This window comes from Peribacillus sp. P4_B1 (assembly GCF_056402395.1).
Genome location: NZ_JBFUHM010000001.1, coordinates 57,672 through 115,342 on the forward strand (window position 1 = coordinate 57,672; position 57,671 = coordinate 115,342).

Sequence of the window (57,671 nt, forward strand, 5' to 3'; positions counted from 1 at the left end):
TGAATGCTTTCGCCAAATATTCCATTAGTGTATGATCTCCGAATGGCACAAATAATTGGTCAATCGGGATGAACTGATAGCTATAAAAGATTCCATCCAAAAGCAAATGATGGCCGTTAGTACTCAATAGGAATAATAAGGCGATTGTATAAAGGTATTGTCCCATCAACGGGCTTTGAGCCCCAGTTTGGGGATCGATGACATTGGCAATTGAAAAGCCCATTTGAAAATCAATCAATCCACCAGCGATTTGAACGGCCGATAAAATCATATAGGCTGCAAACCCAATGAAAAGCCCAACAAGCGCTTCCTTTATGATGAATAAATAAAATGTGACATCCAAGTCCAGAACCGGGGCTTCAATGGTATAGTACATGATCCAGGCAAGGAAGATTCCTAGCCCCACTCGATGTTGTACCGGTATAGAACGGTAAGAAAAAATCGGCATGGCCACGAAAAACGTAGTGACCCTTACTACAATTAATAAAAAGGCGGGAAAGTGCGGAAATATTTCCTCCATGCCCTACCCTACAAATCGATTCAGATTACCGAATATTTCATTTGCGTATGATAATAGATGGCTCAGCATCCACGGAGCCAATAATATGAGTCCCAATAAGACTGCCACGATTTTTGGAACGAATGCCAAGGTTTGTTCCTGAATCTGTGTAGTCGCCTGAAAGATGCTTACTAATAGCCCTACAATAAGAGCAATTACCATCAATGGACCAGCGATAATCAAAACTGTATAAATTCCTTTTTCTGCTACATCAATAACAAACTCTGCACTCACTTTTTCTCACCTGCTTAAAAACTCTGTAATAATGACTTCACTACTAAATACCATCCGTCAACAAGAATGAAAAGGAGGATTTTAAATGGAAGGGAAATCATGACTGGCGGCAGCATCATCATCCCCATCGACATCAGGACACTTGCAACGACCATATCAATAACCAAAAATGGAATGAAAATCATAAAACCTATTTGAAAAGCCGTTTTGATTTCACTGATTGCAAAAGCTGGTACAAAGGCAGTCAAGGGAATGTCCTGTATCGTTTCCGGTTTATCCATCTTGGCATACTCCAAGAATAACGCCAGATCCTTTTGCCTTGTATGGGCACTCATGAATTCCTTAAAAGGCATCGAGGCCTGTACATATGCCTCTTCTAAATCTATTTCCTCATTAAATAACGGAGTTAATGCCTTTTCATTCACTTCCTGAAAAGTCGGTGCCATTATGAAGAATGTCATGAAAAGAGCCAGGCCGACCAGCACCTGATTCGGCGGCATCTGCTGTGTGGCTAGCGATGTTCTCACAAAGCTCAGGACAATGATGATTCTTGTAAAACAGGTCATCAAAATCAATATGCTAGGTGCCAGTGATAAAACGGTCATTAGTAGAACAAGTTTGACGGAAGTAGAGACATTGGCGGGGTCACTGTTATTAAAAAACTCCATGAACTCATTCATTCATTGCCTCTTCCTTTCCTATCAAGCTCGTTCAACAGCTTCTTCCTGCTATCAGACATTTGATCGAGTTGATTTTTGAACTCTGCAGGGAAACTGGCGGTTTCGGATTCTCTTTTATTCAACCACTTATTTTTCAACTTCATTGCAAATTCCCCAGGCTGGATCATTTGATCGATCTTATCGTTGTGATCTCTCAAAAGCTGTTCATATTCCTCAGGATTATCTATTTCTTTCAAGAGTTGAATATTTTCGCCAACCCCAATCACCAATATTCGCCCGCCGACTTTAACAAGCTGGACAGAACGATTTGCACCAAGGCTCGTGCCGCCTAAATTCTCAACTGAATTTGCTTTTTGATACGATTTACTTTTTTTATTGATGAACTTTAATAGGATATATAGAAGAGACACTACAAAAATAGTAGCAAATATCATCCTAAGAAACTCCCAAACGGTTATCCCAACTTTATCCGGATTCGAAGCCTGTTTGGTAGATTGCAAGTCTTTTGATTCACCCTTATCCACTTTTAAATCATCAGGCTTTTTATAAACATCCTTCACTGTTTTTTCAAGATCTTCCGCATAGGCCTGTATGGCCCCAGAGAAGAATACTGCAATCATCAGTGAGACCTGAAGCCATTTTTTAATAAAAAACAATATGAAGACACCCTCTTAACTTAATGCTTTATTTATGGCTTCCAATACCCGGTCTGCCTGGAATGGCTTCACGATAAAGTCTTTTGCGCCCGCCTGGATTGCATCAATGACCATGGCTTGTTGCCCCATCGCTGAACACATAATGACCTTAGCTTGAGGATTTACCTTTTTAATTTCCTTTAATGCAGTAATTCCATCCATTTCAGGCATGGTAATATCCATCGTTACAAGATCAGGAAGCGTTTCTTTATATTTGTCCACTGCTTGGGCTCCATCTGCTGCTTCCCCTACAATATCAAAGCCATTTTTAGAAAGGATATCCTTTATCATCATTCTCATAAATGCTGCATCGTCCACAATTAAAATTCTATTAGCCATTATTTTCGTCCCCCAAATTATCTGATTTTATTTAATCGGTCACTTTGACTCATGATATCCGTAACACGTACGCCAAAGTTTTCATCAATCACCACAACCTCACCTTTTGCTATCAAGCGACTGTTTACCAGGATATCCACTGGCTCGCCGGCTAATTTATCCAATTCGATGATAGATCCGGAGGACAGCTCCAGTATATCCTTGACAGAGCGCTTCGTTCTCCCAAGCTCCACAGTTACCTGTAGAGGGATATCCATCAGCATGCTGAGATTTTTCGTTTCAGCCTCTTGAAGCTGAAACGGCTGAAAACTAGAGAAACTAGCAGGCTGAACATTTACCGGCTGCCCTGTTGGTACGGATGAAACTCCAAAATGTTGCGGCATATTCGGTATTTGGTTCGTAGGGTGGGTTTGGTAACCGCCTTGCCCAAAAGATTCATTTGCCGATTGATTAGACCCGGCGTCTTGGAATGGGACCGGCTCCCGAGGTGGAATGTTCGTTACTGGATCACTTAGTACCTTTTCCATTTTCATATCGGTCGGTTCACTATCGCCCGTTCCATTCAATAATTCAGAGACTAACCCTTTAGCAAACTCTAAAGGCAACAATTGCATAATACTGGAGTCAATTAAATTACCGACACGGAGACGGAACGAGATTTTTGCAAATAAATCTTCGTCCGGTATCGCATTTTCCCCTTCACCATTTAAAAAGTTAAGTAAATCTATGCTAGGAGGGGAAATATCCACTTTTTTACTGAAAATGGTCGACATCGATGTAGCAGCAGACCCCATCATTTGGTTCATGGCTTCCTGGACTGCACTCAATTGAATTTCTCCCAGCATGTCAGAAGGATTCTCCCCATCACCGCCAAGCATCAAATCTGCAATGATTGCAGCATCGCTCTGCTTGATGACCAGCATATTAATACCTGAGAAACCCTCGGTATATTGCACTTGAATCGCTACATACGGATGCGGAAACTCTTCCGCAATCTGTCCCCTTTCAATTAAGGTAACCGTCGGGGTGGTGATATCCACTTTCTGATTCAACAAAGTGGATAAGGCAGTGGCCGAACTTCCGAAAAAGATATTACCAATTTCCCCGAGGGCGTCGAGTTCCATAATTGATAAATAATCGTCAATCATATGAGACTTCATCTCATCTTCTATATCACTTGTACCTTTTAAAAGGGCATCTATTTCGTCCTGTGAAAGCATATGATCACTTACCATCTTCGTCTCCCCCTTTCAAAATATCAAGAATCTGGATGGCGTGTTTTTTTCCTACTTTTCCTGGCTGCCCATTGAATTTTGGGACCCCTCCAATTTTAATTGTCAAAGGTTCATCGATTGCCTTATTTAAATCGATGACATCACCAACATCTAGCAGTAAAAAATCCTGGATGGTGATATCCGTAGAACCAAGTTCGGAAATAATGGGAAGGTCTGCATTTCGAATACGCTTTTCCAAAATCATGATTTCCTCTGGAATTTTTTCCTTTTGGGAATTTTCCAACCAATAATGAGCAGATAACTTTGGTATGATTGGTTCTAATACGACGTGAGGAATACAAATATTAATCATTCCACTCGTTTCGCCGATTTGTGTATTCAAGGAAATGACAACAACCGTATCGTTGGGCGAAACCAATTGAAGAAATTGTGGATTCACCTCAAACTCTGTCATCACCGGTTCGATTTCAACAATCGTTCCCCAGGCCTCCTGTAAATTTTCAAAAGCCTTCTCGAATAAATTCGACATGATTTTCGTTTCTATTTCCGTTAAAGTATCTACCTTATTCACGCTTTTGCCCCGCCCGCCCAAAACTCGATCCATCATGGAATAAGCTATATTCGGGTTGACCTCAAGAATGATACGGCCATCCAACGGCGGCACCTCAAACACATTCAGGATGGTAATTTTCGGGATCGATCTAATAAACTCTTCGTATGGTATTTGATCTGCCGAAGCAACGGATATTTGAACATATGTCCTAAGCTGAGCCGAAAAGTATGTGGTCAGCAACCTTGCAAAGTTCTCATGTATCCTGGTCAAACTTCGGATTTGATCCTTTGAAAACCGAAGTGCCCTTTTAAAGTCGTACACTTTCACTCTTTTTTCTATTTCTTCTTTCTTTAAATCATCTGCATCCATTTCACCTGTGGAAATGGCCGATAATAAAGCATCGATTTCATTTTGCGATAATATTTCCCCGGACATTAACACTCACCTCCAAAGCTTCCCCTTCTTATTTAATGAAGCAAGGAAGTTCTTATTGAAGAATCGAGGAGGTTATATAAACCTTTTCAACTTTTCCTTCTTCCATTAATTCATTCATTCTAGTCTTTAGCACTTCTTGAAGCTTTTCCTTGCCTTTTTTTCCGGTTAACACTTCCGCTTTCATTTCGGATAGTTCGGTAATAATGATATTTTTCACTTGAAAACTTCTTTTTTCCAATTCTTCTTTTGCTTTTTTATTTTCTGTTTGGACCATAAATGAGATTTTGATATAATCATTGCCAGCAAGATTCGTTGTAATTTCGGGAATTTCAACTGATGATTTGACAATTTCGTCAATGCTAGGTTTTTCTTCTGCAGATGTAGGGTCAGATAACTTTGTCACAACCACGAATGCTATGACACCAACAAGCGTTATGGCCACGAATATAATCAACATAATTGATAATAGACTTTTTTTCATGATTTTTCCTCCACATCATTACGAAAACCGAGAATATTCACGGTACGATAAAAATGTATAATAGCTTCAACCATTTCCTCTTCTTTCTCAAGCACAACGATTTTCTTACCATTTGTAAAAGTAATGGTCGTATCTGGCAATGACTCGACTGTATCTATGTACAATGCATTGATTTGAAAGCATTTTCCATTGAGCCTTGTGACTTTGATAATGATATTTAGGAGCCAGAGCAATAAGCACCTGGCTCCTCCCCCCTTAACCTATCGTTTTAAGTTAACTAATTCTTGTAAAATTTCATCCGATGTCGTTATAATCCGGGAATTCGACTGGAAACCACGTTGCGCAACGATCATTTCAGTAAACTCTTCCGATAAATCCACATTGGACATTTCCAAGGAACCTGATGCAATCAACCCCCGGCCCTCACCTGCGATATTGATGTTGGCAGTACCTGAGTTGATTGATTCCTGAAAAGTATTACCACCTGTTTTCGTCAAGCCTGATGGATTGGAAAACTTGGCAACGGCCAGTTGGCCTAATGTTGTGATCATACCGTTGGAATAAACGCCATTTATTTCCCCTGATGCACCAATATTAAAGCTTTCCAGTTTCCCTTCTTTATTACCATTTGGATTGACAAGAGCAGTCGTAGCACCTTTAGATTGAGTAAGTTTCGAGAAATCAAAATCCAATTTGATTTTTTGAACGCTTTCATCAGCCTCCGTATCCGGGTCATTCTCTTTGCCACTTGAAATGTTAATGTTTAGGCCTTCCTGAGTTTTATCAGCTTCCACTATCTGACCATTAGCATCGAAATTCAGAGAAGTGAACGGTTTTGGTTTAGTAGCCGAAGTATCCCCCAAAGCAGCAGGTTCCTCATCAAAAATCCCCCATTTGTTATCAGCTGTTTTTTGGAAAAAGATAGTTGCCGTTTGTTCTTTACCCTTTGCATCCACGACTTTTATTTGCTGACTAAATACGGTACCGTCAATTGCATCAGCAGCTAAATTTTCACCTACTGTTATTTTAGTTGTTGTTACAGCAGGTAAAATTGCATTGACGTTAACAGCCACATCACCGATTGTTTTTGATTGTTTTCCGTTTTCATCAATCTTGTAAGCCTGCACTTTCAAACCATTCGAGTTGACAAGTGTACCGTTATTATCAAGATAAAAGTTTCCAGCACGAGTGTATGATAGTGCATCGCCTTGCTTGACGATGAAATAGCCGTCACCAGAAATCCCCAAGTCAAGATCACGGCCGGTCGTTTGCAAGCTTGACTGTGTATGGATGGTATCAATTGTAGCAATCGTGGAACCCAACCCAATTTGTTTAGAATTAGTTCCACCTCTATTGGCTGTTGCTGCACTTGCCCCAGATACCGTTTGATTCATGGCATCGCTGAATGTTACACGGCTTTTTTTGAAACCATAAGTATTGACATTGGCTACGTTATTACCGATAACATCCAATTTTGTTTGTAAGTTTTTTAACCCGCTTATTCCCGAATACATTGAACGAAGCATGTAAAATCTCCCCTTTCATATAGCGACTGCTTCAGTCATTCCACAGTCTAGACTTCCTATTCTAGGTCCAGCCTATTAATCCAAAATTATGGTTCCATTGATGTTCGTAAAAATTTGAGCTGATGCTTCATCCCTGTCCATGACTGTGATGACTTTATTTTTTTTCGTGCTTACTATGAGTGCCGCATTATTTGTAATGATAAGAGATTCGGTCACGCCCATCTTTTTAGCCTCATTAGCTTTATCGGTTATTTGTTTCCAGGTTTGTCGTGGTATTTCTATATTTCTTTCATTTATCCGCATTTGAGCATGTTTACTAATGGTCAATTTTTCATTAGTGGAAACAGCTGATTGAAAATGCTGTTGAAACCTTGTTGGGTCAACTGCCCTTGCCTTAACGGTAATTTTGTTTGAGCCATCATCTGAACGGAATTTGCCTGAAAATCAAGTTTACTCATATTCCCGCCCATTAAGCTTCAGCGATTTTGATCAATTGCTCTGATGATAGCTTGGTGTTGCTTTCATCATCCACTTCAATTTGCAGCTTGCCATTATTCATGGATACAGCGATAACGACAGCCGATGACTCTCCATTTTTTTCATCCATCCAGGAAACACGTTTGCCTATTAATTCACTTGCCGTCGTTAAGCTATTTGCCGTGGAACTTGTTTGTTTCATTTGTGAAATGTTGGCGGGTACAAGCTTTGTGCCATCTTCTAAAATGAAATAAACACCATCACCTTTATATTGGATCGACTTCACGATGCCTGTTCCTTCTTCTACCGCAAGATCACCATCGCCACCATCCAATTTATGCCAAGTGACTTCCTTACCGACAAAGGAGTTAAAGTTCATGATACTATTTTGTTGACTGATCCCGATTATTTCTTCCATTTGGGCTCCCATATTCATCATCTGTTCTAGAGATGAAAAAGTGGCCATTTGGGCGATGAATTCCGTGTTGTCCATCGGATTTGACGGATCTTGGTTTTGAAGCTGTGTAAGCAACAATTTCAAGAAATCATCCTTTCCTAATGCATCCCCGTTTTTTCTGTTTTCAGTTTGAAATTTTGATAATAATAGTGACGTATCAATGGTCGTCATTTTAACACCTACACTTCCAGATTTAACAGCGCTTCGGCAAGGGATCCCATAAACTCACTATCCGTCTCGTCATTGCTTTCTTCCTTACTCTCTTGTTGTTTATTTTGTTCATCCGCATCTTTCTGGCTGAATTTCTCGGGGTTAAAAGCATTGAAGGCCTGTGATATTTCAATTTTTTCAATTTGAATATTTTGACCGCTAAAGGCTTGTTTTAAGCCATGAATCTGTTTCTCCAGCATATCTTTGGCCTGAGAAGTAGTAGCCATAATCTTGGCTGACAGCCTACCATCCTTTTGAATCAACTCGATTCTAAGTGACCCTAGATGTTCGGGATTCAATCTGATCAACAGTTTATTTACACCGTTTTTTCCGCTAAAATTCGCCTTACTCAAAATATTTTCAAATTGTTTAACAAACTCTTCATGACTGACAATTTGCTTACCTATGGAAGCAGTCAAGACGAATTGCTCCAACTTAGTCATGAGCAAAGGCATACCTGAACCTTGATGGTCACCGCTATCCAAATTTTGCAAAGTCACACTGCTGGTTATTGTCCTGCCTTTACTTACCTTGTCACTCCCAGATAATTGCAAGGGTGGGTTTTTCAATGTTTCTATTGTTTTATTTTGCCCTTTTTCCGAAATGTTGGATTGACCATATTCTGATTTTGGTTCTGACTGATTGGACAACATTTTATCCAGTTTCCCCGTTATCCCTTCAAGCAGGTTTTTCATTTGTTTCTGGATGGCCGCTTCATCTTGTGTCATATCCTTACTCTCTGAAAGAAGATCTTGAATCTTAGCCAGTTTCAAAAGATTCACCACACCAGATAGTGGGAGCTCATGCCATTCTTCTTCATTCAATACAGTAACCTTTTTTAGAATTGTATACAGTTCCATGACATTGGCAGATAACAAACTTTGTGGATTCATGCTGAAGTCATCCAATTCTTGTTCTACATCCATTTCCTCTATGCTCGCAAAGAAATCCTTAAGGGCACCCTCATCATTGCCGGCTACATTTTTTAGTACCTGTAATAGAAGGGTGCTGAATTCTTCATGGTTGTTTACAGAAATATCTTCAACAATACTCTCTTTCCCTTTATCACTTAACCTTTCAAGTTTCAGAAAACCAAGCAAATCCTTTATAACAGACAATCGTCCTTCAGTGATGTCGCCTATATCCGCTGGAGCGGGAGGTTCTGCCACTAAGGAGGATTGAAGGACTGAACCAAACCCGGAATTGGTTTGCTGATTTTGTTTAATTGGTGCCTTTTGACTTAATGATGCCAAGGGGAGTAAAGAATTAATGGCTGAATTCATATATTATTCACCTCCTTAATCTCTTCTCTTAAGGACTTTGTTCCGTTAGTTTCTTCGTTAACCTTGCAGCATCAGCCGTTGTCATTTGCTCCAATACCTTAGCTAAAGTGGCTGCTTTCATACTTGAGAGAATCTCCACTGCGTCATCATCATTCATTTCAGTAATGATAGGTGCAGACTTCTTAGGAGCCATGGTTTCATAAGTGCGGATTATATTTTTGAACGCCTGTTTACTACCATTCTGACTCTCCTTAAGTTGATTCATTTCGGTTTGAAGCTGCTGTTTTTCCGCTCCTGCCTTTAAAATGGCCTTGTCACGTTTATCAATGATGCCCTCAAGCTTGTCTATCTCTTTTTTCTTGTTTTCAATCTCAGTTTCTAATTTTTCGAGCTTCATCGAGACTTTCTCATTTTCCTTGGCTGGATTACCTTTCTCTTCATTCTTATGATCCAATTCAATGAAGGGTATTTTCTCAGACATTCCTTTGGCCTTTTCCACAACATTGACACCTGCAACTGTAAAAACGATCAACGCTACAGTTACCGCAAAGATTAAAGAAATGAAGATGACAAAGAACCATTGGAACTTACTTATCTTGCTTTTTTCCAATTCTTCCAATCCATTAGATTCACTTTTTTTACGCATTCTATCACCTAACGCCTTTGCTTAAGAATTGCCGGATAGAAATTTCATCCATTTGCTTATTCTCGACTTCCTTTAAGACATCAAGGAATTTAAGAAAATCATTTTCTTTCATTTTCTCGTACTTTTTAACCTCAATATTTCTATCCATTAATAAATCCCGTTGAACATTCATCTTGTATCGAGCTTCAATGACTTCCTGTTGACAATGGCTTAAGAGTTTTTCCAAGTTGTCCATAAATAACTGATGATGGCGAATTTCCTGAACGGATAATCCATTGCGCAGCTTTTCCTGTTGAAACTCAAGCAACTCTTCTTTTTTCTTTAAAAGCTTATATAACCTTTCTGCCACTTCTTCAAATTTTTTTAAAGCAGTATTATATTTAGCTAGTGCATCTTTTTTTTCTTTTTCCTTGATGTTCAGGATCTTCTCGAATTTATATTGATAAATCATAACTAATCACCTTTCCCCATCAAATCGACAAGGGCGTTAATACTATTATCTTTTGGAGCTTTTTCATGGGTGCCTTGCTTTAAAAATGAAATGATCTCAGGATAGCGTGTAATAGAGTTATCAATTGGTTTGGAAGAGCCCTTCTTATACGCTCCTATATTAATCAAATCTTCTGACTCCATATAGGTTGATAAACTTGCCCGTAATTTTTCTGCGGAACTTTTATGTATGTCCCCAACAATATTGTTCATGACACGGCTTATACTCTTCAAGACATTGAGCGCTGGAAACTGTCCTTTATTGGCTAAGTTACGATCTAGTATGAAGTGACCATCCAATATTCCCCTGACAGCATCAGCAATCGGCTCATTCATATCATCACCGTCGACTAGAACCGTATAAAACGCTGTAATGGTACCCAGCTGATTTGTTCCCGTTCTTTCGAGTAATCTTGGAAGGATGGCAAAAACGGAGGGCGTATAACCTTTGGTCGTCGGCGGTTCCCCGATAGCAAGCCCAATTTCCCTCTGGGCCATTGCGACCCTCGTGACCGAATCCATCATCAGCATCACGTTCAATCCCTTATCACGAAAATATTCAGCGATGGCAGTTGCCGTTAAAGCGCCTTTTATCCTCATCAACGCTGGCTGATCAGATGTCGCCACAACAACGATTGATCGTGCCAGCCCTTCTGGTCCAAGATCTTTCTCAATGAATTCACGAACTTCACGTCCACGTTCTCCAACAAGACCGATTACGTTCAAGTCAGCCGTCGTATTCCTTGCTACCATGCCAAGCAACGTACTTTTCCCAACACCGCTCCCAGCAAAGATACCAACACGTTGACCTTTTCCAACTGTTAATAAACTATCAATCGCACGCACTCCTACATCTATCGGCTCATTAATGGGAGGGCGTTTCATCGGATTTGGCGGATCTTGATCCACAGGAACGGTAGCTAGACCCTTTGGGAGCAATGAATCATCAATGGGATGTCCCAATGGATCGACTACCTTGCCAATGAGCCCTCCTCCCACCTTTATCTCAAGGCTCCGTCCGCTTCCTTCCACGATACATCCCGGTGCTATATAACTAACAGCTGTAAATGGCATTAAAATAACCATTTCATCACGGAAACCGACAACTTCGGCTAATATTCGGTTTTTCTTTTTTTGTATACCTGTATAGATATAACAAACGTCGCCAACAGAGCTTTCAGGGCCTTGAGATTCTATCATTAACCCTACGACACGTTTGACCCGTCCATAATGTTTGAATGAATCCACCTCATCAACTAAGGGCAATAGGTCTCTAGTTTTCATCGTTACTCCCCTCCCACAGCAGCTCAGTTAGTTTCACTTTTATTTCCTGCAGCTGACTGTTGACACTGGCATCTATCCTTCCATTTTCTGATTCGATAATACAGCTGTTTTCTTCAATTTCATCATCCGGAAAGATATACAACTCAGTATCTTTTGGAAAGATTGCAATCAACTCTTCCTTATGAGATAGAATCGATTGATATTGGACAGGATGGATATGCAATTGCACTTCACGGTAATCCCTCGCCTCTTTGATGGCTCTCTTGACAATGGATAAAAAAGACTCTTCATCTTTTTCAAGCTGGTGCCCGATAATTTTCTCCGCGACCTTCACGGCAAGATTCAAAATAACGGTTTCAGATGATTCGATATGTTGACGATAATCTTTTTTAGAGGACTCCACCACTTCTTTTGCAAAAGCTATATCCCCTGCAATCTCGTTATAACCCTTTTGGAAGCCATCTTCGACTCCTTGCTGATACCCTTCCTTTTGAGCTTGTTCAATAAACATCACTTTTTCTTGATTCTCCCAATGTTCTCGGTCTTGCTGGATTTCAGCAGCTATCGCTTGGGCTTTTTGTTTAGCATCCAGTAATAACCTTTCGGCTTCCTGTTTAGCATCCCTCTGAAATTGATCAGATTGAAAATGTTGAAGGTTTATCCCCTCATCTGCATTTTCATTTTGAAGAAAGTCAAACGTGGGAACTTTTATCGCTATCTTTTTGCTTTTCTCCTGATGAGCTTGCTGGGATTTTATAATCCTAGACAATGATATCATCCCCTCCGTCGCGGGCAATCACGATATCCCCAGTTTCTTCCAAACGGCGAATAACAGCAACGATTCTCGATTGTGCTTCTTCTACATCACGCAAACGTACAGGCCCCATATATTCCATTTCTTCCTGGAACATTTCGACCATACGTTTTGACATGTTTCGGAAAACGATTTCCTTCACTTCATCACTTGCCACCTTAAGAGAAAGTTTAAGGTCTTCGTTATCAGATTCCCTGACTACGCGCTGAATCGCTCTGCCATCAAGTGTCACGATATCCTCAAAAACAAACATGCGTTTCTTGATTTCCTCGGCAAGCTCTGGATCTTGAATTTCGAGTTCCTCCAAAATCGTTCGTTCCGTCGAGCGATCAACACCATTCAACACATCTACAACCGCTTCTACTCCACCAGTCTGTGTATAATCTTGGGTCACGGTCGCAGAAAGTTTCCTTTCGAGTATTTGCTCCACTTCATTGATGATTTCTGGCGACGTGCCATCCATCAAAGCAATCCTTCTTGCAATATCGGCCTGCACTTCTTGCGGAAGTTCAGACAATATTTGTCCAGCCTGTGCAGGATCAAGATAGGATAAGATTAATGCAATAGTTTGCGGATGCTCGTTCTGGATGAAATTCAAGATTTGTCCAGGATCCGCTTTTCGTGCAAAATCGAATGGACGAACCTGTAAGGAAGATGTTAACCGGTTAATGATCGCAGTTGCCTGATCAGAGCCTAGTGCCTTTTCAAGTACCTGCTTTGCGTATCCTATCCCGCCCTGAGAGATGTAATCCTGTGCTAAAGCAATATTATGGAATTCTTCCAGAATTTCTTCTTTATCATGGGAGTCCACTTTTCTCACCGCAGAAATTTCAAGGGTCAATCTCTCAATTTCCTCTTCAGAAAGATGCTTATAAACGGATGCAGAAACATCCGGCCCTAAGGAAATAAGGAGGATGGCAGCTTTTTGTTTGCCAGTCAATCTGGCCTTTTTTTTTCTATCGGTCACTTTCTAAAGCCTCCTAGTCTTCTGCTATCCAGCTTCTTAATAATTTTGCAAATTCATCTGGCTTTTCTTTTGCAAGTTTCTCAAGTTGTTTTCTTTTTAAAGATGCTTCCGTTTCCTTCTCTTTGTTTAAATCAGGAAGATCGAATGCGACTTCCTCTTCTTCGACCACGTATTCCTCTTCCAATTCAACTTGCTTTCGGGAACGGAAGAATAAGATTAAGAGAATGATAATGGCAAGTATTAGCACGCCACCGACGATGTATGCCCATATTGGTAACAATGGACTCGTTTCCTCTATTGGTAACGTCATTTTTCCGTTAAACGGTTGAACGGAAATTGCAATTTTATTATTAAGCTCCTCGTCCGTAAGTTCTTCCCCTTCAGCTTTTTTCTCGATTGTCGTTCGTATTATCGTACCAAGGATTTGTGTGATATCATCCACACTCTGTTGAGTTAAAGAATTCGGATCGTCAGCGGTGGGCGGTTCGACCATGACCTGAATACCTAAATCCTTAACTTTATACGGGCTTTCGACTATTTCCTTCTTGATTCGGTTCACTTCACTATTTATCGTTTCATCCACTTTTTCATAATCACCGGAACCGTTTGTGCCTTCAGCATATTGGGTTCCCAATGAATCTGAGGAATCCTCACTTTGCGGAACGCCTCCTGCACCTGCAGCGTCCCCACTATACGATTCATTGATCCTTTGCGCAGAAATCTCGATTCCAGCCATATTTTCTTCATCGACCGGTTCGACTAAATTCTCTTCTCGGTTTTCTTGAGTGAAATCAATGTCTGTCGTGACAGAAACAACAACTTTGTCTCTACCCATTATCGTTCCAAGCATATTTTGTACCTGTCTTTGAATATCGCGTTCTATTTCTTTTTTTATTTGATTTTGAGTAGCAAATGCGGACGCGAAAGATGAATTTTCATTTTCAAGGTCAAAGTACTCAAAGTCTTGATTCATAATGACGATATTATCTGTAGGAAGATTCGGTACACTTTTTGAGACCAGATGATAAAGGGAGTTGATTTGACTTTCTTCAAATTTATAACCGGATTTCGTCTTCAATACAATGGATGCGGACGCTTCCCCAGTCGTATCACTGACAAAAACTCCTTTATCAGGAAGAGTGATCATTACGCTGGCATCTTCTACTCCATCAATCTTTTTTATTAAACTGGCCAATTCCGTTTGCATCGAGTCCAGTTTTATGACGTTGAATTCATTTTCAGTCATTCCGATACCAGCACTTTGACTAAAAAAAGAATAGTCGATACTCCCCGAGTCCGGAACTCCTTCAGCTGCCAGTTCCACTTTAAGTGAATCCAAGCTTTCTTCAGGAACCTTTATGGTCGTACCATTTTCAGAAACTTCGTTTTTAATCCCTTTACTGTCCAAATTTTCTTTGATGCTCCCTGTCTCCGATGGAGTTAAATTTGAATATAAGGGCACCAGCGTCGTACGCGTGGTTAAAAGTGAAACAGCCGTAATGATGATGATAATCAATGCTGCTGATCCAATCATCATGATTTTTTGTTTTTTACTGCGGCTCATCCAGTAAGCAGCCACTTTATTTTTAAACTCTATTACTTCATTCATTTAAATCCCCCGGTCAGTCTATGAATTTATGAGTGGGGGATTCGTTTTCCCCCTGATCATTTTTTCTCTATATTAATGAGGTTTAAAATGAATGCTATATACTCATTCTCATCATTTCCTGGTAGGCTTCTACAACCTTATTCCGAACCTCTAATGTAGCCTGCATGGTAATGCTGGCTTTTTGCGAAGCTATCATCACCGAATGCAGCTCAACATCATCTCCATTAACCAGTTTGATCGTAAGGTCATCAGATGCCATTTGTGTTTCGTTAACTTTATTTATTGATTCTTTTAATACGGACGCAAAATTTCGCTGTGATTCGTATGGTGTATTAGTATTATTCTGATCTTTTTTCAGCACATTACCTGCATTATTCACTGCCGAAAGAGAAATCCCCTCCATATCAACACTCTCCTTTCAAACTGTTATTTTCCGATTTCCAACGCTTTCATCATCATTCCCTTTGATGCATTTAAAACTGTTACATTTGCTTCATATGAACGTGTTACACTCATTAAATCGACCATTTCCCTAAGTGGGTCGACATTCGGCATTTCAACATAACCATCTTCATTGGAATCAGGGTGTTCCGGATTGTAATCCAGTTCGAAGGGTGTTCTGTCCTTTACTATTCCAGTCACCTTTACTCCATTCCCTATCCCGCTAGTTTTTCCGGATGCTGCGTTTAAGAAGCTTGAAAAACCTTCTTCCTTACTTTGCAGCACTACCGCTTTTCTTGTGTATGGCTTCCATATTTTCAACTCTGCGTCATATTCCGCCCTGGTCGTATCGGCATTTGCCATATTCGCAGAGATTACATCCATCCTTAACCTTTGACTGGTCAAGCTAGATCCAGTCATGTTCATACTTTGGAAGATTCCCATCACTTACCTCCTCTAATTACATTCTCCAATGATTGAAACTTTCCTGAAAGCCTATCAGAGACTGCATTATAATAAATCTGATTTGCAGCAAGATCCGTCATTTCCTTATCAACGTCCACACTATTTCCGTTATTGTTATATTGGACATTTTTCTGAAATACGATGGGAGAAGCATGACCTTCTTCTGATTTGAAGGTATAATGTCTTTCATCGGTCCGATATGACTTTAGGGAAGATCCCAGCTCTGCTTTAAATGATTGTGTTTTGTCGACCTCTTTAGCTTTATAGTTAGGCGTATCCGAATTGGCTATGTTCTGTGAAATGACTTTTTGTTTTGTATTAGAATAATTAAGAGCATTTTCTAGTGATTGAAAAGTATTTGAAAATAGTTCCATATCGATCACCCCTTTCAATATTTAGTAAATAGTTGCTTTATCAATAAATTAACCCAATTCATTTATGGTTTATTTTAAAGAAACATAATAACTATGTCCATAAAAACACAAAGACTTTAGACCTATTATGGTCGAAAAATGTCACATTTTGCTCAAATTTGACGTTTTTCTTAGTATCATTCAAGGATTAACATTACCTTATATTACATTTTATTAGTGCATTCTACACTTTAACCAAATTTTACTTGCATTAGCTTATTTAGCATATCGAAAAACGAACCAATATACCTGATACTTTAGAACTAATTTTAACGATTAATTTCAAGTGATTATTTCCACTCACCTGATTCCACCCTTTAAAATAAAGGATTATTAAAAAACAAATGGTACATGTACTTTTTTTGTTAAAAACATTTTTTTCAAAATGGCGATCCATTCGACAAATTCCTCTTATCATAAAGAAAGGCCGTCCCATTCTATTATCACTGTTTGCATATTTCAAAAGTTATAATAATATATTTACCTTTTCATAAAAAACCACGCATATATTCACATTTCCATTTAAGATCTTTATTCCGAATTACCTCTTTTTTCTTCCTTCCTTTCGCTCTCCACCATAGCTTTTCAGTCCTAGACAACTTACCCCAATATACGCACACAAAAAAAAGGCAGCCCTATTTAAAGGACTGCCTTTTTTGTTTGTTAATTATTTTTAAGCTTTTCTAATTCAAGTAGGAATTTATCGTTCAATACTTTTATATAAGTACCTTTCATTCCAAGAGAGCGTGATTCAATTACTCCTGCACTCTCTAGCTTTCTAAGCGCATTGACGATTACGGATCGAGTGATGCCTACACGGTCTGCAATTTTTGAAGCTACAAGCAGTCCTTCATTACCTTTAAGCTCTTCAAAAATGTGCTCAATAGCTTCCAATTCGCTGTACGATAACGAGGAAATTGCCATTTGAACAACAGCTTTACTACGAGCTTCTTCTTCAATCTCTTCTGACTTTTCACGAAGGATTTCCATACCTACCACTGTCGCGCCATACTCAGCCAAAATTAAATCATCATCATGAAATTTTTCTTGTAATCGAGCAAGAACCAATGTTCCTAAACGTTCTCCCCCACCCATAATCGGTACGATAGTTGTTAATCCCGTTGCGAAAAGTTCTTTGTTTTCAACTGGGAAAGCAGTGTATTCGCTTTCGATATCAAGATTGGAAGATGTTTCGGGAATATTAAATAGGTTTTTTGTGTACACTTCAGGGAATTGTTTATCTTCCAACATTTTGTACATGCGTTCATTTTCGATTTGCTGACTTACCGCTATGCCTAGTAATTTCCCACGGCGGCTGACGACGAATACATTTGCTTCGATAACTTCACTTAAACTTTCAGCCATTTCCTTAAAGTTAACTGCTTTACCTGCCGCTTTTTGGAGCATTGCATTGATTTTTCTTGTTTTTGCTAATAAGTTCATTTGATTTGTTCCTCCTAAAAATACCATGGTTCACAATAACTATGAAGTTGTATTTCCGTAATTTTATTTTCATGCTAGGCAAATTATTGCCATTGTTTCTTAATTAAAGGATAAACTGGCTTAAATCTTTGTTCCGGGCGATAGAACCAAGCTTTCCTTCGACATATTGGGGAGTAATTGTAATCTTCTCCATCGTAATTTCCGGTGCTTCAAAAGATAAGTCTTCAAGCAGCCGTTCTAAAATGGTATGAAGTCTTCTTGCACCAATATTGTCTGTGTTTTGATTCACTTCGAAGGCCACTTCAGCTATCTTACGAACAGCATCGTCAGAAAATTCAATTTCTATACCTTCTGTTTCTAACAAAGCAACATATTGTTTTAACAAGGCATTATCCGGTTCATGAAGAATCCTTACAAAGTCATCTACTGTCAGTTTGTTCAACTCTACACGGATCGGGAATCTACCTTGTAATTCAGGGATAAGGTCGGAGGGCTTAGCCATATGGAAGGCCCCTGCCGCAATGAATAAGACATGATCCGTTTTAACTGAACCATATTTAGTCACGACTGTCGAGCCTTCGACGATTGGCAGGATATCCCTTTGGACACCTTCCCTTGAAACATCCGCTGATGAACTTCCGGACTGCTTACTGGCAATTTTGTCGATTTCATCAATGAAAATGATCCCATTTTGCTCAGCTCCGTATACTGCATCAGAAGTGACTTCATCCATATCGATCAATTTTGCCGCTTCTTCATTTGTTAAAACGATTCTCGCTTCACTTACTTTCAATTTGCGCTTCTTGCTTTTTTTCGGCATCAGGCTTCCTAAAGCGTCCTGCATGTTCATCCCCATTTGTTCCATTCCCGAACCTTGGAGCATATCAAACATCGAAGCAGCCTGTTCTTCCACTTCAACCGTAATCATTTCACTTTCCAGCTCACCATTAGCCAGCTTTTCGGCGACGATTTTCCTTTTTTCCTGCAAACTTAAATCTTCGGAATTATCTTCCGAATCCTGTTCGTCTTGATTGTTATTGCCTCCAAAAAAGACTTCAAGAGGATTCTTGAAATTACTCTGTTTTTTTGTTGATGGCACTAATAGCTCTATTAAACGGCGATTTGCATTTTCTTCTGCCCGTTCCTTTACGCTCGCCATCTTTTCTTCCTTCACGAGGCGAACGGAAGTCTCCACCAAATCACGAACCATGGACTCCACATCCCGGCCGACATATCCGACTTCCGTAAATTTCGTTGCTTCAACTTTTATAAAAGGAGCACCTACCAATTTAGCCATTCTCCGAGCTATTTCTGTTTTCCCAACGCCTGTCGGTCCAATCATTAATATGTTCTTCGGAACGACTTCATCACGAAGTTGGTCCGAGAGAAGGGAACGTCGGTAGCGATTCCGAAGAGCCACTGCCACTGCCCGTTTTGCTTCACGCTGCCCAACGATATACTGATCCAGTTTTTCAACGATTTGCCTCGGTGTTAAATTAGCTTTTTTTGACATTTGCGCTCCTCCTTACAACTCTTCCACGATTATATTCGTATTCGTAAATACACAAATTTCCGCTGCAATTTGTAAAGATGATTGAGCGATTTCCTTTGCCGATAAATGGTCACTTGAAAACCTCATTAATGCCCTGCCGGCAGCCAGTGCATAATTCCCTCCAGATCCTATGGCGAGAATCCCATCATCCGGCTCAATTACTTCCCCGGTACCAGAAACGAGCAGTAAATGGTTCTTATCCATCACGACCAGCATGGCTTCCAGCTTTCTCAGTACATTGTCACTTCTCCATTGCTTTGCCATTTCGACGGCAGCACGCTGAAGATTGCCATTATACTCTTCAAGCTTAGCTTCGAACATCTCAAATAAAGTGAATGCATCTGCAACAGAACCTGCAAAACCTGCAAGAACATTACCTTTAAAGATTTTTCTTACTTTCCTTGCTGTATGCTTCATCACTACTGAATTTCCTAAAGTAACCTGCCCATCACCGGACATGGCACATTCACCTTTATGATGCACTGCAAATATCGTTGTCATAAAGTGTCCCCTTTCAACATTTAAGGCCGCGGATGTGTTGCATTATAGACTTTTTTTAATTGGTCTTTTGTAACATGCGTATACACTTGCGTTGATGAAATTTTAGAATGACCAAGCAATTCCTGAACCGTGCGAATGTCCGCCCCATTATTCAATAGGTGTGTAGCAAAGGAATGCCTTAGCATATGGGGATGAAGACTTCCATCTGCGGCTGACTTTTTAATCAATTCATTCAATATATAGCGAACTCCCCTAGGTGTCAGAGGGTCTCCACGAAAATTAACAAATAAATAAACATTCGCTTTGGCGTCAGACGAAGTCATTTCCATCCTGGCTGTACGTATGTATATATCTATCGCTTCTTGAGCATATCTACCAACCGGAACGTAGCGATCTTTTTTTCCTTTTCCATGAACCAGTACTGTACCTAAGGAAAGATCGATATCCTGCAATTTAATCTCACAACATTCACTTACGCGAATGCCTGTCGCATACAGTAATTCCAGTAATGCATTGTTCCTTATTCCTATCGGTGAATCTTTATTTAAAGAAGAAAACAACTGTTTCATTTCCTTCTCATATAGAAAACGTGGCAGTCTTTGATCCTTTTTAGGTAAAGAAACAAGAGAAAAAGGATTATCCTTCACATCACCTTCACGTAATAAAAATTTATAAAAGCTCCGCAAGCAAGAAGTTTTCCTTGCTACAGTGCGCTTAGAAAGTTTTTTCTCATATAAATTCGTTAAAAACAACCGGACATCAAAATATTCAACAGACGTGAGATCGATGATACCCTGTTCATTTAAGAACAGGAAAAATTCGTGAATATCACGTTTGTAATTTTCAATGGTGTAATGTGAACTGTTTTTTTCAATTTGTAAATATTCGATGAAGGATGATAATGCCTTTTTTTGATTAATCATGGAAACACCTCGCAAAGGCTAATAAATAGTATCATACTTTAAAACAGCAGGCAAATATTTTACAAATTTTTCACAAAGTTCTGAATTGTGTCCAAAGCGCGTTTAGCATGGGTTTCGTTCCGTTCTTTTTTTGATTTGATTCTCACTTCAAGGTCTGGAAGCAATCCGAAGTTGGCGTTCATCGGCTGAAAGCTCTTTCCATTTGTCGATGTTATATACCTTGCCATGCTGCCCATTGTCGTCTCAGCAGGAAAAATGGCAGGCTCCAATCCTTGGACGATCCTTGCAGCATTGATACCTGCAACCAGTCCTGATGCTGCCGATTCTACATAACCTTCGACGCCAGTCATCTGACCTGCAAAGAATAAATCGTCCCGATTTTTGAATTGGTACGTAGGCTTCAGAACATTAGGTGAGTTTATGAAAGTGTTGCGATGCATAACTCCATAACGGACAATTTCCGCATTTTCCAATCCAGGTATGAGCTGCAATACTTCTTTTTGCGGCCCCCATTTCAAATGTGTCTGAAAACCAACAATGTTGTAGAGTGTTCCTGCCGCATCATCTTGGCGCAATTGAACTACTGCAAAAGGGCGCTTTCCTGTTTTCGGATCTTCTAATCCGACAGGCTTCAATGGACCAAATAACATCGTTTTCTTCCCACGTGATGCCATTACTTCAATCGGCATGCAACCTTCAAAAAAGATTTCTTTTTCAAATTCTTTAAGTGGGACTGTCTCGGCAGCAATCAATGCTTCATAAAAACGGTCAAACTCCTCTTCCGTCATCGGACAGTTCAAATAAGCTGCTTCCCCTTTATCGTAGCGGGATTTTAAGTATACTTTATCCATGTTGATGCTGTCTTTTTCAAGAATTGGAGCGGCAGCATCATAGAAATACAAGTATTCTTCATCCATGATTTGCTTTAAGCTGTCAGATAGTGACTGACTTGTAAGTGGTCCTGTTGCAATGACGGTAGGGCCTTCCGGAATTTCCGTCACTTCTTCATTAATGACCGTTACATTGGGATGATTTTTGACCTTTTCCGTCACAAGACCGGCAAATTCATGGCGATCGACAGCTAAAGCACCGCCAGCCGGTACAGCACAAGCATCTGCCGCGGACATGATGACCGAATCCAATATACGCATTTCTTCTTTTAATACACCAACCGCATTTGTTAACGTATTTGCCCGAAGTGAATTGGAACAAACAAGTTCAGCGAATTTATCGGTATGATGTGCTGGCGTTTGTTTTACAGGGCGCATTTCGTATAGATCGACTTTGATTCCTCTTTTAGCTAACTGCCACGCCGCTTCACTTCCAGCAAGACCAGCACCGATTACACTTACTTTTGTTTCTTTCATTTTTCGAACCTCCATGTATAGATATGATAAGACAGGAGCATTTATCATTAAAATTGCTTTCATAAGTGTTTCATTTTTAACGATATCTATGTATTTATTCCCAAAATACCCATTCCTGCTACGAAAATTTCAAGCATATGCCACAAATCCAGCATTTCATCTGTACCAAAAGGGATAATGGACACAAAGAGGAATTATATCTTTAAAATAATGCACTTGTCCACTGAATTTTACATCACATTACCTAAATAAAAAAGTTTCAAGCTTTATCCATTTTCTTCAAAGAAGTAAATCCACACGTTACCATGATATCATACTTCGCTGAACATAAAGAAACTCGGCAAATGCCGAGTCAATTTATATTTAGAGTTTCTCAAAAGTACAAAGGGAAAGTAAACGATTTCACAGACTTTTCTATGCTTGAGGAGTTTCTTTGAAGTCACAATCCATGCACTGGACCTGGACTCCTTTTTTGAGTTTTTTCTCAACAAGTGTACCTTCACATTTTGGACAACTCCGCGGTAGCGGTTTATCCCAAGAAATGAAGTCACATCCAGGGTAGGTATCACACCCGTAAAATAAACGGCGTTTTTTACTTTTCCTTTCAATGATGTTTCCTTCCTTACATTTCGGGCATTTCACACCTATTTCTTTTACGATTGGTTTTGTGTTACGGCAATCGGGGAAATTACTGCATGCCATGAACTTACCATAACGCCCCATCTTAAAGACCATCTCATGTCCGCATTCTACACAATCTTCACCTGCAGGCTCATCTTTGATTTCAATTTTCTCCATTTCGACTTCAGCTTTAGCCAAATGAACAGCAAATTCTTTATAAAATTCATCGATGACCTTAATCCATTCGATGCTTCCTTCTTCGACGCTATCGAATTCCTGTTCCATCTTGGCAGTGAACTCTGCATCAAGAATATCCGGGAAGAATTCACGTATCAATTCAAGAACGATCTCACCAAGCTCTGTGGGGATGAACCGTTTATTATCCAAAGTAACATAACCACGTTTTTGAATCGTATCCAAGGTAGGAGCATATGTGGAAGGACGGCCTATTCCCAGTTCTTCTAGGGTTTTGACAAGACGTGCTTCTGTATATCTGGGTGGAGGCTGTGTGAAATGCTGCTTAGGCTCTACATCTTTTGAAAAGAATTGATCTCCTTTTTTCACATCAGGGAGAGCATTTTCCTTTTCTTCCACTGAGTCATCTGATCCCTCAACATATACCTTCATGAAGCCCGGAAATTTAATTTTTGAACCATTGGCCCTGAAGATGACATCTCCGTTATGCAGGTCGATGCTCATCGTATCCATGACCGCCGAAGACATTTGACTTGAAACGAATCGCTCCCAAATCAACTTATATAGACGGAATTGATCTCTGGATAAGAACTCCTTGACTACACCCGGTTCACGTAATGTGCTCGTTGGTCTTACCGCTTCATGGGCATCTTGGGCATTAGTCTGTTTTTTCTCTTTCCGCTGCTCAACCTGAACATAATCTTTACCATAACTATTTTCAATGAAGGTATGGGCTTCCTGTTTCGCAACATCGGAAATCCGGGTCGAATCGGTTCTCATATAAGTGATTAACCCGACTGTCCCTTCCTTTCCAAGCTCGATTCCTTCATAAAGCTGCTGAGCAAGCATCATTGTTTTCTTTGCACGGAAATTCAATTTTCGAGCCGCTTCTTGTTGCAGGGAAGAAGTCGTAAAAGGTGCAGCTGGATTACGCCTTCTTTCCTTTTTAGCCACTGCCCCTATCGTAAATTCGCCGCCATTTAAAGAACCGAGTACTTTTTTGACGTCCTCTTCTGTATTTAATTCTTTCCGCTCACCGCCCAGGCTGAAAAAGGAACCTTCAAACTGTTCTTTTCCTTTTACAAAATCTGCCTTGATTGTCCAATACTCTTCCGGGATAAAATCTTTGATTTCTTTTTCCCGGTCAATGATCATCCGTACAGCAACCGATTGGACCCGTCCCGCACTTAAGCCTTTTTTCACTTTTTTCCACAAAAGCGGGCTGATATTGTATCCGACCAAACGATCCAAGACCCTTCTTGCCTGTTGCGCATCAACCAATTTCATATTTATTGGCCTCGGTGATTTAAATGATTCTTTGATAGCCTCTTTCGTGATTTCGTTGAATACCACGCGGCAATCAGAATTAATGTCAACATCGAGACTGTGAGCCAAATGCCAGGCAATGGCTTCCCCTTCTCTGTCGGGGTCAGCCGCGAGATAGATTTTTTTCGCTTTTTTTGCAGCAGTTTTCAATTCTTTTAAAACCGGGCCTTTGCCGCGGATAGTTATATATTTAGGTTCATATTCATGTTCAACATCGACACCCATTTGGCTTTTAGGCAAATCGCGTACATGCCCCATGGAAGCCTTTACTTTGTATTTTTTTCCCAAGTAACGTTCTATTGTTTTCGCCTTTGCGGGCGATTCCACAATCACTAAGTATTCTGACATCCAATAAATCCTCCTCAAAGAGGTAATATAAATCTTCACTATTATTAATCATTCAAAAAACATTTGTCAACACCTCTTTACTTTTCAAAGCATGTCATTTTATTTATTTATAAGTATTTTGACAAGAGGTGCCATTTGCAAAACTTATAACAGTTTTACAATATTTTCAACCTTTTTGTCTAAAATTTCAACCATTCCTTTAAAAAAAACGCCTTTTTTTTCTATTTTTCCGTTTAATTCTCCGTCTATCTTCTATATTATATCGTTCAAAATTCTTCCTCAATCTGCTTAGAACTCAAAACAAGTTTGGCACCATCTTGAATCAATTGATTGGTCCCTAATGATTCTGGACTCGTTACATTGCCAGGAAGCGCAAATACCTCCCTGCCATGTTCCAAAGCGGATTGTGCCGTAATAAGGGAACCGCTTTTTTCTTTGGCCTCGACCACGAATACTCCCAGTGATAATCCACTGATGATTCGATTCCTAAGCGGAAACATCCAAGGTTCCGCTCTCTTTTCCGGTGGGGTCTCAGATAAAAGTAACCCTTTATTGATGATTTCCCCTGCAAGGGAAATATTGGATTTTGGGTATATTTGCAAAAGACCTCCTCCTAAAACCCCAATCGTATCTCCGCCTTCCCCCAAAGTGATTTTATGTGCCTCTGCATCGATTCCAGCCGCCACCCCACTTATGATCACGAATTTTTTCTTTACAAGTGGTAATAGAATCGTTTTTAAGGCCTCCAGTCCATACGAGGTTGGCTTACGTGTTCCAACAACACCTAGCGTGCTCCTCCTCGTTAGAAGCTTCTTATCGCCTTTTAAATAAAGAACCCATGGGGGATCGAATATTTGCTTCAGCAAAAAAGGATAATCATCATCGAAGATCGTCAAGCAATGAATTTGGCAATCTTCGTATCGTTTAAGTTTATCGATGGTATTGAGTGAATGTAAATCTTTGAGAAAGAGGGTAAGCTTATTTGAAGGGATAGGGAGGATTTTTACCCATTCCTCGTGATTCATAGTGAAAAGGGAAGATAAGGACGGGTCATTTGACATGATAATTTGGATTGTTTTCCATCCTGCTCCGCGGCAATGATGAAGGTGGATTAATTTTTCTGTTTTATTCAATTGGAAGCACCCCTAATCGGATATTTTTAAAGGTAGGTTGATTGTGATGGTCAAAGTAATCGAAATGTTTCCCGAGGAATTTGGAGTGAAATAAAGGCCGACCCAAAAAACAGGTCGGCCCAACTTAAATCAATGCGTTTTACAAGGTTCGTAGATTTCTTTTTCCTTCAGGACGGAGATCAATGTTTCACCCATTACGGATGGAGTCTCGGCAACTTTAATTCCACATTCGTTCATAACGCGGATTTTCTCGTCAGCTGTACCTTTTCCTCCTGAAATTATGGCACCAGCATGTCCCATACGTTTACCAGCTGGAGCTGTACGGCCACCAATGAAACCTACAACTGGCTTAGTCATATTTTCTTTCACCCAGATTGCCGCTTCTTCTTCTGCCGTGCCGCCGATTTCCCCGATCATGATCACCGCATGTGTTTCCGGATCTTCATTGAATGCTTTCAGTACATCAATGAAGTCCGTTCCGTTAACGGGATCCCCACCGATACCGACAGCCGTAGATTGCCCAATGCCTGCTTGTGATAATTGGTGAACGGCTTCGTACGTTAAAGTTCCAGAACGAGAAACTACACCTACATGGCCTTTTTTGTGGATATATCCTGGCATGATACCAATCTTACATTCTTCCGGACTAATGACACCCGGGCAGTTCGGTCCGATCAAGCGAGTCTTTTTACCTTCCATGTAACGCTTCACCTTGACCATATCCAGGACAGGAATATGTTCCGTGATACAAATAACAAGATCTAGTTCTGCGTCAACGGCTTCAAGAATCGCATCTGCAGCAAATGGAGCCGGTACGTAGATAACCGATGCATTCGCTCCGGTTTCAGTGACAGCTTCGGAAACTGTATTGAATACAGGTACCCCTTCCGCTTCTGTTCCGCCTTTGCCCGGAGTGACTCCTCCAACGATTTTCGTGCCGTATTCCAACATTTGTTTTGTATGAAATAATGCTGTTGAACCAGTGATTCCCTGAACGATCACTTTCGTATCTTTATTAATATAAACGCTCATTATGTTCCCCCCTGCCTATTATCCTACAAGTGATACTATTTTTTGTGCTCCATCTGCCATAGATTCAGCAGCCGTAATATTTAAACCTGACTCTTTAAGTATCTTTTTACCAAGGTCCACATTCGTACCTTCAAGACGAACAACAAGAGGGACATCCAGGCCAAGCTCTTTAGCAGCAGCTACTACGCCAGTCGCGATGATGTCACATTTCATGATCCCCCCGAAGATATTAACGAAGATGCCTTTAACATTTTGATCGGATAGGATGATTTTGAAAGCCTCTTTTACTTTTTCCTCAGTAGCGCCGCCACCAACGTCAAGGAAGTTAGCCGGATCTCCCATATAATGTTTAATGATGTCCATCGTTGCCATAGCAAGTCCGGCACCATTAACCATACATCCGATATTTCCGTCAAGCGATATGTAACTAAGGCCATGTTTTGATGCTTCAATCTCTTTCGCATCCTCTTCATCCAAATCACGGTACTCCGCGATGTCTTTATGGCGGTAAATCGCATTATCATCGAAATTCAATTTAGCATCCAGTGCCATTACATTGCCATCGCCTGTTACCACTAATGGGTTGATTTCAGCGATTGAGCAATCTTTTTCAACGAAAGCTGTATATAAGTTAACCATCAGTTTGGAAGCTTTATTTATAAGTGAAGTCGGAATATTGATATTGAATGCAATCCTACGTGCCTGGAAGCCAGTCAGGCCGACAACCGGATCGATTACTTCTTTGAAAATTTTCTCTGGTGTCTTTTCAGCCACTTCCTCAATTTCCGTTCCGCCTTCTTCAGAAGCCATCAATACGACACTGTTCGTAGCACGGTCAAGGACCAGCCCGATATAATATTCCTTCGTAATGTCGCAGCCTTCTTCAATAAGTAAACGCTTAACTTCCTTGCCTGCCGGTCCTGTTTGATGGGTCACCAGCGTCTTACCAAGAATCTCTTTTGCATATGTACGTGCTTCATCAAGATTTTTCGCTACCTTAACTCCGCCGGCTTTCCCGCGGCCGCCCGCATGAATTTGAGCTTTGACGACAACAACTTCCGTACCTAATTCCTTCGCTGCTTCCACTGCTTCATCTACAGTAAAGGCAACCCGGCCATTTGGAACGGATACCCCGTATTGTCGCAATATCTCTTTTCCCTGATACTCATGGATATTCATTTCCCATCCTCCTTATCTACTAAAAACCAACTTTTAAATTTAATGCCTGTTTTCTCTACCATATTACAACAAAATTCTCCTTGGTGCATAATATTCTTTCACATAATTTTGTGAATATTATCATAATATACTTTTTTACTCTTGTATTAAATGGAAAAAAACTGCTTGGCCGTTGTGTTTCTTTCTAGATGAAAATCAATTATATTTTTCCTATCATTCTATTCTTTTAAAAAGCCTTTTCTCTTATAAATCCAGTGAAAACACACCCTGATACACCCTTTTCCACCATATTAATCCAGAAAACACCTCAGGGAAATTACGTTTATCCTTGTTTTGACTCAAAGGAAAAGCAAAAGGACAAAGCCATGGCTTTGTCCTTTTGCTGATGGTTTAGTATGTTTTTAATATAATGAAAATTTATTAACGATTTCCCTAATTTTCTACAAAAACCAACAAGAATCCATTTTGGTGAAATCACGTGCATAATCAGGCCCCTACCGATTCATGTCCTTGTCGACTTTATAAATGAATGCAAATACCTCCGCAACAGCTCCGTACAATTCTTCCGGTATCGTTTGATTTATATCCAATTGACCTAAAAGTGCAGCAAGCGACTCATCCTTTTGGACCGGTATATCCAGCTTCATAGCCCTTTCCAGGATATTTTCAGCCGTTTTACCTTTCCCCTTCGCCAATATGACGGGAGCTTTGGATGTCTTTTGATCATACTTTAAGGCAATCGCTTCTTTTCGCCTATCATTTTTCATATTCGAATATCCACTCCACTATATGAACCAGATTCTGAAAAAGGAACGGATTTCAACCTGTAGCCCCTCTCTTTTCCGCTTCGCATGTTTACAAATGAAACACCTGACAATCTGTAATCCATTTTTTCCAGATTCTCTCTCAGGAGTTCAAGATATTGATTTGCTGTCTCTTCAATGACTGCTCCATGCCCATTAATGACCGTCACCTTTATGATTCGATTTTGTACCTGCATATCGATGATAATCTCTTTAAGGCGTTCTAATTCTAAATAAAATAGGACGCGGCAGTATTCCGGGTCTATCTTGCCATCTTTTGTTTTCCTTCCGCTCCATTGTAACGTTAGGTCCGTTTGTGTAGAGCCAAGATTGATTGGAAGTGTAAGGAGCAAATTCTGAATCGGCCCATTTTCTTGTGCAAGGATCTGTTGGGCAGTGACCCGATTTAGGATTTGTTCTGCGATCTCCTTAATGGCTGCCGGAGTTTGCTCATTCAGCAATTTAAGCAGCAGCGGTTTAAGTGTATCCAAATCCTTCGAGAACTCCATTTCATCTCTAGTAAGATTAACAAGTGCATGTTCCAGCTGAAGACCAAGGATCTTCGTCCACTCTTTTAGTTGGTGTGCAACAGATGGACCATTAGTAAAATCGATTGTTTGAAACTCAGCTTCAAATACCTGGGCAAGGACCAGCCCCTCATTATTCCTAACGAACTGGGCCTCAGACAGCTGTTTAAGTGACTGAAACAGTAGTTTGGCCGCCTTACCCTTCGACTCAACTACCTGCTCTCTATCCATATTCAAATAGCCTAAAAGGTCATTCACTTCTACATTTCCGCCTATTGCTTTTTTTCCGGCTGTTGCTTCTGCAAAAGCACTCTCAAGCAAATGAAAGGCAAGAGGGGAAAGTTTTTCTGCAGAATTTTTTTTCTGAAACGATTGGATATCAGCTGGCATTTTTGTCGCTTTATGATCAACGCCGTTCAATATCCGATTTATATTAATTTCGATTTCATCAATTTTTCCAAATGCTCCGCTTTTTGCCTTGGAAAGTACATGCAATCCTTGGTGTAATTTTTCAATCGCTGAGTTCTTAGGAATTCCGGACCTCGCCTCAGCTCCATCAATTAACTTCTCCAGAAAGACAGATTCTGTAATTCCCTTTGGGACGAAACCTGTCTTTTTAAGCAGGGAAAATGCGCCGGATTTCATTTCAGGTGTTGAATCCGAATCCAGCCAAATGGTCACTAGTTTTTGCAAACCGAATTGTTGAAGCTCGCTCTGTTTAGCCACATGCAAGGAGTCCAATACCTCCATAAGCTTGAAAGCCGTCCTCGTTACCACTCCCCCATCCTGCAGTTGCTGCATGAGGCCGCTGAGCAATTTGTGAAAAGGTTCGCCTTTGGCATGTGAAAATAATGCATCATATACATCTTTTACAAACGGCAATTGCTGAATGAACATTGTTTTTATCAGAGGCAGACCAACTTCTGCATCAGCAGTTTTCAGCCATTGCAAAGCGGACTGAAAAGTTTCCTTGGTTATCGGGAGACGGTTTTTCAGGAGATATTCGGCAAGCTTTGCCGCCGCAGGTTCGGGCGTTATGCCGAGATGAGCGATCAATTGTGCAGCTGTGCCATCTATGCTGGAACAGTTCAAATTCGGGGAATCTAAAGCTTTTAACACGACCTTCCCCTCATTTGGTGGTTGAATTTGAAACCAATACCTTTCTCCTGCCCGAAGCGGGATATCGAGAGCGGCAATCATTTTTTGATGGCCAATCTGTACCTCGGCCGTTTGGTTAGGAAAAACCTTATTCACTTTCCCGAAAAGGATTTGACCGTTTTTCAAACTCGCAGTTCCTTGTATTTCAATTGGTGAAGATACGGGTTGACCGCTTGTCGATTGCATCACTCATCCTCCCTAGTCCTTCGTACGTGCAGCGATTTCCTTAACTGGTGCAAAACTTCTTCTATGCCAAGGTGTAAGCCCGTGCTTCTCGAGCGCTTCTAAATGTTGGCTTGTCCCATATCCCATGTGCTTTCCGAAACCATATTCCGGATATTCTTCACCATATTCCTTCATCATCCTGTCACGAGTCACTTTCGCTATAATGGATGCCGCAGAGATGGTAATGCTTCTTGCATCCCCCTTTATGAGTGAAAGCTGCGGAATCGGCACATCCAGTTCCATCGCATCAATCAACAAATGATCAGGAAGTTCCGACAGATCGTTCACTGCGGCCACCATTGCCTTTTTCGTAGCTTGATATATATTGATTTCATCAATTACTTCGCTATGTACAACACCCACTCCTATGGAAAGTGCTTCCTTAAAAATCATCTCATAAAACAGTTCCCTTTTTGACTCTGGAATCTTTTTAGAATCATTCAGTCCTGGCAAATAAAAAGATTCCGGCAAGATGACAGCACTTGTCACAACTGGTCCTGCCAATGGCCCTCTTCCTACTTCATCGATACCTGCAAGAATGGAAAACCCTTGTTTGCGCAATTGCCGTTCAAACTCCGTCATTTCCGTGAAAGCATCCTTTACCTGTCGCTCTTTTTCATAGGCTCTTTGCCATTTGCTCACTAAGTCAGTTACTCCCTTTCGGCTGTCTTCCCGGCATTCTTGTAAAAATAAATCATCTGGCTCTCTTATAGTCTTTAACTTTGAGGAGATTTCCTTAATGCTCATTGCAGTTTTCATCATTTATCACCCATCATATTAATTATCGGCAGTCTTGCTCCTTTTCTACAGTTCAAACAAAAATACGGAGCGGAAAAGAGACATCAAAAGTTAAAAACCTTTTCGACATCCAACTCCAGCTCCGTATCAACCCTTTTCACCGACCTTCTTCAAAAATCAGGTCAGTGTCTTGCAATCTCTACTTAATGTTATTCGGGGATATTATCCTCTTCATAATCCTTAGGGACCTCAAACGTAAGAGGGCCCATCTTTTCTGAACGGATTTCACGTACGACCAACTCTGCGGTTTTGTCATAATCAATGAAGCCACCAGATGCTAAACAGCCCCTGAACTTTCCGACGGCATCGAATAGTTCAAGCGTTTCCTGAGGAATTGCATCCAGGTTATAACGGGATTTCAATCTATCCGGATATTCCTTTTCCAAAAAGCGCAGACCGTATAAAGAGACCTCGTGCAAGTTTAAGATCGTATCCTTGATCGCTCCCGTCAATGCAAGCTTCAAGCCCACTTCCTGATCCTCGAATTTAGGCCAGAGGATCCCCGGCGTGTCCAACAGTTCCAATTCCTTACCAACTTTTATCCATTGCTGCGCCTTCGTGACACCAGGTGTATTCCCTGTTTTGGCAATGTTCTTTTTGGCAAGTCGATTGATTAAAGTTGATTTCCCTACATTCGGAATCCCGACTATCATGGCGCGGATGGCTCTTGGCTTTATTCCTCTTGATTCCATCCTGTCATACTTATCTTTTAAAAGTTTTTTAGAAGCAGCTGTAATCTGGTTTAAACCGTTTCCTGCCTGCGAGTTAATGGCAATCGCCGTTTTCCCCTGTGATTTATAATATTCAAGCCACATATTCGTTTTCACCGGATCGGCCATATCAGCTTTATTCAAAAGGATAACCCTCGGTTTATGCTGTATGATTTCATCGATCATCGGATTTCGTGAAGATGCCGGAATCCGGGCATCCACAAGTTCAAAGATGATGTCGATCAGTTTTAATTTCTCTGTTACTTCCCGTCTTGCTTTGGCCATATGGCCAGGGAACCACTGTATTGTCAATGGAATCCACCTTCCTACTATTCCGCCAATCGAAAGTCTTCAATCGGCCAATAAACTAATTTAGTTTTTCCTAACACTTTATCGTAAGGAACGACGCCAACGCTAATATAGCGGCTATCCTTACTAACACGACGATTATCCCCTAAGACAAATAGATGGTCTTCAGGCACCGTTCCTTGTTCTATGACATCACTTAATGTAAAGGGTTCCGTCAAAGCCCCGCCATCTATCAATTGTTTTTTATATTCATCCAAGTATGGCTCATCATAAGCTTTTCCATTCACGTACAGGGTATCATCTTTATATTCCACTTTTTCCCCTGGCAATCCGATGACCCGCTTTATGTAATCTTTGCCTTCTGGAGCTTCAAAAACGATAATGTCGAATCTTTTCGGTTCACCAATCGAATAGGAGATTTTATTAACGAGCATGCGGTCCGTATTCTTTAATGTCGGCATCATGGAATTACCGTCCACAACAATTGGAGCCAGGAGGAAATAACGAATCAGTGTCGCAGCTATAACCGCGATTATGACCGCCTTTGTCCATTCCCACAATTCATTTTTCTTTTTCGCCATCCTTACCCACCCTTTTAGAAAGCATATCAACAATTATTTTAACATGTTGCGGACGCTATAGCGAGCGGGATTCTATATAGTTTTCACCGTATATGTACATTAATGGTTTCTTGCAGTGCAAAAAGGGAGCCTGAAAAACAAGCTCCCTTTTTGATACTGTTTGGTTATTCACCTTATGTGGATCATGGTAAACCCGCATGAAGATATTCGAAGAATTAACGACGAATTTCTTTAATACGTGCTTTTTTACCACGAAGTTCGCGTAGGTAATAAAGTTTCGCACGACGTACTTTACCGTGACGGATAACTTCTAGTTTCGCAATTTTTGGTGTGTGAACAGGGAAAGCACGTTCTACTCCAACGCCGTAAGAGATCTTACGCACTGTGAAAGTTTCACTAACTCCGCCGCCACGACGTTTGATTACAACGCCTTCAAACAACTGGATACGTTCGCGAGTTCCTTCAATAACCTTTACGTGTACACGTACTGTGTCACCAGGTCTGAATGATGGAAGATCTGAGCGAAGTTGTTCTTTTGTGATTTCGTTAATAAGATTTTGCATCGATTTCAACTCCTCCTGGACGCTCTTGCAAATACTTATTGTTTGCAGCGGAACATCGTTATAAGACTGAGCATTTTGCCCAAGTCACAAGGTATATCCTATCATACTATAAACGTCGATGCAATAGGCATCAGTCTTCTTTTTTAATCTCGGACAATAATTTTTTTTCAAGTTCCGATAGTTCATAACTATCGAGCAAATCAGGACGCCGCATCCACGTTCTGCGCAGAGATTCCTTCATCCGCCATTCATCGATTTTTTTATGATTTCCGGATATTAGCGGATCGGGAACTTTCATCCCCCGAAAATCTGCAGGTCTAGTATAATGGGGATGCTCTAACAAACCAGAAGAATAGGAATCAAGAATCGGGGAGTCAACATTTCCTAGAACGCCGGGAAGCAAGCGAACTACGCTGTCAATAATGACCATTGCGCCCAATTCCCCGCCTGTAAGAATAAAGTCACCAATCGATATTTCATCCGTGACGACATGCTCCCGGATGCGCTCATCGTATCCTTCATAATGTCCGCATATGAAAATGAGATGTTCTTCATTTGCATACTCTTCAGCTTTTTTCTGCGTGTAACGCTCTCCCTGAGGACAAAGCAGGACTACCCTTGGGGTTAGCTCAGCTTGGCCTTTTAGAGCTTCTACAGCATCAAAAATCGGTTGTGCCTTCAATACCATTCCGGCACCTCCGCCATACGGATAATCGTCTACCGTCGAGTGCTTATTATCTGCATAGTCTCGAAAATTGGTCACCTTATAGCTGACAGCCTGCTTTTCCGCAGCCTTTTTTAAGATGGACGAGCCAAATACCCCTTCGAACATTTCTGGAAAAAGCGAAAGCACATCGATTTTCATCAGTCTAAAAGTCCTTCCATCGGTGTAATGATGACCTTTTTAGCGGAAATATCTACTTCTTTTACAATTTGTTCAATATACGGGATCAGAATATCCTTACTGCCAGCTTTCTTAATGACCCAAACATCATTGGCACCAGGCGTAAGAACCTCAATGATTTCCCCAACTTCCAAACCTTCATCCGTAAATACAGAACAGCCGATGATTTCATGGAAGTAGAACTCACCTTCGTCCAATTTACCAAGCTGCGCTTCCTTCACTTTTAGTACCCCGTTTCTAAAAGCCTCGACCTGTCCGACGTTATAATAGTTCTCGAACGTCAATAGGTTAAAGTTTTTATGGGTACGATGTGACCTGATGATAAGCGGCAAAGGCTTTTTATCAGTGTCCCTAAACAAATGCAGTGTATTTCCCACTTTGAATCGTTTTTCCGGAAAGTCTGTTGAAGAAATGACACGCACTTCTCCTAAAAGACCATGTGTGTTGACAATTTTACCTACATTAAACCATTTTTCCATTCTTTCACCTCTAACGAATTTCCGAGACGATTCCATCTTTAATGACAATAGTCTTCGTTGCCATAATATCGTCCCAATCTGCCCCAATTTCCACATCAATGATACTTTGAACTTCCCGTTCCTTCAATTCGCTTCCGGTGGGAAGGATCTCCAACTGCTCCATTTGAAATTCAAGCAGTTTAATTTTTTCTTGCCTCTGGTTTATTTCTTTTTCGAAATGAGCACGGAGACTAGCAGGCTGGAGATTTCTTGTTTTTTCAAGCTTTTTCAGTTCAAAGCGAAGCTGTTCACTCTCTTTTTGAAGCTGAAGGCGTTTTGACTTGTACTTCTCGAGGAGCTGATTCTTGCTGGATTCCGTTAATACTTGGTTAACGATTACATTTTGGAGAATTTTCATTCCAGCACCTCCTATTATCTATGATTTCTTATTTCCTTCAAAAAATATGTATGATAGGGTAATCTTTTTGAAAAAGGGGGTCATTCTCTTAAGTATAACGTAAATCGATAAAAGATGCGTCTTAAAAAGGCGTAAAGTTTAAACTCCGGGTCAGATCCAAATAGGATCAAAGTCGGAATTTCACTTTCTTGAAGTACAAAAAAAGGAGGGGTATTAGCCCTCCTTATTCGGAAATCTCCAAATAGATTTTCTTCTGCTGTGAAGATCCTGCTGCATATACCACAGTCCGAATCGCCTTAGCAACACGCCCTTGTTTACCGATGACCTTGCCCATGTCCTCTTTATGAACGGAGAGGATATAAACAATCCGGTCGGACTCTTCCTTGGAGGTCACGATGACCTCCGCCGGATAATCCACAAGTGCTGAAACAATCGTTTCAATTAGTGCTTTCATCAACTAACGTCGATTACTTGCTGTTTTTTGCAACATGGAATTTTTCCATGATGCCTTGTGTTGAGAATAAGTTACGAACTGTATCAGATGGTTTAGCTCCATCTTGTAACCATTTAAGAGCAAGCTCTTCGTTGATTTCAACTTTAGCTGGTTGAGTCACCGGGTTATAAGTTCCTACCACTTCAATGTAACGTCCGTCACGTGGTGAACGAGAATCTGCAACTACAATACGATAGAAAGGAGATTTTTTAGCTCCCATACGTTTTAAGCGAATTTTTACTGCCATTTTAAATAAGCACCTCCGAATAGTTTCACACAAGATAGTATAATATCAAATGTCTTGTATGTTTGTAAAGGTTTTTTTCTTAACAGGTGAAAAAAGTGTTGAAACACATGGCTTTAACCCGTATTTCTCCTTAGTTTCAACCTAAAATAAACCTTACATGAACGGGAATTTGAATCCCTTTTTCTTCCCTTTTTGCATGTTCGTAACCTGTTTCATCATCTTTTTCATTTCTTCGAATTGCTTCAATAGGCGGTTCACTTCTTGAATCGATCTGCCGCTTCCTTTGGCAATCCGTTTCTTACGGGATGCATTCATGGTTTCTGGATGTTCCTTTTCCTGCGTCGTCATTGAACGGATGATAGCTTCGACATGACCGATCTGTTTCTCATCGATCTGAAGGTTATCCATCCCTTTCATTTTGTTCGCACCAGGAATCATTTTCAGAATATCATCAAGCGGACCCATATTCCGCACCTGACCAAGCTGATCAAGGAAATCATCAAAGGTAAAAGTGGCTGTACGCATCTTTTTCTCTAATTCTTTCGCTTTTTCTTCATCTACATTGGCCTGTGCTTTTTCGATAAGGGTCAATACATCACCCATGCCGAGGATCCTTGACGCCATCCGTTCTGGATGGAATGCTTCAAGTGCATCCAATTTTTCTCCCATACCGACGAATTTTATCGGCGTGTTGGTGACTGAACGAATCGAAAGTGCCGCACCACCACGTGTATCCCCATCAAGTTTCGTAAGTACGACTCCAGTCAGGCCTAACTGTTCATTAAAGCTTTGGGCCACATTGACCGCATCCTGACCTGTCATCGCATCGACAACCAGGAAGATTTCATCGGGTTTTGTCAATTCTTTGATATCCTTCAGTTCACCCATCAAGTTTTCATCAACATGAAGGCGGCCTGCGGTATCAATCAACACATAATCATGATGTTCTTCCTTAGCCTTTTCAATCGCCTGTTTGGCAATTTCAACAGGGCTGACCTGGTCCCCAAGGGAGAAAACAGGCATGCTTAATTGTTTGCCAAGTGTTTCAAGCTGCTTAATCGCCGCCGGACGGTAAATATCAGCCGCAACGAGCAATGGCTTGCGGTTGTATTTTTTTCTAAGAAGATTGGCAAGCTTTCCGGTGGTCGTCGTTTTACCAGCACCTTGAAGCCCTACCATCATAATGACGGTCGGTGGTTTCGAGGCAACGGCAATCTTGCTTTGTTCGCCGCCCATCAGCTCCGTCAATTCTTCCTTAACTACTTTAATTACCTGTTGACCGGGGGTTAAGCTTTTCAGCACTTCCTGACCTACCGAACGTTCACTAACACGTTTTACAAAATCCTTCACGACTTTAAAGTTAACATCCGCTTCAAGCAGGGCCAATCGAACTTCACGCATCATTTCTTTAACGTCCGCTTCGTTGACCTTACCTTTTCCACGGATCTTTTGCATCGTGCTCTGCAGTCGGTCGGCCAATCCTTCAAATGCCATATTGCCGCCTCCTAATCCAACTTCTCAAGCGTTGTGATTGCGTCTAGCAGCTTCTCTTTTGAAAAGGAATCCTTTTCTATGAGTCCCTTCATATTCGCAATCCACTGGTTACGCTCTTGAAATTTTTGAAATAACAATAGCTTCGCTTCATATTCCTCAAGCATCGCTTCTGTTCTTTTTATATTATCATAGACTGCCTGCCTACTTACTTCGTATTCATCGGCAATCTCGCCAAGAGAGTAATCATCCAGATAGTAGAGGGACATGTAGCTCTGCTGCTTCTCTGTTAACAACGATTGGTAAAAGTCATACAAATAATTAATCCGCGTTGTCTTTTCAAGCATCTTAGCAAGCCTCCCTGCTGTTAAGTGAAAACCCTTTACAAGTTTATATTGTAAAGCCTTGTTTATTTGATGTCAAGTCAAACTCCTTACCACTTGTTTGCAAAGCATTATTTTTTTCGTTTTCTTGCTTCTAGAAGTTCACAGTGAATTCTGTAACAATGTTGGTGCCTCATTAAAAAATGGCAAAAATCCAGAAGAGAAAAATCTCTTCCGGACATTTTTTGCTTAAACCTCTTCTTTATCGATGATATCAGCAAACAGGCCATAAACATATTTCTCTGCATCGAATTCCTGCAGATCGTCCATTTTTTCACCAAGCCCGACAAATTTAACGGGAATGGCCAGTTCATTGCGAATTGCCAAAACAATTCCACCTTTTGCCGTGCCATCAAGCTTTGTTAAAACAATACCGGAAACATTGGTCGCTTCCTTGAATGTCTTGGCCTGAATAAGTGCATTTTGTCCAGTTGTTGCATCAAGGGCAAGCAACACTTCATGTGGCGCACCAGGTATTTCACGTTCAATTACACGTTTCACCTTTTCCAATTCCTTCATTAAATTCACTTTATTTTGTAAACGTCCAGCTGTATCACAAATCAGGATATCCGCTTTACGAGCCTTGGCGGCCTGAATGGCATCGAACATGACCGCAGCAGGGTCAGAGCCTTCTCCTTGCTTGATTACACTGACACCAACACGTTCTCCCCATACCTCGAGCTGTTCAATTGCACCTGCACGGAACGTATCCCCGGCTGCCAATACGACAGACTTGCCTTCTGCCTTGAATTTATGAGCAAGTTTACCGATTGTCGTCGTTTTACCTACCCCATTAACCCCTACGAACAAAATGACCGTCAAACCTTCTTCTTGTATATTCAGGCTCGGAGTCCCTTCTTCATCACCTTGGTAGATTTCGACAAGCTTTTCGGAAATGACGGATTGCACTTCCCTTGTATCAGAGATATTGCGAAGCTTGACTTCCATTTTTAATTGATCAATTAGTTCCATCACAGTATCAAAGCCTACATCAGCCTGTATCAGGATTTCTTCAAGTTCTTCAAAAAAGTCCTCATCCACTTTCCGATAACGGGCAACAAGTTCATTAACCCTTCCAGTAAAGGAATTCCTTGTCTTTGTCAAACCTTGCTTGAATTTTTCACCTATGGATACTTCTGCTTCAACTTCTTTTTCTTTTTCTTCCTGGTTCGTAAATTTCTCTTTTAGCTTTTTGAAAAAACTCATTGTCCCACTTCCTCTAATAATGAATTTAAACTTCAATAAAGTTTTCTGATTCTTCCATCCGGACGGAAACAAGTTTGGAAACGCCTGACTCCTGCATCGTAATGCCATATAGTACATCAGCCTCTTCCATCGTGCCTTTACGGTGAGTAATCACGATAAACTGTGTTTCCCTGCTGAACTTCCTTAAAAATTGGCTGAACCGGACTACATTCGCCTCATCAAGGGCTGCCTCGACTTCATCAAGAATACAGAAAGGCACCGGCCGCACTTTCAGAATGGAGAATAAAAGGGCTATGGCCGTCAGTGCCCGTTCTCCTCCGGATAAAAGGCTCAAATTCTGCAGTTTTTTCCCAGGCGGCTGTGCAATGATATCTACCCCTGTATTTAGTAAATCATCCGGATTCGTCAGTTTAAGCTCAGCTCTCCCTCCGCCAAATAATGCTTTGAAGACTTGTTCGAATTCTTCACGGATCGAATAAAAGGTATCTGCAAAGCGCCGCTTCATTTCATCATCCATTTCATCGATGACTTGGAATAATGTATCTTTCGCCTGTTGAAGGTCTTCCTTTTGACTAAGGAGGAATTCATAGCGTTCAGCTACACGTGCATATTCATCAATCGCACCTAAATTTACCGTCCCTAATTCCTCTATTGCAAGCTTGATGAGCTTCACTTTTTTTTGGGCTTCTTCTGCAGGCATCATCAATGGATACTGTTCTTTTGCACCTTCAAAGGAAAGCGTATATTCTTCTCTCAAGTGGTCGAGACGATTTTCCAATTCCACATCCAGACGGGTTAATTTTACTTCTTCGTCCTTCATCACTTCAACAATGCCCCTATAAAGGCGGTTTTCTTCTTTCAAGGCCAGTTCAAGTGTTTCAACTTGTGTTAGAAGCTCGTTTTTTTCCTGTTTTTTTATAGTGATTCCTTCAATTGCCCCATTTTTATCGAGCAATTTCTGCTGTGCCATATCTTCCAGGGATTCTTCCCCGCTTGAACTGTCTGTCATTTCATTGGTCAGGAGCCCCAAATCATCTTTGTTTTCGTCAAGCCTGCTAGTTTCCTTTGAAAGATCCGAATCAATGCGTTCCATCTTCTCTTTTTGGTTTTGTAGCTGCCCACGCTTAGAGGCCAGTGTTACCCTCAGTTCATTCGTTTCTTCGGCAAGGCTCTCTTTTGAGGATTGTTGGGATTGCTTTTGTTCCGTCATGTCGGAAATTAGCCGGTCAAGCCCTTCAATTTCCATTTTACATGATTCCAAAAGTTCTTCCAGCTCTTTAAGTCTTGCCGTTTTTTGCTGTTGTTCTTCTAAATATGAATTTTTATCCAAATCATAAAGATGCAGCCGTTCATTCACATTTCTTTCCTGTAGCTCCACTTCACGAAGTTCGCCCTTCAGGGTTTGTTCTTGCAATCGAAGGCTCTCCCCTGTTTTTCTGGTTTGTTCAAGCGTTTGCTCTTGAACACCCACATCCACTTTGAGCTGTTTGACCTGCTTTTCTAGCTGATTCGTTTTCGCTTCCATGGCGGCTAGTTTTTGATGGAGCTCTTCCAATTCCGTTTTCCTCGAAAGCAGGGAGGTCGTTTTTTGCTTTAACGCGCCACCAGTCATTGAACCACCTGGATTGACGATATCCCCTTCGAGGGTTACGAAGCGGAAACGGTGCTGCATCATTTTCGCCAAGTCATTTGCACCCTTTAGATCTGTCGTGATTATGACAGTCCCTAACAGGTTTTCCGCAATTGCTGCATGCCTGTCATCATATTGGATCAATGAGGAGCCCGTCCCCACAAAAGCTGAGTGGCTCTTTAGCATCGATAATTGGCTTACTGAAATCTCTCTTGCCTTAATGACTGATAAAGGCAAGAACGTCGCACGTCCATACTTATGTTTCTTCAAGAAGGAAATGGCCTCTCGTGCATGCTCTTCGCGTTCAACGACCACATGCTGCATCGCTCCGCCCAGAGCCGTTTCGATGGCCGTTTCATATTCCTTTGGAACCTTTATCAATTCCGCAACTGCCCCTTCTATGCCTTGAAGGGTTTCTTTCGCTTTTAAAACTTCTTTAACTCCCTGAAAAAAGCCTGCATAATCCTCTTCCATTTCTTCAAGAAGTTCCTTACGTGATTTTGCCTGTTGAAGGAATTGATAGGCCTTATAAAGGGTGGTTTCCTGTTTTTGATACGTATCCTTTGCCGCATTCAATTTGTTCTGCTGATTCCGGAAATAAGAGACATGCTCTTCAAGCTGCTTGGTCACATTTTCCATTAGCTTTGAATATTCCAATTTTTTAGCAGTGATACCCATTCGCTCGGTTAAGAACTTTTCATTTTCCATATCAAGTTTAGCATTTTTATGTTCCTGCTGTTTTAGCTGCTGAAGCAGGTACTGTTTTTCATTTTTAGCCGATGCCTGCTTGTTCAACCACTCGATATAGTCACTCTTTTTCACTTCAATCATCGCTTCGATATCACTATTGAATAGGCCTAAGCTTTTTTGTTTTTCATTTAAGGTTTCCTGTATCCCTTTCACTTCCGAGTTCAGAGCATTCAGGAGTTCCGTTTCTCGTTCCTTTTGCAGGGACAAGCGCTCGACAGCAGCCTCACCTTCCACAATCGCTTTTTCAAGCTGTGACTTGTTTTGGGCGGCATTTTTTTTCCGCTCTTTCAAAACTTCTTTACGGCCTTCAAGCTTTTCAAGTTCTTCACTGGCATTCAGGAGAATTTCCTGAAGTTCATTGATCGATGTCTCAAGAGTTGCAAGACTATCCCGAAGCTTTTTGAGATGCGCTTCCCTGTCATGAAGCTGCCCTGCCATTTGCTGTTCCATTTCATTATGTTTTTCAAGTTCCTGGGATAGGTTTTCCCATTTTTCATAAAGTTCTTCTATTTCAAAAACGGTTAAAGCTACTTCTATTTGCTCAAGCTCTTCTTTCTTCTCCAAAAATTCCTTGGCGAGGGAAGACTGAATTTTCAGCGGTTCCACTTGCCCTTCCAATTCATGGAGGATATCATGGACACGGTTTAAGTTATCCTGCGTTTCCGTCAGCTTCGATTCCGCTTTTCGTTTTCTTGTTTTATATTTCAGGACACCTGCTGCCTCTTCAAAGATCACTCGTCTTTCTTCTGCCTTACTGCTTAGGATTTCTTCCACTTTCCCTTGGCTGATTATGGAAAATGCTTCACGCCCAAGACCAGAATCCATGAAAAGATCTATGATGTCCTTCAGTCGGCAGCCTTGATTATTAATGAAAAATTCACTTTCTCCCGATCGGTATACCCGTCTAGTCACACTGACTTCATGAAAATCAATCGGCAGGGAATTCGTCTCGTTATCAAGGGTCAATGAAACTTCTGCAAAATTCAACGCTTTCCTCGTGTCACTTCCCGAAAAGATGATATCTTCCATTTTTGCTCCACGCAGCGATTTCGCAGACTGCTCTCCAAGTACCCATCGGACTGCATCGGTCACATTACTTTTGCCGCTTCCGTTTGGTCCAACCACTGCCGTGACTCCAGGTACAAAATCAATCGAAATTTTCTCTGCGAAAGATTTAAATCCTACAACGTCCAAGCGTTTGAGGAACATGACCTTTCCTCCTCTACTGTTCAACTATCTTGTTGATTTTTTTTCTTTTAAAACGATCAATGCATGCTCGGCAGCATGCTGCTCCGCTTCTTTTTTTGACTTTCCTAAACCAGAGCCCAGTTCTTCCCCATTCAGAGAAACGGTCGAAACAAACTCCCGGTTATGGGCTGGTCCCTTTTCCTGCAAGATCTTATATTGCAGGACACCGATGGCATCACGCTGAATCAGCTCTTGAAGCTGGCTCTTATAATCCATCACATGAGAAAAAGCACCCTCGTCTATCTTCGGAAATACAACATGCTTCAAAAACTGCACAACTGGCTCTAATCCTTGGTCAAGGTACAAAGCCCCAATATAGGCTTCGAATACATCCGCAAGCATGGCAGGGCGTTCTCGTCCACCTGTCATTTCTTCCCCTTTTCCGAGTAAAACATATTCCCCGAAAGAAAGGCTATTGGCAAAAGCGACAAGTGAAGGCTCGCACACAATGGCTGCCCTTAATTTGGTAAGTTCACCTTCGCTCATCATCGGATATTTTTGATACAAGTATTTAGAGATGGTCAGTTCAAGCACAGCGTCTCCCAAGAATTCAAGCCTTTCATTATCTTCATAAGGCTTACGGCGATGCTCATTCACATACGATGAATGTGTAAAAGCTTGTTTCAATAAATTTTCATCCTGAAAATGAAAACCCAGACTTTCCTGCAACTGTTTAAATTTATTATCCTTGATTGATGGTTTACGATTATTTCCGTTCCTACGCATCACACAAAACCCTCCACAACGGTTCAAAAAGCATATTTTTCCAATATATTAAAAAGAAACCTGGCAGGAATTCCTGTCAAGCTTTCCTATGTACATCATACATTATAATCCGCTTAAAGAAAACTAACGGAAAAAGACCACTGCAATGCAGGCGGGGCTACCTGGGGCATGCTCATTCCCTTATATCTGCCGCTGCATCAAACCTTCTTTAAGAATAAGAGAAAGCCCCGTTAAAAAACGGAGCTTTTAGTCAAACGACAATACATTACATAGTGCTTTGTATGTAATTCACAGCATCACCTACTGTGGCGATTTTTTCAGCGTCATCGTCCGAAATTTCCATATCAAACTCGTCTTCGAATTCCATGACTAGTTCAACTACATCTAGGGAATCGGCACCAAGATCTTCTTTGAAAGAAGCTTCAAGTTTAACCTCTGATTCTTCTACGTTCAAACGATCTACAACGATTTTCGTTACTCTTTCTAATACATCTGCCAATGTGTTCACCTCCCCTCAAAACATTATAAATTAATTTCGGAAAAAATCAAAGAAAACTTACATGACCATGCCGCCATCTACATGAAGAGTTTGTCCAGTCATATATTTGCTTGCCTCAGAAGCGAGGAAAGACGCCACTGCAGCGATATCTTTTGGGTCACCGAACCGTGCAAGCGGAATTTGGTCCAACATGGCTTTTTGGACATCTTCAGGCAATTCCCCAGTCATATCCGTCGAGATGAAACCAGGAGCAATCGCATTTACCGTAATCCCTCTTGAAGCAAGTTCCTTTGCTGTAGTTTTGGTCAGCCCGATTACACCAGCCTTGGCCGCAACATAATTTGCCTGACCTGCATTTCCGCTGACGCCGACGATCGATGCCATATTGATGATCCTGCCGCTACGCTGCTTCATCATTTGTCTTGTGACCGCTTTTGTGCAAAGGAAAACTCCTTTAAGATTCGTATTGATCACTGAATCCCATTCCTCTTCTTTCATTCGCATCAATAGGTTATCTCGTGTGATACCGGCATTATTAACCAAAATATCCACTCTGCCAAACTGTTCGATGACCTCTTTGATCATGCTTGTCACCGAGTCACTATTTGCAACATCGCACTGGATGGCAAATGCTTTACGACCCAATGCCTTGATTTCTTCCACCACTTCATTCGCTTTCGTTTCACTGCCAGAATAGTTGATGGCAACGTCTGCTCCTTGACGGGCAAGTTCTAATGCAACTTCCCTGCCAATACCTCTTGACGCCCCTGTTACAAGTGCTTTTTTACCTTCGAGGATCATGCTTTTGCCCCCTTCAATGTTTCAATTGTTTTAGTTAGTGTTTCTATATCGGAGACCGAGTGAATTTGAACGGAACGATCGATCTTCTTTATTAATCCACCCAATACTTTCCCAGGGCCTACCTCGATGAACGTATCCACTCCCAATTCAAGAAGGGTTTTCACACTGTCCTCCCATAGGACCGGTGAATACAGCTGTTCGATTAATTTTTCTTTTATTTCAGCAGGTGCAGTAATGGGCTTAGCCGTTACGTTTGAAATGACAGGAATTTGTGCCTGTTTGAAGCTTACTTCATCAAGGACACCCTGTAACTTTTCTGCCGCTGGTTTCATCAATTCCGAATGGAACGGTCCACTCACTTCAAGAGGAAGAGCCCGTTTAGCCCCATTCTCCTTGGCTTTTGCACTTGCGAGTTTAACCCCTTCTGAAGTTCCAGAAATGACGATTTGGCCTGGACAATTAATATTGGCTAATTGAACGGATTCCCCTGTTGCTGTTATTTCAGAAGTCACTTCAGATAGAGCTTCACGGTCCATTCCCAGTATCGCAGCCATTGAACCTTGACCATTCGGTACCGCAGCTTCCATGAATTCACCGCGCTTACGCACAGTATAAACGGCATCTTCAAAAGAAATTGCACCTGATGCCACTAAAGCCGTATATTCACCTAAACTATGCCCTGCTGTATAATCAGGTTTGATTCCCGCTTCTTCTAACTCCTTGACAAAGGCATAGCTCGTGGTCAATAAAGCTGGCTGTGCATTATAGGTTACCGTTAATTCTTGTTGTGTGCCATTAAAGATCAGTTCGGAAAGTTGAAAATCAAGTTTTTCATCGGCTTTTCGAAAAATATGCTGAGCACGCTCGTTTTCCTGAAATAAGCCATGACCCATTCCTATTGACTGTGAACCCTGTCCTGGAAAGACAAAAGCAATTTTACCCATCTGTTACTCCCCTGCCTCTTTGATTTATTTTTGTTTTTCTATTGTCTTTGCAATGGTCGATATGACGTCATTCCCCACCATATCGCGAGTCTGGCGTATCGCATTATAGACCGCGTTCGCATCTGAAGAACCATGCGCCTTTATGACAGGGGCCTTCAAACCGAATAGGCCAGCACCGCCATACTCCGAATAATCCATTTTAATTTTAATGCCCTTTAGTTCCGGTTTGACCATTGCTGCAGCCATCTTACTCTTGAAGTTGCTCATCAAGGCCGTTTTCACCATTTTAAATACACCCATAGCAGTACCTTCAAGTGTCTTCAACACCATATTTCCCGTGAAGCCGTCCGTAACGACAACATCTGCCGGTCCATTTAGAAGGTCCCTGGCCTCTACATTACCTATAAAGGATATCTCCGATGATTGCTGTAGCAATGTAAAAGCCTGCTTAGTCAGTTCATTCCCCTTTTTTTCTTCTGTTCCGATATTCAGGAGTCCGACCCGTGGCTTTTCAATTCCCCGCACTTTTTGTGCATAAACAGATCCCATTATTGCGAATTGCAGCAGATGCTCCGGCTTCGCATCAGAGTTCGCACCTACATCCAGAAATACGAAACCTTTACCATCGATTGTCGGAAGGGTTGGAGCCAATGCCGGACGTTCAATGCCTTCTATCCTTCCAACAACAAACAAGCCTGCAGCCATTAGCGCACCAGTATTGCCTGAAGAAATGCATGCATCTGCTTCTCCATCAGCCACTTGCTGTGCAGCTAATACCATCGAGGCACTTTTCTTGCGGCGAACCGCACGAACCGGTTCATCGGTACTTAATATTTTTTCATCAGTATGTACAACCTTTATTCGGCCATGTTTCGTTAAGTATTGATTTATCTCCGCTTCATTGCCCACCAAGGTAATTTCCACATCGGAAAAAGCCTCAACAGCTTTCATCGCTCCTAAAACCTGTGCCTTGGGAGCATTATCGCCACCCATTGCATCTATCGTTATCTTCATTTTCTTTCATCCTTTACTAGAAAGTTAAGAGCGATACATTTCGAACTCGCCTTTAAAAACCAGTTCATTACCAACGTAGCTTCTGACTTCCACCACGGAACGATCGTTGGTGTGGTCCACGTTTTTAACCTTCGCTTTAGCTATCACTCTTTCATTTTCCTTTACAGAACGAGTAAATAAAATGGATGCTTTTGCAGTTAATGCCAGTTCGTCATTAATGACCGCTACAGCCAATGAATTCGCTTGGGCAAAAAGATGATGCCCCCTTGCAATTCCATTCCGCTTAAAGACATGCTCTTTATTTATATCCAAAATCGAAATAGCATTGTCATCTAAATTAAGATCAATTACTTCCCCGATGATTTCATCCAAAGGCAAAGCCCTAATTTCGTCACTGAATTTCTTCTCAGCCACGCTTTTAATACGTTCACGCAGTTCCGGTATCGATAATTCAAGACGATCAAGCCTAATAGTCTGGACGCTCACCGAATATTTTTCAGCCAGCTCCTCATCCGTTACAAAAGGATTCTGTTTAATCGTTTCGATTAATAATTGCTGGCGTTCCTTCTTACTTCTTCGCATCTGAAGGTCACCATCCGTAGTATTATGACTAGGTACTAATAGTAGTATATATATTTTAAAAACAGATTGCAAGATATTGAAGAAATTCTCGCAATCTGCTAATGGATTTTCATTCAGATCAGTCCAGCTTTTCTCCCGTAAATACGCCCGTACCCTCTAAATAGTTCCGTAGCGGTGCATACTCCGGGGAATGCCAAAAGCTTTGTGAGGCGATCAATTTTGAAGCATCCACCCTTGCCACTTCCAAGGTCCTGTAATCATGGACCATGTCGGCTACTTTGAACTCAGGAAGGCCGCTTTGTTTTTTACCGAAGAAATCACCAGGGCCCCGAAGTTCCAAATCTTTCTCGGAAAGAGCAAAACCATCGTTTGTCTCGGTCATGATTTTCATCCGTTCTTTGCCGACTTCCGTTTTCGGGTCAGCCAGGAGGATGCAAAAGGACTGATCACTCCCCCTTCCGACTCTCCCCCGTAACTGATGCAACTGTGAAAGCCCAAATCGCTCCGCATCATAAATGACCATTACCGTTGCATTAGGAACATTCACCCCAACTTCAACAACCGTTGTGGAGACAAGGATTTGTGCTTCATTGGCACTAAACTGCTGCATCACTTCGTCTTTTTCATCCGTAGGCAGACGTCCATGCATGAGCCCCACTTTATACATGTTCGTAAAGTATTGTGTAAGCATTGCATGAACATCAAGAACATTTTGTAATGAATCAAGTTTCTCCGACTCCTCAATCAAAGGACAGATGACGTAAGCCTGTCTCCCTCGCCTTAGTTCCTTTTCGACGAAAGTTAAAATCCGATCGAGCATTTGGTGTTTCGCCCAATAGGTTTCTATCGCTTTACGCCCTGCCGGCATTTCGTCTATCGTTGAGACGTCCATTTCCCCAAACACTGTAATTGCCAGCGTTCGGGGAATCGGTGTTGCCGTCATGAATAGAACATCTGGATTTGCACCTTTTTCACGAAGGATCCGGCGCTGCTCCACTCCGAAACGATGTTGTTCATCCGTTATGACAAGACCAAGGTTCCGAAAATTCACTTCATCCTGTATCAATGCATGTGTTCCTATCAAAAGATCAAGCTCCCCGGACTCTAGCAATTGCAATAGTTCCTTGCGCTTTTTGCCTTTTACCGAACTAGTCAACAATGCGACCTTTACTCCACTAGGTTCCAACATGGCCCTAAGGGATTGTGTATGCTGCTCAGCCAAGATTTCCGTCGGGACCATAAGTGCACCTTGAAAACCTGCTGTAATCGTCGCCTTCAAGCATATGGCGGCAACCACCGTTTTTCCTGAACCGACATCCCCTTGAAGTAGGCGATTCATCCGATAGGGGGATTTCATGTCGTTCAATATTTCCTCGACGACCCTTCGCTGAGCGTTCGTCAATGGAAAGGGGAGAGTCTCAACGAAGGCCGCCACTTGCCCCACATCAAACTCCTGACCAATCCCTTTTGACTGTTCTCGCTGCACTTTACGAAGCGCCTGCATTTTAAGTTGAAACAATAAAAATTCTTCATATACAAAACGGCGTCGAGCCTTTTTTACATCATTAGCCGTAAGAGGGAAATGCATGGTACGAAGAGCATCGTTACGCGGCATCAGTTTGTATGTCGCCAACAATTGCGGGGGCAGATTTTCTTCTATCATTGCTCCGTACTGAGAAAATGCATTGGAGATAAAGCGGCGTAGCCCTTTAACAGTAATGCTGCCCTTTACTGAATACACAGGTTCGAACTCTTTCTCCCTGCTATGATCACCAACGTGGCATTCCGAGCCTGTAATGGTTTGGCGATGACGATCCCATTTCCCAGTTACAGTAACAGTTTCGCCTATTGCAAGCTTGGGCTTCAGATATGGCTGATTAAAAAAAATGACATTTATTAAATATCTCCCAGTCAATAATTTAATCGTAAGTCTGGATTTTTTCTTCCCAAAGTATCCTAACGTGGGCACCGTATGAACCTTTCCTTCTACAGTAACCCTCTCATCATGCTCGACCGTTTCTAAATCCCTCAATCGATAATCTTCATAGCGATATGGAAGGTGCTCAAGGAGATCCGCGACGGTATGGATCTCCATTTCCTCCAAAGCTGCCGCTGTTTCGCCCCCAATGCCTTTTACTGCTGTTATGGGTTCCTGTAAAGTGGAGTTCACTTCTTATTCAGCGGCAAGCCAAAGATTTTCGCTTCCAACTCCCGTCCAGTCGGTGTAGCCGCTAATCCTCCTTGTGCAGTTTCTCTAAGAGCCGATGGCATCGTTTGCCCGATTTTGTACATCGCATCAATCACTTCATCACACGGTATGCGGCTTGTGATACCCGCTAGCGCCATATCTGCGGCAACCATAGCATTGGCTGCCCCCATGGCATTCCGCTTCACACAAGGCACTTCCACAAGCCCAGCAACAGGATCACATACAAGACCTAGCATGTTCTTTAAGGTTATTGCCATCGCTTCTGCACTTTGTGCCGGTGTCCCTCCTGCCATTTCAACAATTGCTGCCGCTGCCATGCCCGAAGCAGAACCGACCTCTGCCTGACATCCCCCTGCGGCTCCAGAAATCGAAGCATTATTCGCTACAATAAAACCAAATGCCCCTGCTGTAAATAGGAACTCAATTTTCTGCTCCCGATTCGGTTTTAATTTATTTTGCAAAGCAAACAGGGTTCCAGGCACAACACCCGCAGATCCGGCAGTGGGCGTCGCACAAATCGTTCCCATCGCTGCGTTCACTTCATTTGTTGCCACGGCTTTGCTGACCGCATCCAACAGCATCTCACCGGATAAGGAATTTCCGGATTTAATGTAATTCTGAAGAAGGACTGCATCCCCGCCCGTCAGCCCGGAAACGGATCGTACACCTTGGAGTCCCTTTTCAACTGCCTGTTCCATCACATCCAGATTGGCTCCCATCTGGTGGATGATTTGTTCACGGCTTTTTCCCGTTACTTCTATTTCTTGTTCTATCATCAGTGTAGATATTTTTTTCTGCTTTGAATCAGCCAATTCTACTAATTCCGCTACATTTCGAAACATGATACCTTCTCCTTCCTAAGTGGAAACGATTGCCCTATCAATCAACAATCCTCGCTACTTGAGTGATATTGGGGAGCGCTGTTATTTCGTTGATGACCTGATCCTCCAAGTTATGATCCACTTCAATGGTCATCAAGGCCATCTTCCCTTTCTCTTTACGGGAGACTTCCATCTGTCCAATATTGATTTGATGCTTGGCTAAAATGTTTGAAACATTGGCAATGGCACCAAATCGATCATCATGAACGACGAGTATGGCAGGATTGTGGCCGGATAGCCTCAATTTAAACCCATTCAGTTCGACAATTTCAATTTTCCCCCCGCCAATCGATATACCGACAAGTTCCAGTTCGCCATCATCATCCCCCACCGTTATTTTTGCTGTATTGGGGTGTTCCGGCACGGCTTCTTCTTCACGAAAAGTGATTTTCATTTTCTTTTTTCGGGCTATTTCCAGCGATTCTTTGATTCTCTCATCAAATGTATCAAAATCAAGTAAGCCTCCTACAATGGCTACATCCGTTCCATGGCCTTTATAGGTTTTAGCAAACGATCCGTAAAAAGAAATATGGGCCCATTCAGGTTCCCGGTCGAATAAATGCCTGGCAACCCTACCGATTCTTGCAGCCCCTGCTGTATGGGAACTAGAGGGACCAATCATAACAGGACCAATTATATCGAACACACTTCTATATTTCATGAATCGCTCCTCCTTTTTTAGAACTGAACCCAAGGGAAACACTGGGAGTTAGTTTAATAATAACGCCAAATTTATTGTAATTCCATTCATGCTGTTCGTAATCCTTCATTTCACAAAAATAAAACTGCATAGCCTAATGACTTATGCAGTTTATTGCCTTTTATTTTTTTCAGGTCCTTCAAACAAAGAGTCGATGAAGTCTCACTTATCTTATGATACTCTTTTTATTCAATTGAAAAAATGAAAGAATATAAAGGTTGTTTCCCATTATGGACTTCAACTTCAACGTCTTCGAAATTCTCATTACAAAACGCAACAAGACCTTCGACATCTTCTGCCGTTGCATCCTCTCCATATAAAATGGTAAGGATTTCGGAATCTTCGTCAATCATATCGGAGAGAAGGTCTTTTGCCGCTTGAGTCATGTCTTTATCCTTGACTTTGATGGTTCCTTCAGCGATTCCCATGAAGTCACCGGTCTCAATTGCAAGGCCGTCAATGCTGGTATCCCGCACAGCATAAGTAATCTGGCCCGTTTTCACATGCGAAAGAGCTTCAATCATCGCTTTTTTATTCTCTTCAGCATCTAGTGAAGGGTTGAAAGCCAACAATGCTGCCATTCCCTGTGGTACCGTTTTCGTTGGTATAACAGTCACATGATCACCAAGTACATCTGCAGCTTGATTGGCCGCCATGATGATATTTTTATTGTTAGGCAAGATGATGACATGATCTGCATATGCCTCTTCAACCGCTTTAACAATATCTTCCGTGCTAGGATTCATCGTTTGCCCGCCTTCGATGACGGACTTAGCGCCGATGCTTTTGAATAACTCGCTTATGCCAGCACCCATAGCTACGGACACTACACCGTACTTCTCTTTGGTTGACGGCTTCGTTTGAAGCGATGTGTTCGATTCACCTACTATCGCAGTATGCTGTTCACGCATATTATCGATTTTCAGTTTGATTAAACTACCGTATTGCTGTCCATAATTCAGGCACGTGCCAGGCTGTTCAGAGTGAATATGTACTTTGACAACTTCATCATCAGAGATGACTAATAAGGAATCTCCGTATTCACTTAAATCATTTCGGAATTTTTCTTCATCAAACGATTTATTGGCAAGTTTTTCACTTTCCAATCGGACCATGAATTCCGTGCAGTAACCATACAAGATATCTTCCGTATTCATATGCCCTTGTACGTTCATATGGTGTTCGGCATTGATCATGTCATCCATGCTTGGGCCATTAGCAGAACGGACTGGAAGTGCCTCACCTTTCAGCACAGCAAGGAAGCCTTCATATACAAACACCAACCCTTGCCCGCCGCTGTCTACGACTCCCACTTCTTTTAGGACCGGAAGAAGATCCGGTGTACGTTTTAATGAAGCATTGGCCTCCGTAACGATTTCTTCCATTACCTGAATTAGGTCTTGGTGGTTTGCTGCTGATGAAACCGCTTGCTTTGCTGCATCTTTTGCAACCGTTAAGATGGTTCCTTCAACAGGTTTCATTACTGCCTTATAAGCTGTCTGAACCCCAGCTTCAAAGGCTTGGGCGAATTCTTCACTATTTATTTCCGATTTATGTTCAATCGCTTTAGCAAAACCGCGAAAAAGTTGAGAAAGGATAACACCTGAATTCCCGCGAGCGCCCATTAACAGTCCTCTTGAAAGAGATGTACCCACTTTCCCAATATGTTCCTGGACGTTATTTTGCACTTCCTTCGCTCCGGAAGTCATCGATAAATTCATATTCGTCCCAGTATCTCCATCTGGAACAGGGAAAACATTCAACGCATCAACCATTTGGGCGTTAGCCGCTAAATGGTTGGAACCTTGAATGATCATTTCGGCAAAGCGCTTTCCGTTTAAACTTGTAATTGACACAAAACTTTCCTCCTATTACTTAAGGGTTCGTCACACGAACACCCTGTACAAAAATGTTAACGGATTCAACAGCCAATCCTACAGTTTTGTTCAAAGTGTATTTTACCTTTGATTGCACATTATGAGCAACTTCCGAGATTTTCGTTCCATAACTTACGATAATAAACATATCGATATGAACTTCTTCCTCTTCTTGACGGACTATTACACCTTTAGTAAAGTTTTCTTTTCTTAAAATTTCGGCAATGCCGTCTTTAAATTGTTTTTTGGAAGCCATTCCTATAATTCCGTAGCAATCCACAGCTGCGCCGCCTGCTACAGTAGCGATAACATCATTAGAGATATCAATTTGTCCATATTTCGTTTGTAATTCGATAGACATTTTCTTTTCCCTCCCAAAAAATCAAGTCAACTATAGACATTTTACTATAATGTCAATGGTTTTAAAAGTAAATGTCGTACGGCACTTTATATAATTCAATTTCAAAGTATGTATGTCAAGGTATTTTTCTTGAAAGTAATTAACTGAAGTATTGCATTCTAACGGTAGGTATGATAAATTATTAAAGTATTTTACAAAGACTTAAGACGACTGCGAAAAACTTAAGCTTGTTGTAGTTAGGAGGGAATTTAACATGGCACGTAAATGTGTAATCACTGGAAGAAGAACTCGTTCTGGTAACAGCCGCTCTCACGCAATGAACGCTAGCAAGCGTACATGGGGCGCTAACCTTCAAAAAGTACGTATTTTAGTTGACGGTAAACCTAAACGTGTATACGTTTCTGCAAGAGCTCTTAAATCGGGCAAAGTAGAACGCGTATAATGTTACGGCATCCTCTTAGGATGCCTTTTTACTTGTATTGGCCGGCATTTTAATGGGGATGGTTTTATTTTCGATGATCAGGTCTAGTCTGCATCAAGAAAAGAAGTCATCACCCATTAATCGATGGCCAACCCCTTTCATCATTCCCCAGAAATCCCGAAGAATAACACCTCCCTGAAATTGAGAGGTGTCATGGAGATAAGTATCAGCCTTTTTTAAACGCTCCGAGCATAGCCCTTACCAAACTGCCCAGAACTTTTGGCAATTTAATCGTATAAAATTTCATCATGCCCCTCCTCTTTGCATCCCACAATAAAAGATGAAGTGGAATTTTTCTATTACAACATAAGCTTTTAAGCGGATATAGGATGATTGAAAATTATATCCGAATCTGCTCTAAGCATGAATTTTAATCACTGCTTCTTATCACCATTAATATGCCTTTCTCAAATGAAACATTCCCAGATTCGGAAATTAGTTCATTGCTGATGCAAAGCGTCGAACCCATTTCCAGGCTTGCATCACTCAGTGGGTATTTGAAGCCTGATAGTGTAATGCCGCTGACTTCCGCCGTTACTGGGAGCAATGACATGTATTTCTTATCTTTCAAAGCAGCGACCTCATAAGAACCCGCTGTTTTCACTGTGAATATATTTTGCTGATCGACTATGTATATATCAATGTCTTCATGAAAAGGGAGGACACTTTCTTTTTGGAGCAGCTGGATATTACCAAGAAAATGATCCATTCTTCCCCCTGTAGCGCCCAGAATGTGAATTTCACTTGGTTTTTGCCCTAGAGCCCATTTAAATGCAATTTCTAAATCCGTTTCATCCTTTTCTGAAGAATATAGATTGATTTGTTCCAGTGTTTGCTCAATCTTCTTATATTCATCTTCCGAAACCGAATCAAAATCCCCAAAACCGTACTTAGGTTCGATACCTTTTTCAAGCAAGGCCCAGACTCCCCTGTCAACCCCGACCCAAAGATCAGTCATCTCCTTATACCACGTCAGATCCGGCCAAAAACATTCCGGACCTCCAGCCATTATACTAATAATCATCGAAATCATCCTTTTCTATGTATATTCATACCCAAGATGCCTTTGTTTAATTGATAAAAAAAGCCGATCACTATCATATGAATATGATAGTGTCGGCTTATATCACTTTCCCCGAATCTTTTGAATCGCTGCGTGTCGATCTTCTTGATTATAGATTGCCGATCCGGCCACCAGGACTGTCGCCCCTTGTTCAATACATAATTTAGCCGTTTCTTCGTTTACTCCACCATCAATCTCTATTTCCAGATTTTGATTATACATTTCTGCCATCGCCTTCACCTCGGCAATTTTGGGCAGTACGGATGTAATGAACTTTTGCCCGCCAAAACCCGGGTTAACTGTCATCAACAATACCATATCAATATCTTCAATTATAGGTTGGATCAAGGAAGCTGGTGTGGCTGGATTAAGCACCACTCCTGCCTTTACACCAAAAGATTTAATCAATTGGATCGTCCGATGCAAATGGGTGCATGCCTCTAAATGCACAGTTATATAATCGGCTCCTGCTTTCGCAAATGCCTCGATATAACGATCAGGTTGTGCGATCATTAAGTGAACATCAAGCGGAAGTTTCGTCACCGGTCGGATAGCATCGACGATTAACGGACCTATCGTAATATTCGGCACGAAATGTCCATCCATGACATCTATATGGATTAAATCCGCTCCGCCCCTTTCTACATCTAGAATTTCTTCCCCCAATTTTRCAAAGTTAGCTGATAAAATGGATGGTGCGATTTTAACCATTTTAATACCTCGGCTTTCTATCTCTGATTTCCTCTAAGAATTGCATATAATGCTCATATCGATAAAGTGGAATTTCCCCGGAATCCACCGCTCCCTTCACAGCGCACTTCGGTTCTTTATCATGCAGACAAGCCCGAAATTTACAGTCCTCCCCATGCTTATGCATTTCCGGGAAGCAATAGGATAACCGTTCAGCTTCCATTTCCATGAATTCAAGTGAACTGAAACCTGGTGTATCCGCGACAAGCCCAGAGCCAATGTGAATCAATTCAACATGGCGGGTGGTATGCTTCCCACGTCCTAGGTGTGACGAAATATCATCCGTCTTTAAAGCCAATTCAGGATTGATTGCATTCAGCAAAGACGATTTCCCAACACCGGACTGACCGGCAAATACACTCGTTTTTCCTTCTAAATACGGTACTAGTCCTTCAATGCCTCCAGCGGTAACTGAAGATGTCTCCAGTACAGTATAGCCAAGTTTCTGGTAGTCCTTGATATACTGAGACAATTTCTGCTGGTTTTCAGAAGTAACCAAGTCAAGTTTGGTCACAACGATAATGGGTTCGATCTCGTTATCTTCAATTAGTACGAGAAATCGATCAAGCAAAGCTGGACTGAAATCAGGTTCTACTGCCGAAAAGACTAGGATGGCTTGGTCTACATTTGATATTTGCGGTCGGATCAATTCATTCTTTCGCGGTTTTATTTCGGTAACGGTCCCATCCGTTTTATTTTCCGCTTGAAAAACAACATAATCACCTACAAGTGGATTTACCTTATTTTTCCTGAATACTCCCCGTCCCCGGCATTGATAGACCTCTTCTCCATCAAGGACATAATAAAATCCACTTAATGCTTTGATAATTTTTCCTTCGGGCATAACCACACTCCTAATTATTAAATTTATTCTGGATAAGAGACGGCCTGGTCGATGATGACCTGATTATCCCGCATGACTTTATATCCTGCTTTCTTATCCGGGGAAACCGTTAATTCGATCGTTCGCTTGGCATTTTCCACGATAAAGAATGTTTCTTTAGGCTCCGTCATGCTATTGTTGATATCCTCAATGAAAATTTGTATCTTTTGGGCTTTGCCCGGCTCAACCGGATCATACTCGATTTTGATTTCCTCCGTTACCTTCTTAGGAGGAATCTCTTCTTTCCCTTTTGAAAGGACCACTTTCACCGTACTGCCCCTTTCCACCTTCGTACCCGGTTCTGGTGACTGGGAAATGACAAGCCCCTCTGCAACGGAATCATCATAGACTTCTTTTTCCACATCGACCTTTATTCCACTATCACTGGAATAATCATTAAGGCCAGTTTCATTGAACCCTGTTAAGTTCTTCAAGCTCAATAAATCTTCCCCTTTACTGACCGTTAACTCAAGCTCCGTTTCCGATGGTACGATATCAGTGGCACCCGAAGGCCTTTGTTCTATGATTGTACCGGGAGCACTGTCATCATATTTTTCGGTCACGATTATGTTTTTGAATCCCATTTTATCAAGCAATGATTTAATATCTGAGTAATCTCGACCTTCATAGCTGGACAATGAAATCGTTTCTTTACCAATGCTTTGGTAAATATCGACTTCTGCGCCTGCCTTGACAGTCTTACCTGCCTTAGGGTTGGTTTTGATCACAAGGTCCGCATCAACCTCTTCATCTTCAATCTCAATCGTATCTCCGATGACCAAATCCAATTTAAGCAATTCAGTAATGGCATCATCCAATTCTTTCCCTTTAAGGTCAGGGATCGTCACTTCCTTCGAACCAAAGAGGGAAGGTAAAACAGTGACAGATAAAACAGCAAGTAGGGCAAGTACTAAAAAGGTGGTCACCAAAATGGCAGGCATTTTCTTTCGTTTTTTATCTTTTTGTTCCGATTTCGTTTTTTGTTTTTTCTGTTTCTTCTGTTTCTTTTGTTTCTTCGATTTACTCTCTGCTTCTGATCCACTTTCCCCATCATCCGCATAGACTAAAGTATTTTTTTCCGGACCT

At 41.4% G+C, this 57,671-nt stretch carries 63 protein-coding genes (2 of these 63 cut by a window edge); 1 reads left to right on the forward strand and 62 read right to left on the reverse strand.

What is annotated here, in order from left to right:
- The 57 genes from fliR to AC1DVK_RS00550 all read right to left on the reverse strand — a co-directional run.
- A protein-coding gene (gene fliR, locus AC1DVK_RS00270) for a flagellar biosynthetic protein FliR (RefSeq protein ID WP_410860302.1) crosses the window boundary here: on the reverse strand, positions 1-520 show its 5' portion. Its footprint begins 257 nt before the window's first position; only the first 520 of its 777 coding nucleotides appear in the window; its start codon is at positions 518-520; its stop codon lies off the left edge, out of view.
- Positions 521-523: 3 nt separating this feature from the next.
- Positions 524-793: a flagellar biosynthesis protein FliQ gene (gene fliQ / locus AC1DVK_RS00275; protein WP_089362478.1), complete on the reverse strand. Its 270-nt coding sequence runs from the start codon at positions 791-793 to the stop codon at positions 524-526.
- 14 nt (positions 794-807) lie between these two features.
- On the reverse strand, positions 808-1,473 hold the full coding sequence (fliP, locus tag AC1DVK_RS00280) for a flagellar type III secretion system pore protein FliP (protein ID WP_410860300.1): 666 nt from the start codon (positions 1,471-1,473) through the stop codon (positions 808-810).
- Complete coding sequence (locus AC1DVK_RS00285) at positions 1,470-2,129, reverse strand: flagellar biosynthetic protein FliO (protein ID WP_317776786.1); 660 nt, start codon at positions 2,127-2,129, stop codon at positions 1,470-1,472. Before AC1DVK_RS00285 ends, fliP begins: the two co-directional genes overlap by 4 nt.
- Before the next feature lie 15 nt (positions 2,130-2,144).
- The gene (locus AC1DVK_RS00290; protein ID WP_089362475.1) at positions 2,145-2,507 is read right to left on the reverse strand and encodes a response regulator; all 363 of its coding nucleotides are present in this window, start codon (positions 2,505-2,507) and stop codon (positions 2,145-2,147) included.
- A gap of 17 nt (positions 2,508-2,524) precedes the next feature.
- Positions 2,525-3,742, reverse strand: a complete 1,218-nt coding sequence (gene fliY / locus AC1DVK_RS00295) for a flagellar motor switch phosphatase FliY (RefSeq protein ID WP_477625642.1) — start codon at positions 3,740-3,742, stop codon at positions 2,525-2,527.
- Positions 3,732-4,730, reverse strand: a complete 999-nt coding sequence (fliM, locus tag AC1DVK_RS00300; protein WP_089362473.1) for a flagellar motor switch protein FliM — start codon at positions 4,728-4,730, stop codon at positions 3,732-3,734. The genes fliY and fliM overlap by 11 nt, the downstream gene beginning before the upstream one ends.
- A gap of 52 nt (positions 4,731-4,782) precedes the next feature.
- A complete protein-coding gene (gene fliL / locus AC1DVK_RS00305) occupies positions 4,783-5,211 on the reverse strand; it encodes a flagellar basal body-associated protein FliL (protein ID WP_477625643.1) in 429 nt (142 codons plus the stop codon).
- Positions 5,208-5,423 carry a flagellar FlbD family protein gene (locus tag AC1DVK_RS00310; protein ID WP_477625698.1) on the reverse strand — a complete coding sequence of 72 codons (216 nt, stop codon included), beginning with the start codon at positions 5,421-5,423 and terminating at the stop codon, positions 5,208-5,210. Before AC1DVK_RS00310 ends, fliL begins: the two co-directional genes overlap by 4 nt.
- A gap of 48 nt (positions 5,424-5,471) precedes the next feature.
- Positions 5,472-6,737: a flagellar basal-body rod protein FlgF gene (gene flgF / locus AC1DVK_RS00315; protein ID WP_477625644.1), complete on the reverse strand. Its 1,266-nt coding sequence runs from the start codon at positions 6,735-6,737 to the stop codon at positions 5,472-5,474.
- 75 nt (positions 6,738-6,812) lie between these two features.
- Positions 6,813-7,142, reverse strand: a complete 330-nt coding sequence (locus AC1DVK_RS00320; protein WP_477625699.1) for a TIGR02530 family flagellar biosynthesis protein — start codon at positions 7,140-7,142, stop codon at positions 6,813-6,815.
- Between the two features lie 64 nt (positions 7,143-7,206).
- Positions 7,207-7,842, reverse strand: coding sequence for a flagellar hook assembly protein FlgD (gene flgD / locus AC1DVK_RS00325; RefSeq protein ID WP_410860292.1), 636 nt, complete (start codon positions 7,840-7,842; stop codon positions 7,207-7,209).
- Between the two features lie 8 nt (positions 7,843-7,850).
- Positions 7,851-9,164, reverse strand: a complete 1,314-nt coding sequence (locus AC1DVK_RS00330; protein WP_477625645.1) for a flagellar hook-length control protein FliK — start codon at positions 9,162-9,164, stop codon at positions 7,851-7,853.
- A gap of 28 nt (positions 9,165-9,192) precedes the next feature.
- Complete coding sequence (locus AC1DVK_RS00335; protein WP_477625646.1) at positions 9,193-9,810, reverse strand: MotE family protein; 618 nt, start codon at positions 9,808-9,810, stop codon at positions 9,193-9,195.
- A gap of 4 nt (positions 9,811-9,814) precedes the next feature.
- The gene (fliJ, locus tag AC1DVK_RS00340) at positions 9,815-10,261 is read right to left on the reverse strand and encodes a flagellar export protein FliJ (protein ID WP_089362467.1); all 447 of its coding nucleotides are present in this window, start codon (positions 10,259-10,261) and stop codon (positions 9,815-9,817) included.
- Positions 10,262-10,263: 2 nt separating this feature from the next.
- The gene (gene fliI / locus AC1DVK_RS00345; protein WP_477625647.1) at positions 10,264-11,583 is read right to left on the reverse strand and encodes a flagellar protein export ATPase FliI; all 1,320 of its coding nucleotides are present in this window, start codon (positions 11,581-11,583) and stop codon (positions 10,264-10,266) included.
- Complete coding sequence (gene fliH, locus AC1DVK_RS00350; protein WP_410860289.1) at positions 11,573-12,352, reverse strand: flagellar assembly protein FliH; 780 nt, start codon at positions 12,350-12,352, stop codon at positions 11,573-11,575. The genes fliI and fliH overlap by 11 nt, the downstream gene beginning before the upstream one ends.
- Positions 12,345-13,364, reverse strand: a complete 1,020-nt coding sequence (gene fliG, locus AC1DVK_RS00355) for a flagellar motor switch protein FliG (protein ID WP_477625648.1) — start codon at positions 13,362-13,364, stop codon at positions 12,345-12,347. Before fliG ends, fliH begins: the two co-directional genes overlap by 8 nt.
- A 13-nt stretch (positions 13,365-13,377) precedes the next feature.
- The gene (fliF, locus tag AC1DVK_RS00360; RefSeq protein ID WP_477625649.1) at positions 13,378-14,973 is read right to left on the reverse strand and encodes a flagellar basal-body MS-ring/collar protein FliF; all 1,596 of its coding nucleotides are present in this window, start codon (positions 14,971-14,973) and stop codon (positions 13,378-13,380) included.
- 94 nt (positions 14,974-15,067) lie between these two features.
- Positions 15,068-15,376 carry a flagellar hook-basal body complex protein FliE gene (gene fliE, locus AC1DVK_RS00365; protein ID WP_477625650.1) on the reverse strand — a complete coding sequence of 103 codons (309 nt, stop codon included), beginning with the start codon at positions 15,374-15,376 and terminating at the stop codon, positions 15,068-15,070.
- 23 nt (positions 15,377-15,399) lie between these two features.
- Positions 15,400-15,858, reverse strand: a complete 459-nt coding sequence (gene flgC, locus AC1DVK_RS00370; protein ID WP_477625651.1) for a flagellar basal body rod protein FlgC — start codon at positions 15,856-15,858, stop codon at positions 15,400-15,402.
- Positions 15,858-16,253: a flagellar basal body rod protein FlgB gene (gene flgB / locus AC1DVK_RS00375; protein WP_089362460.1), complete on the reverse strand. Its 396-nt coding sequence runs from the start codon at positions 16,251-16,253 to the stop codon at positions 15,858-15,860. The genes flgC and flgB overlap by 1 nt, the downstream gene beginning before the upstream one ends.
- Positions 16,254-16,955: 702 nt before the next feature.
- Complete coding sequence (gene codY / locus AC1DVK_RS00380) at positions 16,956-17,735, reverse strand: GTP-sensing pleiotropic transcriptional regulator CodY (RefSeq protein WP_053345318.1); 780 nt, start codon at positions 17,733-17,735, stop codon at positions 16,956-16,958.
- A 103-nt stretch (positions 17,736-17,838) separates the two neighbouring features.
- The gene (hslU, locus tag AC1DVK_RS00385; protein WP_089362459.1) at positions 17,839-19,248 is read right to left on the reverse strand and encodes an HslU--HslV peptidase ATPase subunit; all 1,410 of its coding nucleotides are present in this window, start codon (positions 19,246-19,248) and stop codon (positions 17,839-17,841) included.
- Positions 19,249-19,260: 12 nt separating this feature from the next.
- Entirely contained in the window at positions 19,261-19,788 is a 528-nt protein-coding gene (gene hslV, locus AC1DVK_RS00390; RefSeq protein WP_054396900.1) for an HslVU peptidase proteolytic subunit, read from the reverse strand.
- A gap of 20 nt (positions 19,789-19,808) precedes the next feature.
- On the reverse strand, positions 19,809-20,711 hold the full coding sequence (xerC, locus tag AC1DVK_RS00395; RefSeq protein ID WP_089362458.1) for a tyrosine recombinase XerC: 903 nt from the start codon (positions 20,709-20,711) through the stop codon (positions 19,809-19,811).
- A 59-nt stretch (positions 20,712-20,770) separates the two neighbouring features.
- Positions 20,771-22,078 carry an FADH(2)-oxidizing methylenetetrahydrofolate--tRNA-(uracil(54)-C(5))-methyltransferase TrmFO gene (trmFO, locus tag AC1DVK_RS00400; protein WP_061462399.1) on the reverse strand — a complete coding sequence of 436 codons (1,308 nt, stop codon included), beginning with the start codon at positions 22,076-22,078 and terminating at the stop codon, positions 20,771-20,773.
- 414 nt (positions 22,079-22,492) lie between these two features.
- A complete protein-coding gene (topA, locus tag AC1DVK_RS00405) occupies positions 22,493-24,568 on the reverse strand; it encodes a type I DNA topoisomerase (RefSeq protein ID WP_089362456.1) in 2,076 nt (691 codons plus the stop codon).
- A gap of 266 nt (positions 24,569-24,834) precedes the next feature.
- The gene (dprA, locus tag AC1DVK_RS00410) at positions 24,835-25,701 is read right to left on the reverse strand and encodes a DNA-processing protein DprA (protein WP_061462397.1); all 867 of its coding nucleotides are present in this window, start codon (positions 25,699-25,701) and stop codon (positions 24,835-24,837) included.
- Positions 25,702-25,830: 129 nt separating this feature from the next.
- Positions 25,831-26,733: a succinate--CoA ligase subunit alpha gene (sucD, locus tag AC1DVK_RS00415; RefSeq protein WP_061462396.1), complete on the reverse strand. Its 903-nt coding sequence runs from the start codon at positions 26,731-26,733 to the stop codon at positions 25,831-25,833.
- A gap of 18 nt (positions 26,734-26,751) precedes the next feature.
- Positions 26,752-27,912, reverse strand: a complete 1,161-nt coding sequence (gene sucC, locus AC1DVK_RS00420) for an ADP-forming succinate--CoA ligase subunit beta (RefSeq protein WP_477625652.1) — start codon at positions 27,910-27,912, stop codon at positions 26,752-26,754.
- Positions 27,913-28,406: 494 nt separating this feature from the next.
- Positions 28,407-28,679, reverse strand: a complete 273-nt coding sequence (locus AC1DVK_RS00425; protein ID WP_061462394.1) for an EscU/YscU/HrcU family type III secretion system export apparatus switch protein — start codon at positions 28,677-28,679, stop codon at positions 28,407-28,409.
- Positions 28,676-30,586 carry a hypothetical protein gene (locus tag AC1DVK_RS00430; protein WP_477625653.1) on the reverse strand — a complete coding sequence of 637 codons (1,911 nt, stop codon included), beginning with the start codon at positions 30,584-30,586 and terminating at the stop codon, positions 28,676-28,678. Before AC1DVK_RS00430 ends, AC1DVK_RS00425 begins: the two co-directional genes overlap by 4 nt.
- Positions 30,587-30,598: 12 nt before the next feature.
- On the reverse strand, positions 30,599-31,384 hold the full coding sequence (locus tag AC1DVK_RS00435) for a ribonuclease HII (protein ID WP_410860283.1): 786 nt from the start codon (positions 31,382-31,384) through the stop codon (positions 30,599-30,601).
- Between the two features lie 188 nt (positions 31,385-31,572).
- The gene (gene ylqF / locus AC1DVK_RS00440) at positions 31,573-32,445 is read right to left on the reverse strand and encodes a ribosome biogenesis GTPase YlqF (RefSeq protein WP_089362451.1); all 873 of its coding nucleotides are present in this window, start codon (positions 32,443-32,445) and stop codon (positions 31,573-31,575) included.
- A gap of 17 nt (positions 32,446-32,462) precedes the next feature.
- Positions 32,463-33,023, reverse strand: a complete 561-nt coding sequence (gene lepB / locus AC1DVK_RS00445; protein WP_284471296.1) for a signal peptidase I — start codon at positions 33,021-33,023, stop codon at positions 32,463-32,465.
- A 215-nt stretch (positions 33,024-33,238) separates the two neighbouring features.
- Positions 33,239-33,586 carry a 50S ribosomal protein L19 gene (gene rplS, locus AC1DVK_RS00450; protein WP_034313702.1) on the reverse strand — a complete coding sequence of 116 codons (348 nt, stop codon included), beginning with the start codon at positions 33,584-33,586 and terminating at the stop codon, positions 33,239-33,241.
- 130 nt (positions 33,587-33,716) lie between these two features.
- Complete coding sequence (gene trmD, locus AC1DVK_RS00455) at positions 33,717-34,451, reverse strand: tRNA (guanosine(37)-N1)-methyltransferase TrmD (RefSeq protein WP_477625654.1); 735 nt, start codon at positions 34,449-34,451, stop codon at positions 33,717-33,719.
- On the reverse strand, positions 34,451-34,969 hold the full coding sequence (gene rimM / locus AC1DVK_RS00460) for a ribosome maturation factor RimM (protein ID WP_061462385.1): 519 nt from the start codon (positions 34,967-34,969) through the stop codon (positions 34,451-34,453). Before rimM ends, trmD begins: the two co-directional genes overlap by 1 nt.
- Before the next feature lie 10 nt (positions 34,970-34,979).
- Entirely contained in the window at positions 34,980-35,366 is a 387-nt protein-coding gene (locus AC1DVK_RS00465; RefSeq protein ID WP_061462384.1) for a YlqD family protein, read from the reverse strand.
- Between the two features lie 223 nt (positions 35,367-35,589).
- Complete coding sequence (locus AC1DVK_RS00470) at positions 35,590-35,820, reverse strand: KH domain-containing protein (protein ID WP_477625655.1); 231 nt, start codon at positions 35,818-35,820, stop codon at positions 35,590-35,592.
- 13 nt (positions 35,821-35,833) lie between these two features.
- Entirely contained in the window at positions 35,834-36,106 is a 273-nt protein-coding gene (gene rpsP / locus AC1DVK_RS00475) for a 30S ribosomal protein S16 (RefSeq protein WP_034313715.1), read from the reverse strand.
- Between the two features lie 153 nt (positions 36,107-36,259).
- Complete coding sequence (ffh, locus tag AC1DVK_RS00480) at positions 36,260-37,600, reverse strand: signal recognition particle protein (protein ID WP_061462383.1); 1,341 nt, start codon at positions 37,598-37,600, stop codon at positions 36,260-36,262.
- A gap of 11 nt (positions 37,601-37,611) precedes the next feature.
- A complete protein-coding gene (locus AC1DVK_RS00485) occupies positions 37,612-37,944 on the reverse strand; it encodes a putative DNA-binding protein (RefSeq protein ID WP_061462382.1) in 333 nt (110 codons plus the stop codon).
- A gap of 225 nt (positions 37,945-38,169) precedes the next feature.
- Positions 38,170-39,186 carry a signal recognition particle-docking protein FtsY gene (gene ftsY / locus AC1DVK_RS00490; RefSeq protein WP_061466019.1) on the reverse strand — a complete coding sequence of 339 codons (1,017 nt, stop codon included), beginning with the start codon at positions 39,184-39,186 and terminating at the stop codon, positions 38,170-38,172.
- A 25-nt stretch (positions 39,187-39,211) separates the two neighbouring features.
- Positions 39,212-42,775, reverse strand: coding sequence for a chromosome segregation protein SMC (gene smc / locus AC1DVK_RS00495; protein ID WP_477625656.1), 3,564 nt, complete (start codon positions 42,773-42,775; stop codon positions 39,212-39,214).
- Between the two features lie 24 nt (positions 42,776-42,799).
- Entirely contained in the window at positions 42,800-43,540 is a 741-nt protein-coding gene (rnc, locus tag AC1DVK_RS00500) for a ribonuclease III (protein WP_061462380.1), read from the reverse strand.
- A gap of 265 nt (positions 43,541-43,805) precedes the next feature.
- On the reverse strand, positions 43,806-44,039 hold the full coding sequence (locus tag AC1DVK_RS00505; protein ID WP_034313729.1) for an acyl carrier protein: 234 nt from the start codon (positions 44,037-44,039) through the stop codon (positions 43,806-43,808).
- Positions 44,040-44,096: 57 nt separating this feature from the next.
- Entirely contained in the window at positions 44,097-44,840 is a 744-nt protein-coding gene (fabG, locus tag AC1DVK_RS00510) for a 3-oxoacyl-[acyl-carrier-protein] reductase (RefSeq protein WP_284471299.1), read from the reverse strand.
- Positions 44,837-45,784: an ACP S-malonyltransferase gene (gene fabD, locus AC1DVK_RS00515; RefSeq protein ID WP_089362438.1), complete on the reverse strand. Its 948-nt coding sequence runs from the start codon at positions 45,782-45,784 to the stop codon at positions 44,837-44,839. The genes fabG and fabD overlap by 4 nt, the downstream gene beginning before the upstream one ends.
- Positions 45,785-45,808: 24 nt before the next feature.
- Positions 45,809-46,798, reverse strand: coding sequence for a phosphate acyltransferase PlsX (plsX, locus tag AC1DVK_RS00520; RefSeq protein WP_061462377.1), 990 nt, complete (start codon positions 46,796-46,798; stop codon positions 45,809-45,811).
- A 24-nt stretch (positions 46,799-46,822) separates the two neighbouring features.
- A complete protein-coding gene (fapR, locus tag AC1DVK_RS00525) occupies positions 46,823-47,380 on the reverse strand; it encodes a transcription factor FapR (protein WP_061462376.1) in 558 nt (185 codons plus the stop codon).
- 118 nt (positions 47,381-47,498) lie between these two features.
- Positions 47,499-49,550, reverse strand: coding sequence for an ATP-dependent DNA helicase RecG (recG, locus tag AC1DVK_RS00530; protein ID WP_477625657.1), 2,052 nt, complete (start codon positions 49,548-49,550; stop codon positions 47,499-47,501).
- Positions 49,547-50,431, reverse strand: coding sequence for an L-serine ammonia-lyase, iron-sulfur-dependent, subunit alpha (gene sdaAA / locus AC1DVK_RS00535; protein ID WP_477625658.1), 885 nt, complete (start codon positions 50,429-50,431; stop codon positions 49,547-49,549). Before sdaAA ends, recG begins: the two co-directional genes overlap by 4 nt.
- Positions 50,432-50,468: 37 nt before the next feature.
- Entirely contained in the window at positions 50,469-51,131 is a 663-nt protein-coding gene (gene sdaAB, locus AC1DVK_RS00540) for an L-serine ammonia-lyase, iron-sulfur-dependent subunit beta (RefSeq protein ID WP_410860270.1), read from the reverse strand.
- 224 nt (positions 51,132-51,355) lie between these two features.
- On the reverse strand, positions 51,356-53,026 hold the full coding sequence (locus tag AC1DVK_RS00545; protein WP_477625659.1) for a DAK2 domain-containing protein: 1,671 nt from the start codon (positions 53,024-53,026) through the stop codon (positions 51,356-51,358).
- Positions 53,027-53,045: 19 nt separating this feature from the next.
- Positions 53,046-53,408, reverse strand: a complete 363-nt coding sequence (locus tag AC1DVK_RS00550; protein ID WP_089362433.1) for an Asp23/Gls24 family envelope stress response protein — start codon at positions 53,406-53,408, stop codon at positions 53,046-53,048.
- A 253-nt stretch (positions 53,409-53,661) separates the two neighbouring features.
- Between AC1DVK_RS00550 and rpmB the strand changes: the two genes are divergently transcribed.
- Positions 53,662-53,850, forward strand: coding sequence for a 50S ribosomal protein L28 (rpmB, locus tag AC1DVK_RS00555; RefSeq protein WP_034313767.1), 189 nt, complete (start codon positions 53,662-53,664; stop codon positions 53,848-53,850).
- A gap of 205 nt (positions 53,851-54,055) precedes the next feature.
- On the opposite strand, the gene spoVM is transcribed toward rpmB, so the two are convergent.
- The 5 genes from spoVM to pknB form a co-directional block, all read right to left on the reverse strand.
- A complete protein-coding gene (gene spoVM, locus AC1DVK_RS00560; protein ID WP_034313769.1) occupies positions 54,056-54,136 on the reverse strand; it encodes a stage V sporulation protein SpoVM in 81 nt (26 codons plus the stop codon).
- 123 nt (positions 54,137-54,259) lie between these two features.
- Positions 54,260-54,913 (reverse strand): thiamine diphosphokinase, encoded by a 654-nt coding sequence (locus tag AC1DVK_RS00565; protein WP_089362432.1) that lies wholly within the window; start codon positions 54,911-54,913, stop codon positions 54,260-54,262.
- A gap of 102 nt (positions 54,914-55,015) precedes the next feature.
- Positions 55,016-55,663 (reverse strand): ribulose-phosphate 3-epimerase, encoded by a 648-nt coding sequence (gene rpe, locus AC1DVK_RS00570; protein WP_477625660.1) that lies wholly within the window; start codon positions 55,661-55,663, stop codon positions 55,016-55,018.
- 1 nt (position 55,664) lies between these two features.
- Entirely contained in the window at positions 55,665-56,546 is an 882-nt protein-coding gene (rsgA, locus tag AC1DVK_RS00575; RefSeq protein ID WP_477625661.1) for a ribosome small subunit-dependent GTPase A, read from the reverse strand.
- 23 nt (positions 56,547-56,569) lie between these two features.
- Positions 56,570-57,671, reverse strand: the 3' portion of a protein-coding gene (gene pknB, locus AC1DVK_RS00580; protein ID WP_089362430.1) for a Stk1 family PASTA domain-containing Ser/Thr kinase. Its footprint extends 929 nt past the window's final position; 1,102 of the gene's 2,031 nt are visible here — the last part of the coding sequence; its start codon lies beyond the right edge, outside the window — the gene reads right to left on this strand; its stop codon occupies positions 56,570-56,572.

Coding starts and splice junctions, on each gene's coding strand:
- trmFO (WP_061462399.1), bottom strand. CDS start 22,078: ATGAAAGAAACAAAAGTAAGTGTAATCGGTGCTGGTCTTGCTGGAAGT.
- fapR (WP_061462376.1), bottom strand. CDS start 47,380: ATGCGAAGAAGTAAGAAGGAACGCCAGCAATTATTAATCGAAACGATT.
- rplS (WP_034313702.1), bottom strand. CDS start 33,586: ATGCAAAATCTTATTAACGAAATCACAAAAGAACAACTTCGCTCAGAT.
- fliE (WP_477625650.1), bottom strand. CDS start 15,376: ATGGAGGGGATTTCTCTTTCGGCAGTGAATAATGCAGGTAATGTGCTG.
- xerC (WP_089362458.1), bottom strand. CDS start 20,711: ATGATTAATCAAAAAAAGGCATTATCATCCTTCATCGAATATTTACAA.
- AC1DVK_RS00335 (WP_477625646.1), bottom strand. CDS start 9,810: ATGCGTAAAAAAAGTGAATCTAATGGATTGGAAGAATTGGAAAAAAGC.
- AC1DVK_RS00470 (WP_477625655.1), bottom strand. CDS start 35,820: ATGAAAGCACTAATTGAAACGATTGTTTCAGCACTTGTGGATTATCCG.
- AC1DVK_RS00330 (WP_477625645.1), bottom strand. CDS start 9,164: ATGAATTCAGCCATTAATTCTTTACTCCCCTTGGCATCATTAAGTCAA.
- AC1DVK_RS00465 (WP_061462384.1), bottom strand. CDS start 35,366: ATGAAAATTCTCCAAAATGTAATCGTTAACCAAGTATTAACGGAATCC.
- codY (WP_053345318.1), bottom strand. CDS start 17,735: ATGAACTTATTAGCAAAAACAAGAAAAATCAATGCAATGCTCCAAAAA.
- hslV (WP_054396900.1), bottom strand. CDS start 19,788: ATGACAACGATATTTGCAGTGCATCATAAAGGTGAATGTGCCATGTCC.
- AC1DVK_RS00485 (WP_061462382.1), bottom strand. CDS start 37,944: ATGCTTGAAAAGACAACGCGGATTAATTATTTGTATGACTTTTACCAA.
- plsX (WP_061462377.1), bottom strand. CDS start 46,798: ATGAAGATAACGATAGATGCAATGGGTGGCGATAATGCTCCCAAGGCA.
- flgC (WP_477625651.1), bottom strand. CDS start 15,858: ATGGGAATCTTCCAAAGTATGAACATGACTGGATCTAGCTTGACCAGT.
- sdaAB (WP_410860270.1), bottom strand. CDS start 51,131: ATGAAATATAGAAGTGTGTTCGATATAATTGGTCCTGTTATGATTGGT.
- ftsY (WP_061466019.1), bottom strand. CDS start 39,186: ATGAGTTTTTTCAAAAAGCTAAAAGAGAAATTTACGAACCAGGAAGAA.
- trmD (WP_477625654.1), bottom strand. CDS start 34,451: ATGAAAATCGATGTGCTTTCGCTTTTTCCAGAAATGTTCGAAGGGGTA.
- fliP (WP_410860300.1), bottom strand. CDS start 1,473: ATGAATGAGTTCATGGAGTTTTTTAATAACAGTGACCCCGCCAATGTC.
- fliI (WP_477625647.1), bottom strand. CDS start 11,583: ATGAAAACTAGAGACCTATTGCCCTTAGTTGATGAGGTGGATTCATTC.
- fliL (WP_477625643.1), bottom strand. CDS start 5,211: ATGAAAAAAAGTCTATTATCAATTATGTTGATTATATTCGTGGCCATA.
- rpsP (WP_034313715.1), bottom strand. CDS start 36,106: ATGGCAGTAAAAATTCGCTTAAAACGTATGGGAGCTAAAAAATCTCCT.
- rnc (WP_061462380.1), bottom strand. CDS start 43,540: ATGCGTAGGAACGGAAATAATCGTAAACCATCAATCAAGGATAATAAA.
- lepB (WP_284471296.1), bottom strand. CDS start 33,023: ATGGCGAAAAAGAAAAATGAATTGTGGGAATGGACAAAGGCGGTCATA.
- topA (WP_089362456.1), bottom strand. CDS start 24,568: ATGTCAGAATACTTAGTGATTGTGGAATCGCCCGCAAAGGCGAAAACA.
- sucD (WP_061462396.1), bottom strand. CDS start 26,733: ATGAGCGTTTATATTAATAAAGATACGAAAGTGATCGTTCAGGGAATC.
- fliF (WP_477625649.1), bottom strand. CDS start 14,973: ATGAATGAAGTAATAGAGTTTAAAAATAAAGTGGCTGCTTACTGGATG.
- fliJ (WP_089362467.1), bottom strand. CDS start 10,261: ATGATTTATCAATATAAATTCGAGAAGATCCTGAACATCAAGGAAAAA.
- rsgA (WP_477625661.1), bottom strand. CDS start 56,546: ATGCCCGAAGGAAAAATTATCAAAGCATTAAGTGGATTTTATTATGTC.
- rimM (WP_061462385.1), bottom strand. CDS start 34,969: ATGGAAAAATGGTTTAATGTAGGTAAAATTGTCAACACACATGGTCTT.
- ffh (WP_061462383.1), bottom strand. CDS start 37,600: ATGGCATTTGAAGGATTGGCCGACCGACTGCAGAGCACGATGCAAAAG.
- hslU (WP_089362459.1), bottom strand. CDS start 19,248: ATGTCAAAAAAAGCTAATTTAACACCGAGGCAAATCGTTGAAAAACTG.
- fliM (WP_089362473.1), bottom strand. CDS start 4,730: ATGTCCGGGGAAATATTATCGCAAAATGAAATCGATGCTTTATTATCG.
- AC1DVK_RS00290 (WP_089362475.1), bottom strand. CDS start 2,507: ATGGCTAATAGAATTTTAATTGTGGACGATGCAGCATTTATGAGAATG.
- rpmB (WP_034313767.1), top strand. CDS start 53,662: ATGGCACGTAAATGTGTAATCACTGGAAGAAGAACTCGTTCTGGTAAC.
- fabD (WP_089362438.1), bottom strand. CDS start 45,784: ATGGGTAAAATTGCTTTTGTCTTTCCAGGACAGGGTTCACAGTCAATA.
- flgD (WP_410860292.1), bottom strand. CDS start 7,842: ATGACGACCATTGATACGTCACTATTATTATCAAAATTTCAAACTGAA.
- fliY (WP_477625642.1), bottom strand. CDS start 3,742: ATGGTAAGTGATCATATGCTTTCACAGGACGAAATAGATGCCCTTTTA.
- AC1DVK_RS00430 (WP_477625653.1), bottom strand. CDS start 30,586: ATGCAATCGACAAGCGGTCAACCCGTATCTTCACCAATTGAAATACAA.
- flgF (WP_477625644.1), bottom strand. CDS start 6,737: ATGCTTCGTTCAATGTATTCGGGAATAAGCGGGTTAAAAAACTTACAA.
- sucC (WP_477625652.1), bottom strand. CDS start 27,912: ATGAATATCCATGAGTATCAGGGAAAAGAGATATTGCGACAATACGGG.
- sdaAA (WP_477625658.1), bottom strand. CDS start 50,431: ATGTTTCGAAATGTAGCGGAATTAGTAGAATTGGCTGATTCAAAGCAG.
- flgB (WP_089362460.1), bottom strand. CDS start 16,253: ATGGAACTATTTTCAAATACTTTTCAATCACTAGAAAATGCTCTTAAT.
- AC1DVK_RS00550 (WP_089362433.1), bottom strand. CDS start 53,408: ATGTCTATCGAATTACAAACGAAATATGGACAAATTGATATCTCTAAT.
- AC1DVK_RS00425 (WP_061462394.1), bottom strand. CDS start 28,679: ATGAAAAATGATAGGCGAAAAGAAGCGATTGCCTTAAAGTATGATCAA.
- AC1DVK_RS00565 (WP_089362432.1), bottom strand. CDS start 54,913: ATGATTATTAGTATAATGGCTGGAGGTCCGGAATGTTTTTGGCCGGAT.
- smc (WP_477625656.1), bottom strand. CDS start 42,775: ATGTTCCTCAAACGCTTGGACGTTGTAGGATTTAAATCTTTCGCAGAG.
- fabG (WP_284471299.1), bottom strand. CDS start 44,840: ATGATCCTCGAAGGTAAAAAAGCACTTGTAACAGGGGCGTCAAGAGGT.
- AC1DVK_RS00435 (WP_410860283.1), bottom strand. CDS start 31,384: ATGAAAACTGCAATGAGCATTAAGGAAATCTCCTCAAAGTTAAAGACT.
- spoVM (WP_034313769.1), bottom strand. CDS start 54,136: ATGAAATTTTATACGATTAAATTGCCAAAAGTTCTGGGCAGTTTGGTA.